This is a genomic window from Rhizobium sullae (genome assembly GCF_900169785.1).
Lineage (GTDB): Bacteria > Pseudomonadota > Alphaproteobacteria > Rhizobiales > Rhizobiaceae > Rhizobium > Rhizobium sullae.
This window is the reverse complement of the sequence record NZ_FWER01000039.1, coordinates 1-55,066: the sequence shown is the minus strand read 5'-3', so window position 1 is coordinate 55,066 and position 55,066 is coordinate 1. Positions and strand designations below refer to the sequence as shown.

The 55,066-nt window shown below is 58.8% G+C and carries 57 protein-coding genes and 10 pseudogenes (1 of these 67 cut by a window edge); 40 read left to right on the top strand and 27 right to left on the bottom strand.

Annotated elements, in window-relative coordinates; translation table 11 throughout:
- The 5 genes and pseudogenes from ggt to BN1800_RS27470 all read left to right on the top strand — a co-directional run.
- Positions 1 to 1,231, top strand: a pseudogene (gene ggt / locus BN1800_RS27490) (gamma-glutamyltransferase); it begins 361 nt to the left of the window's first position.
- A gap of 96 nt (positions 1,232 to 1,327) precedes the next feature.
- Positions 1,328 to 1,528, top strand: a pseudogene (locus BN1800_RS27485) (IS6 family transposase); the annotation flags it as partial.
- 329 nt (positions 1,529 to 1,857) lie between these two features.
- Complete coding sequence (ppk2, locus tag BN1800_RS27480; protein ID WP_087001956.1) at positions 1,858 to 2,778, top strand: polyphosphate kinase 2; 921 nt, start codon at positions 1,858 to 1,860, stop codon at positions 2,776 to 2,778.
- Between the two features lie 175 nt (positions 2,779 to 2,953).
- Positions 2,954 to 3,295: a hypothetical protein gene (locus BN1800_RS27475; protein WP_087001955.1), complete on the top strand. Its 342-nt coding sequence runs from the start codon at positions 2,954 to 2,956 to the stop codon at positions 3,293 to 3,295.
- Between the two features lie 488 nt (positions 3,296 to 3,783).
- Positions 3,784 to 4,320, top strand: coding sequence for a hypothetical protein (locus BN1800_RS27470; protein WP_027512598.1), 537 nt, complete (start codon positions 3,784 to 3,786; stop codon positions 4,318 to 4,320).
- Between the two features lie 945 nt (positions 4,321 to 5,265).
- Here the strand turns inward: BN1800_RS27470 and istB are convergent.
- Positions 5,266 to 5,891, bottom strand: a pseudogene (gene istB, locus BN1800_RS27460) (IS21-like element helper ATPase IstB); the annotation flags it as partial.
- Between istB and BN1800_RS44075 the strand changes: the two are divergent.
- The 7 genes and pseudogenes from BN1800_RS44075 to BN1800_RS27420 all read left to right on the top strand — a co-directional run.
- A pseudogene (locus BN1800_RS44075) lies at positions 5,883 to 6,213 on the top strand (IS110 family transposase); the annotation flags it as partial. The pseudogenes istB and BN1800_RS44075 overlap by 9 nt on opposite strands.
- 167 nt (positions 6,214 to 6,380) lie before the next feature.
- Entirely contained in the window at positions 6,381 to 7,703 is a 1,323-nt protein-coding gene (locus BN1800_RS27450; RefSeq protein WP_027512601.1) for a TadE/TadG family type IV pilus assembly protein, read from the top strand.
- Between the two features lie 41 nt (positions 7,704 to 7,744).
- On the top strand, positions 7,745 to 7,921 hold the full coding sequence (locus BN1800_RS41585; RefSeq protein ID WP_179213902.1) for a hypothetical protein: 177 nt from the start codon (positions 7,745 to 7,747) through the stop codon (positions 7,919 to 7,921).
- A gap of 124 nt (positions 7,922 to 8,045) precedes the next feature.
- Positions 8,046 to 8,183: pseudogene (locus BN1800_RS27440) on the top strand (IS5/IS1182 family transposase); the annotation flags it as partial.
- A 552-nt stretch (positions 8,184 to 8,735) separates the two neighbouring features.
- Positions 8,736 to 8,921, top strand: a pseudogene (locus tag BN1800_RS27430) (dihydrodipicolinate synthase family protein); the annotation flags it as partial.
- A gap of 70 nt (positions 8,922 to 8,991) precedes the next feature.
- Complete coding sequence (locus tag BN1800_RS27425) at positions 8,992 to 10,179, top strand: helix-turn-helix domain-containing protein (RefSeq protein ID WP_425299069.1); 1,188 nt, start codon at positions 8,992 to 8,994, stop codon at positions 10,177 to 10,179.
- Between the two features lie 285 nt (positions 10,180 to 10,464).
- On the top strand, positions 10,465 to 10,686 hold the full coding sequence (locus BN1800_RS27420) for a hypothetical protein (protein WP_027512605.1): 222 nt from the start codon (positions 10,465 to 10,467) through the stop codon (positions 10,684 to 10,686).
- Positions 10,687 to 11,071: 385 nt separating this feature from the next.
- On the opposite strand, the gene BN1800_RS27415 is transcribed toward BN1800_RS27420, so the two are convergent.
- From BN1800_RS27415 to BN1800_RS27370, 10 genes are all read right to left on the bottom strand, one after another.
- Positions 11,072 to 12,205 (bottom strand): ABC transporter ATP-binding protein, encoded by a 1,134-nt coding sequence (locus BN1800_RS27415; RefSeq protein ID WP_027512606.1) that lies wholly within the window; start codon positions 12,203 to 12,205, stop codon positions 11,072 to 11,074.
- Between the two features lie 85 nt (positions 12,206 to 12,290).
- Complete coding sequence (locus tag BN1800_RS27410; protein ID WP_087001952.1) at positions 12,291 to 13,496, bottom strand: ABC transporter substrate-binding protein; 1,206 nt, start codon at positions 13,494 to 13,496, stop codon at positions 12,291 to 12,293.
- 73 nt (positions 13,497 to 13,569) lie between these two features.
- Positions 13,570 to 14,427 (bottom strand): carbohydrate ABC transporter permease, encoded by an 858-nt coding sequence (locus BN1800_RS27405; protein ID WP_087001951.1) that lies wholly within the window; start codon positions 14,425 to 14,427, stop codon positions 13,570 to 13,572.
- A complete protein-coding gene (locus BN1800_RS27400) occupies positions 14,424 to 15,308 on the bottom strand; it encodes a carbohydrate ABC transporter permease (protein ID WP_027512609.1) in 885 nt (294 codons plus the stop codon). Before BN1800_RS27400 ends, BN1800_RS27405 begins: the two co-directional genes overlap by 4 nt.
- Positions 15,309 to 15,321: 13 nt before the next feature.
- Complete coding sequence (locus BN1800_RS27395) at positions 15,322 to 16,479, bottom strand: Gfo/Idh/MocA family protein (protein ID WP_027512610.1); 1,158 nt, start codon at positions 16,477 to 16,479, stop codon at positions 15,322 to 15,324.
- Positions 16,480 to 16,609: 130 nt separating this feature from the next.
- The gene (locus tag BN1800_RS27390) at positions 16,610 to 17,134 is read right to left on the bottom strand and encodes a GNAT family N-acetyltransferase (RefSeq protein WP_087001950.1); all 525 of its coding nucleotides are present in this window, start codon (positions 17,132 to 17,134) and stop codon (positions 16,610 to 16,612) included.
- A gap of 18 nt (positions 17,135 to 17,152) precedes the next feature.
- Positions 17,153 to 18,031, bottom strand: a complete 879-nt coding sequence (locus BN1800_RS27385) for a carbohydrate ABC transporter permease (RefSeq protein ID WP_027512612.1) — start codon at positions 18,029 to 18,031, stop codon at positions 17,153 to 17,155.
- Entirely contained in the window at positions 18,028 to 18,927 is a 900-nt protein-coding gene (locus tag BN1800_RS27380; protein ID WP_027512613.1) for a carbohydrate ABC transporter permease, read from the bottom strand. Before BN1800_RS27380 ends, BN1800_RS27385 begins: the two co-directional genes overlap by 4 nt.
- Positions 18,924 to 20,039, bottom strand: coding sequence for an ABC transporter ATP-binding protein (locus BN1800_RS27375; RefSeq protein WP_087001949.1), 1,116 nt, complete (start codon positions 20,037 to 20,039; stop codon positions 18,924 to 18,926). Before BN1800_RS27375 ends, BN1800_RS27380 begins: the two co-directional genes overlap by 4 nt.
- 123 nt (positions 20,040 to 20,162) lie before the next feature.
- A complete protein-coding gene (locus BN1800_RS27370) occupies positions 20,163 to 21,419 on the bottom strand; it encodes an ABC transporter substrate-binding protein (RefSeq protein ID WP_027512615.1) in 1,257 nt (418 codons plus the stop codon).
- A 193-nt stretch (positions 21,420 to 21,612) separates the two neighbouring features.
- Between BN1800_RS27370 and BN1800_RS27365 the strand changes: the two genes are divergently transcribed.
- Complete coding sequence (locus BN1800_RS27365; RefSeq protein ID WP_244564667.1) at positions 21,613 to 22,377, top strand: GntR family transcriptional regulator; 765 nt, start codon at positions 21,613 to 21,615, stop codon at positions 22,375 to 22,377.
- A 349-nt stretch (positions 22,378 to 22,726) separates the two neighbouring features.
- On the opposite strand, the gene BN1800_RS27360 is transcribed toward BN1800_RS27365, so the two are convergent.
- Positions 22,727 to 23,821 (bottom strand): CapA family protein, encoded by a 1,095-nt coding sequence (locus tag BN1800_RS27360; protein ID WP_087001947.1) that lies wholly within the window; start codon positions 23,819 to 23,821, stop codon positions 22,727 to 22,729.
- A 355-nt stretch (positions 23,822 to 24,176) separates the two neighbouring features.
- On the opposite strand from BN1800_RS27360, the pseudogene BN1800_RS44425 reads away from it, so the two are divergent.
- Positions 24,177 to 24,251 (top strand): annotated as a pseudogene (locus BN1800_RS44425) (ATP-binding protein); the annotation flags it as partial.
- Positions 24,240 to 24,503 carry an AAA family ATPase gene (locus BN1800_RS40615; protein WP_179213901.1) on the top strand — a complete coding sequence of 88 codons (264 nt, stop codon included), beginning with the start codon at positions 24,240 to 24,242 and terminating at the stop codon, positions 24,501 to 24,503. The pseudogene BN1800_RS44425 and the gene BN1800_RS40615, both read left to right, overlap by 12 nt.
- Before the next feature lie 164 nt (positions 24,504 to 24,667).
- On the opposite strand, the gene BN1800_RS27350 is transcribed toward BN1800_RS40615, so the two are convergent.
- The 3 genes from BN1800_RS27350 to BN1800_RS27340 all read right to left on the bottom strand — a co-directional run bounded on the left by BN1800_RS27350 (position 24,668) and on the right by BN1800_RS27340 (position 26,772).
- Positions 24,668 to 25,339 (bottom strand): RES family NAD+ phosphorylase, encoded by a 672-nt coding sequence (locus tag BN1800_RS27350; protein ID WP_087001945.1) that lies wholly within the window; start codon positions 25,337 to 25,339, stop codon positions 24,668 to 24,670.
- Positions 25,336 to 25,860 (bottom strand): antitoxin Xre/MbcA/ParS toxin-binding domain-containing protein, encoded by a 525-nt coding sequence (locus BN1800_RS27345; protein WP_087001944.1) that lies wholly within the window; start codon positions 25,858 to 25,860, stop codon positions 25,336 to 25,338. The genes BN1800_RS27350 and BN1800_RS27345 overlap by 4 nt, the downstream gene beginning before the upstream one ends.
- 366 nt (positions 25,861 to 26,226) lie before the next feature.
- Positions 26,227 to 26,772, bottom strand: a complete 546-nt coding sequence (locus tag BN1800_RS27340; protein WP_087001943.1) for an RBBP9/YdeN family alpha/beta hydrolase — start codon at positions 26,770 to 26,772, stop codon at positions 26,227 to 26,229.
- Between the two features lie 114 nt (positions 26,773 to 26,886).
- On the opposite strand from BN1800_RS27340, the gene BN1800_RS27335 reads away from it, so the two are divergent.
- Together BN1800_RS27335 and repC are read left to right on the top strand one after the other, a co-directional pair.
- On the top strand, positions 26,887 to 27,360 hold the full coding sequence (locus tag BN1800_RS27335) for an Lrp/AsnC family transcriptional regulator (RefSeq protein WP_027512621.1): 474 nt from the start codon (positions 26,887 to 26,889) through the stop codon (positions 27,358 to 27,360).
- Positions 27,361 to 27,386: 26 nt separating this feature from the next.
- Positions 27,387 to 27,641, top strand: a pseudogene (repC, locus tag BN1800_RS27330) (replication initiation protein RepC); the annotation flags it as partial.
- A gap of 232 nt (positions 27,642 to 27,873) precedes the next feature.
- Here repC and BN1800_RS27325 read toward each other — a convergent pair.
- The 5 genes from BN1800_RS27325 to BN1800_RS40610 all read right to left on the bottom strand — a co-directional run bounded on the left by BN1800_RS27325 (position 27,874) and on the right by BN1800_RS40610 (position 30,370).
- Positions 27,874 to 29,004 carry a tyrosine-type recombinase/integrase gene (locus BN1800_RS27325; RefSeq protein WP_087001942.1) on the bottom strand — a complete coding sequence of 377 codons (1,131 nt, stop codon included), beginning with the start codon at positions 29,002 to 29,004 and terminating at the stop codon, positions 27,874 to 27,876.
- Positions 28,991 to 29,248: a type II toxin-antitoxin system Phd/YefM family antitoxin gene (locus tag BN1800_RS27320; RefSeq protein WP_087001941.1), complete on the bottom strand. Its 258-nt coding sequence runs from the start codon at positions 29,246 to 29,248 to the stop codon at positions 28,991 to 28,993. Before BN1800_RS27320 ends, BN1800_RS27325 begins: the two co-directional genes overlap by 14 nt.
- A 12-nt stretch (positions 29,249 to 29,260) precedes the next feature.
- Positions 29,261 to 29,638: a type II toxin-antitoxin system VapC family toxin gene (locus tag BN1800_RS27315; RefSeq protein ID WP_027512624.1), complete on the bottom strand. Its 378-nt coding sequence runs from the start codon at positions 29,636 to 29,638 to the stop codon at positions 29,261 to 29,263.
- A complete protein-coding gene (locus BN1800_RS27310; protein ID WP_027512625.1) occupies positions 29,635 to 29,925 on the bottom strand; it encodes a type II toxin-antitoxin system Phd/YefM family antitoxin in 291 nt (96 codons plus the stop codon). Before BN1800_RS27310 ends, BN1800_RS27315 begins: the two co-directional genes overlap by 4 nt.
- A gap of 88 nt (positions 29,926 to 30,013) precedes the next feature.
- Complete coding sequence (locus BN1800_RS40610; protein WP_143534103.1) at positions 30,014 to 30,370, bottom strand: hypothetical protein; 357 nt, start codon at positions 30,368 to 30,370, stop codon at positions 30,014 to 30,016.
- Between the two features lie 131 nt (positions 30,371 to 30,501).
- Here BN1800_RS40610 and BN1800_RS27305 point away from each other — a divergent pair, with 131 nt between their 5' ends.
- The 3 genes from BN1800_RS27305 to BN1800_RS27295 all read left to right on the top strand — a co-directional run bounded on the left by BN1800_RS27305 (position 30,502) and on the right by BN1800_RS27295 (position 31,679).
- Positions 30,502 to 30,858 carry a VOC family protein gene (locus tag BN1800_RS27305; RefSeq protein WP_087001940.1) on the top strand — a complete coding sequence of 119 codons (357 nt, stop codon included), beginning with the start codon at positions 30,502 to 30,504 and terminating at the stop codon, positions 30,856 to 30,858.
- 228 nt (positions 30,859 to 31,086) lie between these two features.
- On the top strand, positions 31,087 to 31,386 hold the full coding sequence (locus tag BN1800_RS27300) for a type II toxin-antitoxin system RelB/DinJ family antitoxin (protein ID WP_027512627.1): 300 nt from the start codon (positions 31,087 to 31,089) through the stop codon (positions 31,384 to 31,386).
- Complete coding sequence (locus tag BN1800_RS27295) at positions 31,386 to 31,679, top strand: type II toxin-antitoxin system RelE/ParE family toxin (protein ID WP_027512628.1); 294 nt, start codon at positions 31,386 to 31,388, stop codon at positions 31,677 to 31,679. Before BN1800_RS27300 ends, BN1800_RS27295 begins: the two co-directional genes overlap by 1 nt.
- Before the next feature lie 335 nt (positions 31,680 to 32,014).
- On the opposite strand, the gene BN1800_RS27290 is transcribed toward BN1800_RS27295, so the two are convergent.
- Positions 32,015 to 32,368 (bottom strand): MarR family transcriptional regulator, encoded by a 354-nt coding sequence (locus tag BN1800_RS27290; protein WP_027512629.1) that lies wholly within the window; start codon positions 32,366 to 32,368, stop codon positions 32,015 to 32,017.
- A 92-nt stretch (positions 32,369 to 32,460) separates the two neighbouring features.
- Between BN1800_RS27290 and BN1800_RS42845 the strand changes: the two genes are divergently transcribed.
- The 13 genes from BN1800_RS42845 (at position 32,461) to BN1800_RS27220 (ending at position 43,564) form a co-directional block, all read left to right on the top strand.
- Positions 32,461 to 32,982, top strand: coding sequence for a hypothetical protein (locus BN1800_RS42845; protein ID WP_087001939.1), 522 nt, complete (start codon positions 32,461 to 32,463; stop codon positions 32,980 to 32,982).
- 3 nt (positions 32,983 to 32,985) lie between these two features.
- Positions 32,986 to 33,648, top strand: coding sequence for a lysozyme family protein (locus tag BN1800_RS27280; RefSeq protein WP_087001938.1), 663 nt, complete (start codon positions 32,986 to 32,988; stop codon positions 33,646 to 33,648).
- The gene (locus BN1800_RS27275; RefSeq protein ID WP_027512631.1) at positions 33,645 to 33,944 is read left to right on the top strand and encodes a TrbC/VirB2 family protein; all 300 of its coding nucleotides are present in this window, start codon (positions 33,645 to 33,647) and stop codon (positions 33,942 to 33,944) included. The genes BN1800_RS27280 and BN1800_RS27275 overlap by 4 nt, the downstream gene beginning before the upstream one ends.
- A gap of 5 nt (positions 33,945 to 33,949) precedes the next feature.
- Positions 33,950 to 34,288, top strand: coding sequence for a VirB3 family type IV secretion system protein (locus tag BN1800_RS27270; protein ID WP_087001937.1), 339 nt, complete (start codon positions 33,950 to 33,952; stop codon positions 34,286 to 34,288).
- Positions 34,281 to 36,647: a VirB4 family type IV secretion/conjugal transfer ATPase gene (locus tag BN1800_RS27265; RefSeq protein ID WP_087001936.1), complete on the top strand. Its 2,367-nt coding sequence runs from the start codon at positions 34,281 to 34,283 to the stop codon at positions 36,645 to 36,647. The genes BN1800_RS27270 and BN1800_RS27265 overlap by 8 nt, the downstream gene beginning before the upstream one ends.
- A gap of 29 nt (positions 36,648 to 36,676) precedes the next feature.
- Complete coding sequence (virB5, locus tag BN1800_RS27260; protein WP_244564662.1) at positions 36,677 to 37,345, top strand: P-type DNA transfer protein VirB5; 669 nt, start codon at positions 36,677 to 36,679, stop codon at positions 37,343 to 37,345.
- A gap of 224 nt (positions 37,346 to 37,569) precedes the next feature.
- Positions 37,570 to 38,502 (top strand): TrbL/VirB6 family protein, encoded by a 933-nt coding sequence (locus tag BN1800_RS27250; protein ID WP_087001933.1) that lies wholly within the window; start codon positions 37,570 to 37,572, stop codon positions 38,500 to 38,502.
- Positions 38,503 to 38,540: 38 nt separating this feature from the next.
- Positions 38,541 to 38,825, top strand: a complete 285-nt coding sequence (locus tag BN1800_RS27245) for a hypothetical protein (RefSeq protein WP_027512637.1) — start codon at positions 38,541 to 38,543, stop codon at positions 38,823 to 38,825.
- A 1-nt stretch (position 38,826) separates the two neighbouring features.
- Positions 38,827 to 39,498, top strand: coding sequence for a VirB8 family type IV secretion system protein (locus BN1800_RS27240; protein ID WP_027512638.1), 672 nt, complete (start codon positions 38,827 to 38,829; stop codon positions 39,496 to 39,498).
- Complete coding sequence (gene virB9 / locus BN1800_RS27235) at positions 39,495 to 40,352, top strand: P-type conjugative transfer protein VirB9 (RefSeq protein WP_087001932.1); 858 nt, start codon at positions 39,495 to 39,497, stop codon at positions 40,350 to 40,352. The genes BN1800_RS27240 and virB9 overlap by 4 nt, the downstream gene beginning before the upstream one ends.
- 9 nt (positions 40,353 to 40,361) lie before the next feature.
- The gene (gene virB10 / locus BN1800_RS27230) at positions 40,362 to 41,531 is read left to right on the top strand and encodes a type IV secretion system protein VirB10 (RefSeq protein WP_087001931.1); all 1,170 of its coding nucleotides are present in this window, start codon (positions 40,362 to 40,364) and stop codon (positions 41,529 to 41,531) included.
- 10 nt (positions 41,532 to 41,541) lie between these two features.
- A complete protein-coding gene (gene virB11 / locus BN1800_RS27225; RefSeq protein ID WP_027512641.1) occupies positions 41,542 to 42,591 on the top strand; it encodes a P-type DNA transfer ATPase VirB11 in 1,050 nt (349 codons plus the stop codon).
- 43 nt (positions 42,592 to 42,634) lie between these two features.
- Entirely contained in the window at positions 42,635 to 43,564 is a 930-nt protein-coding gene (locus tag BN1800_RS27220) for an ornithine cyclodeaminase family protein (protein WP_087001968.1), read from the top strand.
- Between the two features lie 120 nt (positions 43,565 to 43,684).
- Here the strand turns inward: BN1800_RS27220 and BN1800_RS27215 are convergent, their stop codons facing one another.
- Positions 43,685 to 44,932 carry a flavin-containing monooxygenase gene (locus BN1800_RS27215; RefSeq protein WP_027512642.1) on the bottom strand — a complete coding sequence of 416 codons (1,248 nt, stop codon included), beginning with the start codon at positions 44,930 to 44,932 and terminating at the stop codon, positions 43,685 to 43,687.
- Between the two features lie 609 nt (positions 44,933 to 45,541).
- Between BN1800_RS27215 and BN1800_RS27210 the strand changes: the two genes are divergently transcribed.
- The 3 genes from BN1800_RS27210 to BN1800_RS27195 all read left to right on the top strand — a co-directional run bounded on the left by BN1800_RS27210 (position 45,542) and on the right by BN1800_RS27195 (position 47,564).
- Positions 45,542 to 46,624: an acetylserotonin O-methyltransferase gene (locus tag BN1800_RS27210; RefSeq protein ID WP_244564661.1), complete on the top strand. Its 1,083-nt coding sequence runs from the start codon at positions 45,542 to 45,544 to the stop codon at positions 46,622 to 46,624.
- Between the two features lie 331 nt (positions 46,625 to 46,955).
- Entirely contained in the window at positions 46,956 to 47,141 is a 186-nt protein-coding gene (locus BN1800_RS27200; RefSeq protein WP_087001930.1) for a hypothetical protein, read from the top strand.
- A gap of 21 nt (positions 47,142 to 47,162) precedes the next feature.
- Positions 47,163 to 47,564 carry a LysE family translocator gene (locus BN1800_RS27195; RefSeq protein ID WP_244564666.1) on the top strand — a complete coding sequence of 134 codons (402 nt, stop codon included), beginning with the start codon at positions 47,163 to 47,165 and terminating at the stop codon, positions 47,562 to 47,564.
- A gap of 235 nt (positions 47,565 to 47,799) precedes the next feature.
- Here the strand turns inward: BN1800_RS27195 and BN1800_RS27190 are convergent, their stop codons facing one another.
- The 3 genes from BN1800_RS27190 to BN1800_RS42840 all read right to left on the bottom strand — a co-directional run bounded on the left by BN1800_RS27190 (position 47,800) and on the right by BN1800_RS42840 (position 49,014).
- Positions 47,800 to 48,048, bottom strand: coding sequence for a hypothetical protein (locus tag BN1800_RS27190; RefSeq protein WP_027512646.1), 249 nt, complete (start codon positions 48,046 to 48,048; stop codon positions 47,800 to 47,802).
- Positions 48,045 to 48,482 (bottom strand): putative toxin-antitoxin system toxin component, PIN family, encoded by a 438-nt coding sequence (locus BN1800_RS27185; protein ID WP_087001928.1) that lies wholly within the window; start codon positions 48,480 to 48,482, stop codon positions 48,045 to 48,047. The genes BN1800_RS27190 and BN1800_RS27185 overlap by 4 nt, the downstream gene beginning before the upstream one ends.
- 250 nt (positions 48,483 to 48,732) lie before the next feature.
- Complete coding sequence (locus tag BN1800_RS42840) at positions 48,733 to 49,014, bottom strand: transposase (protein ID WP_244564665.1); 282 nt, start codon at positions 49,012 to 49,014, stop codon at positions 48,733 to 48,735.
- A 12-nt stretch (positions 49,015 to 49,026) separates the two neighbouring features.
- Between BN1800_RS42840 and BN1800_RS42835 the strand changes: the two are divergent.
- The 4 genes and pseudogenes from BN1800_RS42835 to BN1800_RS27165 form a co-directional block, all read left to right on the top strand.
- A pseudogene (locus BN1800_RS42835) lies at positions 49,027 to 49,233 on the top strand (hypothetical protein); the annotation flags it as partial.
- 147 nt (positions 49,234 to 49,380) lie between these two features.
- Positions 49,381 to 49,590 (top strand): dodecin, encoded by a 210-nt coding sequence (locus tag BN1800_RS27175; RefSeq protein WP_027512650.1) that lies wholly within the window; start codon positions 49,381 to 49,383, stop codon positions 49,588 to 49,590.
- 1,072 nt (positions 49,591 to 50,662) lie between these two features.
- Complete coding sequence (locus BN1800_RS27170) at positions 50,663 to 51,568, top strand: CheR family methyltransferase (RefSeq protein ID WP_087001965.1); 906 nt, start codon at positions 50,663 to 50,665, stop codon at positions 51,566 to 51,568.
- Positions 51,569 to 51,623: 55 nt separating this feature from the next.
- On the top strand, positions 51,624 to 53,051 hold the full coding sequence (locus BN1800_RS27165) for an oligosaccharide flippase family protein (protein ID WP_087001926.1): 1,428 nt from the start codon (positions 51,624 to 51,626) through the stop codon (positions 53,049 to 53,051).
- Positions 53,052 to 53,490: 439 nt separating this feature from the next.
- Here BN1800_RS27165 and BN1800_RS27155 read toward each other — a convergent pair whose 3' ends face one another.
- Both BN1800_RS27155 and BN1800_RS44070 read right to left on the bottom strand, forming a co-directional pair.
- Positions 53,491 to 54,846: an adenylate/guanylate cyclase domain-containing protein gene (locus tag BN1800_RS27155; protein ID WP_027512653.1), complete on the bottom strand. Its 1,356-nt coding sequence runs from the start codon at positions 54,844 to 54,846 to the stop codon at positions 53,491 to 53,493.
- Between the two features lie 143 nt (positions 54,847 to 54,989).
- Positions 54,990 to 55,066 (bottom strand): annotated as a pseudogene (locus BN1800_RS44070) (copper-binding protein); the annotation flags it as partial.

Genomic DNA, 55,066 nt, shown 5'->3' with positions numbered 1-55,066 from the left:
GCGACTTCACGCGGATCATGGCCGTCTTGCCTTTGCCGAGCTTCTGGCGCCCGCCATCACCTTTGCCGAGAACGGCTATGCGATTTCGCCGCGTGTGCATCATGACTGGGCGAAGGAGGAGCGGGTGCTTGCTGCCGACGAGGCAGCAGCGCGCATCTTCCTGCCGCAAGGCCGCGCGCCGCGCATCGGTGAGATACATCGCCAGCCGGAATTGGCCGCAACCTTCCGCAGGATCGCTACCGACCGCGACGGCTTTTATCGCGGGCCGGTTGCCGAAGACATGGTGGAGCGCCTGCGCGCGCTTGGCGGGCTTCATACACTCAACGACTTCACCGCCGCCAGGGGCGAGTACGTCACGCCCGTCACCACGACGTTCCGCGACTACACGATCCATGAATGCCCGCCCAACGGGCAAGGCATCATCGCGCTGATGATCCTCAACATTCTGTCGCACTTTGAGGCCGCTGGCGCGCCGGACGCGATCGACCGCATCCATATCGAAATCGAGGCGACGCGGCTTGCCTATGCGGCGCGCGACGCCTGGCTGGCGGACCCCGCCAAGGCCGATGTACCGGTCGCGGAGATGCTGTCCGACGAGCTGGCCAGCCGGCTCGCGGGCAGGATAGACCTGGCGCAGGCCATTGCGGATCTGCCGCCGTTCGAACTGCCGCGACACCGCGACACGGTGTATATTTCCGTGGTGGATGCTGAGCGGAATTCGGTGAGCTTCATCAACTCGATCTTCGACAGTTTTGGCGCCGGCATCGTTGCGCCGAAATCGGGCGTCATCCTGCACAACCGCGGTCAGAGTTTCTCGCTGAAGCGCGGCCATCCCAACATGATCGCGCCGGAAAAGCGTCCGCTGCACACGATCATCCCTGGTATGGTGACGCGCAACGGTCGAACCGAAATGTCTTTCGGCGTCATGGGCGGGTACTACCAAGCTATGGGGCACGCGCATTTGATTTCCAAAGTGCTCGACTATGGCATGGACTTGCAGGACGCGATCGACCTGCCGCGCCTGGTGCCGGCAAGCGGGCTCGCGCCGAAGATCGAGGCGGAGCAGACCGTTCCGGCCGCGACCATTGCCGAACTTCAGGCGCGCGGCTTCGAGATCGTACCGACTGAGGACCCGATCGGTGGCGCGCAGGTGATCCGCGTCGATTGGGAAAACGGCACGCTGACCGGCGCGTCGGAATCACGCAAGGACGGGGTAGCACTTGGCCTTTGATGAGAGACAGGTGCCCCCCGGGGACGTCCGGCCGCTCTGTTGCAAAAAATCCCGTTGATGTCCGAAGGAGCGCGAAGATTCTGAGCGAGATTTTTGATGAGCGATTTCAAGTGGCGTCATTTTCAGGGTGAAGTGATTTTGTGGGCGGTGCGATGGTATTGCCGCTATGGGGTCAGCTACCGCGACCTTGAGCAAATGATGGGCGAACGGGGTGTGCCAGTCGATCATTCCACGATTTATCGTTGGGTTCAGAAATATGCTCCGGAGATTGAAAAGCGGTTGCGATGGCACTGGCGCCGGAAGGACCGGGCGCGGAACAGCGGCAAGGACCTCAACCAGATCGTCGAGCACGGATTGGGGCTGCACCCCCGGCGAAGGCCGCGAACCGGTTCCGGGCACGCAGGCCGAGTTTGGTGAGCTTACCAGGCCCGGGTGGAAACCGGCGCAGCTTGCCCGGCAGGATAAAGGGCATTTGACGCCGTGCGCATGCCGCGGCGTCAAATCGGCGTCTTTTAAGGACTGTTGCATCGCCGTTGAACATGACGGAACTGCTTCACATTCCCTTCATCCGGTAATGGAATAAGGGTAACGTTGCAGCATGATGTGGCGGCACGGTGGAGAGCGACATGAATAGATCGAAGGACGATTTCGATACACCTGACTGGCTGCAAGCCGAACTGGCCGATACACTTGACGAGGATTACGAACTTGAACTTTCGGAACCGGCCCTGTCGGAAGAAATCCGGAAGGTTTATCGCAAGTCGCATCCGCCCTCGATGCCACGCATCGATTACTTCCGCACGCTGCTGTCGCTGCAAGCCGAGCTGATCAAATTGCAGGATTGGGTCTCGTACCACAAGGAGAAGGTCGTGGTGATCTTCGAGGGACGCGACTCGGCCGGCAAGGGCGGCGTGATCAAACGCATCACCCAGCGCCTCAACCCTCGCGTCGTCAGGGTGGTGGCGCTGCCGGCCCCATCAGATCGCGAGAAGACCCAGTGGTATTTCCAGCGCTACGTGCCGCATCTGCCGGCCGGCGGCGAGATCGTGCTCTTCGACCGGTCCTGGTATAACCGCTCGGGTGTCGAGCGGGTCATGGGGTTTGCGACCGAGGATCAGATGGAGCAATTCTTCGACGACGTTCCCGAGTTCGAGCGTATGCTGGTGCGCTCAGGTATCCGCCTGGTCAAGTACTGGTTCTCGATCACCGACGAGGAACAGCAGATGCGGTTCCTCGTTCGGATCCATGATCCCCTGAAGCAGTGGAAGCTGTCGCCGATGGACCTGCAATCACGCGTACGCTGGGAAGCCTATACCAAGGCCAAGGAAGAGACCTTCGCCCGCACGAACATCCCTGAGGCGCCCTGGTACATCGTCGAGGGCAACGACAAGAAGCGCGCCCGCCTCAACTGCATCGACCACCTGCTCACGCAGATTCCCTACGAAGACGTGCCGCACGAAGACATCACGCTTCCCGAGCGGGTATTTAATCCCGACTACGAACGCAAGGTCCTCCCGCCGGAGCTCTATGTGCCGTCGAAATACTAGGTCAGCTCAGGGTCGCCAAGAAACACCTGCTGTGGTCCTGGATCAGCTGTCGCGGCCTGCGGCGACGTGTCTGGCGTAGGCGCGAGTTCGCGTTGGAATTGCGCGCGGTGATTTATTGTATATGACAGTTTTGCGACAGAAGCTGCCGCGATGATCGTTGGAGGTAGGAGGAACCGTGAGCGAAAAACGCAAACGAGTTTACGAGGCGCTGTTGGATGGTGCCACAGAAGGTCTTTCCGGTAAGGAGCTTTACAATTTCGTGCTGCGGCGCTGTCCTAAAGCGACCAGCAAGAAGATTGTGCGTGCCTCGCTTCTTGCTCTTTCGGATCCTCACGTGAAGGATCGCAATGTTTTGCACACCATTTACGCGCTTGCGATAGCGCACCGAATGGATGAGGTCGGGTCGACGGGTGACCCCGATGATGAGGAAGATCCTGCAGAAAAGAGCCCAGTTCTGCGGAAGTTGAAGAAGACGGCCGCATCTGCTTCGATGCCCCCGGAAGCAAATCCGAATTGAACCCGGCACCGGGATAGTCGGGCGCCCAAGGGACAAAGCATTCGCGTTGACCGCCCACCAATATCTACCGTTGTCGTTTGAAACGCACATGAGTTGATGAAAGCATGAGTCTTTCCGCTGCCCGCCAAGCAGAGGCGGAATGTTTACGGCTGCGGCCGGCGGTGAGGCAGCTTTAAGAGCAGAGCGTGTGCCGTCTTCTTGAACTTGGGTTCGGAGTTCGTTCGAATGTGCCAGGTGAGTTGTTTCGACCCGATGCGTCCGCTGCAACGTATGAACTGCTGCATTGACCTGACGAAGCACTTTGCCGGACGTGAAAGCGACAATCGATCTCCCGCGCCCTTGGAACAGAACTACGCTCCCAAAGTTCGGATGAAAATATCACCGGCGCTGCAGAAGCAGCTGCAACTTGCGCAACCTCTGAGCAAACATTGAATGGGAGCAAGCGTCGCCGCTCGATGACCGACGTTTCGGCTTACTGGAGGAATCCGATGTTTCATCGCGCAATAACACTCAAGGCATTTGCCCCGGTCTTGCTTCTGGCTGTGGCGGCGCCGACAGCGACGGCGCAGCCGGCGCCCAGTGCTGTCAGCCGCGAGATCGCCTTTCTTCGTGCGTTTGACGGGCAGTTTGCCGGAACCGGCAGCCTGGAGCGTGCCAGCGGTTCGAGCCATAGGCTGACATGCAGGTTCACTGGCAATAGTGAAGGGCGGCAAGTTCTCCTGGATGGGCGCTGCTCAACGGCAATCATATTTGGCACATCGATGCGCATTGATATCCAATACGATGCGGGAACGGGGCGCTATTCGGGCTCGTTTCGCGAGAGCATGGGCACAATCGCAGACCTCGCAGGCTCTCGACAGGGCCAGATGCTTTCGCTCTCTTTTACCGAAACGCCAGAGAGTATTCGCCCCAACCCACCCGCACGACTGACGATCGTGCGAAGGGACGGCGGCATGGTTTTGACACTTCGTGGAACAAAGCCGGGTCGAGGTCAGAGCCTAAACCTTGAGCTGCGCAAAAGCTGAGGCCGAACGCGGGCAGCGGGAGGAGGAGGCTGACCGCTGGGGGGGNCCTAAACCTTGAGCTGCGCAAAAGCTGAGGCCGAACGCGGGCAGCGGGAGGAGGAGGCTGACCGCTGGGGGGGGGACGATCGATCTTCATTGATCCCTCCGAGAGCATGGCTGCGATGGTCTGGCCGAGCAAAACTTGATAGCGGNGGGGGGACGATCGATCTTCATTGATCCCTCCGAGAGCATGGCTGCGATGGTCTGGCCGAGCAAAACTTGATAGCGGCCGAAAATTTGGCGCTTGAGCCATGAAAAGGATCTGATGCAGGAGGACGTGGAATCGCGGACGGACTTCAGCCAGCGGTATTTGAGCGGCCTCGAGAGGCGAGCGCGACCCAACCTCGCGCTGCAATTGATAGTGGGCATAAATGTATGTTCAAAACGATCCTGCGTTCAGGACGTTCGTTCAAGCGGTGGGATACCCCACGATGTGACCGAACAGGCCTCTCGCAGACTTCAATATTTGATCAAACAACGAAGGTTGAGGGCCGTGAAGGAACTCTACACCGGCGCGGGTCAATGAGAAGTTCATGCTGACGTCGAAGCCGGAACTGTCTTCCTGCACTAGATCCATCTCCCAAGCCTCGCGGAGACCCGGCAAGTTGGCGTCCATGTCCTCTAAGTCTGACACAGGGTAACGCGCCCAAGTCTCAACGGTCATAAGTGCATCTCGAATTCTTGTCATGCAAGTATCGCCATTTCTAAAAAGCTGATTAGATGAGCAACAACTACTCAAACATACTTAATAAATATTGTCGAGTGACTTGGACGTGACATACTGCTTTATTTTGGGGGCGCGGGCGACGAGGCGGTGAAGAATTGACCAACCAGCAAATCATGTTGTCGATGCCGGGTGAAATTTCCGCAGAAGCGCCGAAGTAAAATTCCCCAACTATGCCGCTCGGACGACGTGGAGACTTGCGTATTTTTCGGCGTCTCCCGCGTTGGCGTTGCGGCGGAGCGAAGGACGGCGGGGTGATCAAAGCCTTCGATCGCACGTGTTCAGCATCAATTCGGCATGTTGGCGCAGCCTGTAGCTTGATCTCTCGATTTGGAGACGACGGCATGGTGCAAAAGTCTGTCGAGCAAAGCTGTGGCGACCACGGCATCTCCAAAAACATCGCCCCATTCGGCAAGGCCGCGATTGGATGTGAGGATCATTGCGCCTCTCTCGTAGCATGCGTTGACGAGCTGGAAGAACAGGTTGCCTCCGCCAGCGATGACCGGGAGATAACCGATCTCGTCAACGATCAGGAGACTGGGCCCGCAGAAGAAGCGGATGCGTTCTTGAAGTCGTCCTTCGCGTTCGGCTCTGGACAGGGCCGCAATGAGATCGGCCAGTGGGAAGAAGTCGACGCTTTTGCCGGCTTCGACGGCTTCGACGCCGCGCGCAACTGCCAGATGGCTTTTGCCGGTTCCCGGTGGCCCGAGGAAGTGAATGGCCTCGTTGCGGTGAACAAAGCCGAGTTGTGCGAGGGTGAAGATCCGATCTCTGTCGAGCGGTGTTGGAACGTGAAATCGAAGCCCGCTTCTACAAGGCGATCCGGGTGAAAGCGTTCGACAGCATGCTGACACGCACGCTGGTCGGAGCTCGCAATCGGCTCCTGAGCATCTCAACCCACCTCAGCAACCAGATCCGCGGCCTGATGAAGACGTTCGATCTTATCGCCCCCAAAGGAATAGATCGGGCGTTTGATGGCAATGTCAGGGAACCGTTCGATCGGAATGACGCCTGAGGCGTGGTGCGACATACGCAAGCGCGCAGCCGATCTTGATTGCCAGTTGCTCGTAGCGGCGCGGGAAAGCCAGGCGACGAAGCTGTTGATGACGATCCCGGGGATCCGCGCCGTGGGCTCGAGGGGAGACGGCGGGGTGGCGGGGTGGCGGGGTGGCTTGTCAGATCAACTGAATGCGAGCTTGGTATTTGCGTTAATTACAATTCGAGTAGATGGAGTAATAAACCGTATATTACTGATGTATAAAGTACGTATAGGTTGAAACGAACCCGAGGCGCAGAGATGCATGAATTTCTCAAACGGCATGCCAATCGATTTCTGCGCGACCAAGGTGGCAATTTCGCAGTCATGACTGCGCTGGCAATGGTTCCGCTGCTAGGGGCGGCCTCCGTCGCGGTCGACTTTACCAACGCCAGGTTCGAGGCTGACAAATTGCAGGAGTCGTTGGACACCGCCGTGCTGGCAGCGGTGCGGCTTTACGGCGAAGGCAGCAGCGAGGAGGAAGCCACCCAGTTGGCAAACGAAATGTTCTTCGGCAATTTGGCCTTATTCCGGGGCACCGAGGAAACCACGCCACCGGCGGAACTCCCATCCCTCCACATCGTCTATGCCCAGGCGGGGCAAGGTGTCATGGCGACGGGCGACTATGCCCTCAACTACCAACCGGTGTTCTTGACCCGGTTATCGTTCCCGATCTCCCGCCGCAGCGCCGCCGCTCGCCAGCCGGACAAGGAGGCATGCATTTTGGCGCTCAACCCCACGGCCGATCGCGCCTTCGAAGTGAGCGGCAGTTCGACGGTCGACACATCGGGATGCACGATCACCGCAAACTCGCGCAGTAGCGAAGCCATCTATGTAGGCGGGTCGGGGACCCTTAAGACGGAATGCCTTTATACACCAGGCAAGGTCTCCGCCTTGCCGAGCAGCATTGATCTCGAATGCGACAAGGCGGGCGAGGGAACGTCACCGGCCAGCGACCCATTTAAGCGCAAAGTCATGCCGGAGGCCGGATTCTGGGTGGACCTGGGAGGATGCGGACAGACATTTGTGGGCAACGGCGGCGGCAATGGCGACTGCAACGGCATGGGCAAGACGCCGAACAAGGTGCCCGATGGATATACCGTGACGCTTAAGCCGGGGACCTACCACGACCTTGAAATCAAGGGCAATGTGAAGCTACAACCCGGCAATTACCTTATCGACGGCGGCACGCTGAAGTTCACAAGCCAGTCGGTCATCACCGGCGATCAGGTCACCTTCTTTCTGCTGAACGGTGCCCAGATCGATATTCATGGCGGCTCCACCTTCAATGTCACCGCCCCGACGTCGGGTACATGGGCTGGTTTCTCGATCGTCGCCGACCGCAACAATACCGCCTCCGCAGTCATCACCGGCAACAGCAACTCGCATCTCAACGGTATCATCTATATGCCCGCGGCCGAGGAAATCGAGTATGCCGGCAATGGCGCCACGACCGGCGAATGCGTGCGCATCATCGCCCAGAAAATCACCATGATCGGCAACAGCACGTTTAAGCTGGATTGCAAGGCGGAATTGGCAAACAACGAGATCAACAATCCCGGTGCCATCCGGCTGATCGAATGAGGGAGTGATGACCAGCGGACGGACGTGCAGGACTTTTGGTCGTGATCTTCGAAGATGCGATGCATCGAATTCCGGCGGTGACCAGCGCCACGATTCTGCCGTCGGAGGTGGTGACGGGCTGCGGTTTAGTTTGCGGCATCCGTAGAGCGATCGTTGGCCTTGCGGCGGCGATCATTCTTTCACCCTACGCCGGTGCGCTTTCATCCATCATCGACTGAGTTGTCCCGCGCAAACAGTGCCTTCACCCGCATTCCCTCTCCGGGGCGCTGATTGCACACATCCAAGTGCGCATTGGCATTCTCTCGTAGAGACTGAATGATCAAGGCACGCCGACATCCAGTCCTCAAAACGATCCTCATCCGCTGGCTCAGGCATATCTTCGCCGATGGAGGATATGCCGGTGCAAAAATGCGAGGGGCTTTGCAAAAGATCGCAAGGTTCACCCTGCACATTGGCAGACGAACTGACAAGGCCAACGGGGAATCCCAGCACGCGCCCCGTGATCGCCCCGGCAGTGGGCTCAGCGGGGCAAGAGCCACGCTTCATCTGACACATACGGACGCGCTAGCGGGCGTGGCATTGGTTTTCCGCTAAACAATGCCAACGGCTTAGACGCGGGAACTTGCGACATCCTAGCCTTGAAAAACAAAAACGGGTGATTCAGGTTTAGAACTTTCACGTATTGCGTCTCGAGGACTTCGAACATGTTGTCTTCCAGGCGCCAGTTGATAGCGCTGTCTTTCGATCTGTGGTTCACATCTGCAAAGATTGGCGTGTTACCCAGCCATACGAACCGACTGGACCGCGCCGGATTTGCCGGATGCATCAACTCAACAGAGATTGGAGCCGATATGAGCGATATCGGCGTCACGCCACAGGAGGCACGAGCCGAGATATCGAAAGCCTGGTTTTGGGGATAGGCCCTGCGCCTGATGCAGATCCTCTCGCTCCATGACTGGTTGGAGTTCGTGAAATTCCGCTTGCCGAGTCACGACTGACACGTTAGCAAGATAGAAGACACCGTTTCGTTGCATTTTTCGGCTATCGGTCGCGCTGGCGACACCTTTCGATTGTGAGGGTAACATTGCAGTGAATGCGATGATTGCGCAGGACAGACGCAGTCTCGCGGCTGGTTGCTCAAGCGTCACGCTGTTTGGGATGACCGGCGAAGGATCGTCGATTGGCAGCCGCGAGCGCGAAAGGGTGCTCAGAGCTCTCACTCCTTGATAGATCCGAAAACAAGATTTCGTGGTGACTATTTTTGGGCTGACACGATTTGGAGGCCAAATTGTCAGATGTTCACCGCAAGGAGCCACCCGCATCCGGCGCCGCTGAGACTGAAAATGACGCGCGGGTCGAAGGAGCCGGGCCGGTGCAGGCCGAGCGCCGCCGTTTTCCACGGCCGAAGGTAACTGATGAAGAACCTCCGGCTCCACCGGCCTTGGAGCCGCTGCAGTTTTCAACGCGCGATCTGGAACCGGCAGATCAGTTTGCCGCCTGGCAGGCCTATGTGGCGCCTCTTATGGATATCCGACGCGCAGATAATATACAGCCTGAAGCAGAATTTTTAGCCGATCATATGGCATGGAATCTCGGTGCGATGTTGGTCGTCCAACAAAGCACACCTCCCCACAGCTACATGCGCTCGGAGGCCAAGATAAGATCGAACCTCATCGATCATTGGCATATTTCGGTCTTGCGCAGCGGTCGGACGTGGACCGAAGTCCATGGGCTTGTCTGTGAAGGTGAGCCGGGAAAAGTGGACCTGCGGTCTTTGGGAGAGCCCTTTCGAGGCCGATCCACCCAGGCGCAAACCCTGTCGGTTTATCTGCCGCGCGAGTTGTTTCTCGATATTCCGGCTTCCGCTGAGATTAAGAACAATATCTCCTTGTCCGGGACGTACACCAAACTGCTCATCGACTATCTGGATGGAGTCGAGACGAACCTTTCGCGCCTGACCGCAACAGACCTTCCCTACGTGGTCCAGACGATGCGTGACATGATTTTGACATGTGTTGCATCATCGTCGGCTTATCTTACTCTCCCGGAGCAGCAAAGCACGTTGGCCCTGATGGAGCGTGTACGCCGTTTGGTCCAACGCAATTTGACGTCGCCCGATCTCACGACGGATCGTTTATGCCGGGAACTGGGCGTTTCGCGTACCCGCCTGTATCAGGTGTTCGAGCCGGATGGCGGCGTTCATCACTATATTCAACGCCGTCGGCTTCTGACGGCTCATGCCGCGCTCAGTGACGTCGCCAACCGGCAGAAAATCGCGGACATCGCCTTCACGGTCGGGTTTTCTTCCGCTGCCCACTTTAGCCGGGCATTCAGCAAGGAGTTTGGCTACAGTCCGCGCGAGGCGCGGAACGTTGCCGTTCCGCCCCATCTCGGACACGCTGTTGCGCCGGTGCCGGAGGCCGAGAGCGCTCATTCCTTCGACAGATGGTTGAAGGCGCTCGGCCATAGTCGCTGATCCCGGTTGATCATCATCATCAGCATCAGGCGACCCGTGACGCCGCAATTTCGCTGCGCATACCCATTGCGTTCGGCATGGCGAGCGGCCCTTCGGCCGCAAGGCTTGGATCGCGGAACGGTGATTGCAGAAATGGACGCTGCTGCAAGTTTCAGGATGCGTGGCTAACGACACCTGCCGCGTAACCTATTAGAAAAGAAGCACAATAGCAGTACAGGCAAAAGAGACTGGGTGCATGGCGAATGTACTCTCCATGCAGTAAGGCAACCATGAGGGGGCGTATCAATGGAATCCACTCGTCCGACTATACAGATCAGCAAGCCTCAGCACGCCACGGATAATCCGTACCGCACCGTCGAGCGCGAGGAGGTCCTTGCAGCGGCATTTCGGGACTTCGTACAAAGGGCAATTGCTGCGGGCTGGCATGAACCGGAGGTCGCCTTGACCTTGGCCGATATCGCCGATGACTACGTCATGGCTCTCGCTCGAAGGATTTCGGCAAATTAGTATTGCGTTGCCATTTGGCGTTCTCAGACGAGCGCAAAATGGCCGCCGACAAAACCTTCGATCAGGCCGCCGGCGTTGCCGCTTCTTAGCGAAAGCGGTCCGCCGGCGGCATGAGCGGCACGTACAAGCCGTCGCTCTGTCGCCTTGATGGGACTATCAGGGCCCCGCTGGCCATTGCTACATTCAACGCCTTGAATGACCTCTCGCTTCGATGAGCAATGTGGTTCCTGAATGGAAGTCCTACATCCGTCTATGGGGCGGTTGGCAGCGGCGGATCGTGGCGTTCCCCGACCGCGTGAGTATCACGATCGTGCTCTGAAACTCCTTGGCGCTTCTGCGGTCTCGCGGTTCCAACCTGCCCGATCACAACCACGAAGCTCCGGGTCTAGGGCGCCGTCGGATCAAGCACGCCCATGTCGATTTCCGTCAGTTCCACATGCCGCTCGAAGGCAATACCGGTATCGTCAAACAGGTGGCAATCGGCAGCGTTGATGCCGGTGGCAACCGGCACGTCGGCGCGGATGCCGACGCTGCCAGGCAGCATTGCGCAGAAATTCTCGCCCTCGCCGTTAAGTGAAGCGTAGGCGACGGTATGGGCGCCGAGGCGTTCGATGACGGTGGGCGTAACAGTCAGCGAGATGTCGCCGGATCCAAGCTGTACATGTTCCGGCCGGATGCCGAGCGTCAATGCCTTGCCGGCCATGCCGTCGCGCGGTGTAACCGGCAGTATGGCGGTCTGCCCGCCATAGTCCACCTCCACGCCGGCATCGCTGACGCGTTTGCAGATAACCGGCAGAAAGTTCATTTTCGGATTGCCGATGAAGCCGGCAACAAAAAGGTTGGCCGGCTTGTGATAAAGCTCCAGCGGCGCGCCGGTCTGCGAGATATCGCCGGCATCCAGCACGACGATGCGGTCGGCCATGGTCATGGCTTCCACCTGATCGTGCGTCACATAAATCATTGTAGCCTTCAATTGGCGATGCAGCTTTGCAAGCTCGATGCGCATATCGGCGCGCAGCGCCGCATCGAGGTTCGACAGCGGCTCGTCGAAAAGGAATATCTTCGGCTCGCGAACGATCGCCCGGCCGATTGCGACACGCTGGCGCTGGCCGCCGGAGAGCATGCCGGGCTTCTGCTGGAGTCGCTGATCGAGATGAAGGATGCGCGCCGCATTCTCGACCTTGGCCTTGAGTTTCGTCTCGTCCATCTTCTCGACGCGAAGCGGAAAGGCGATGTTTTCGAAAACGGTCATGTGCGGATAAAGTGCGTAGGACTGGAACACCATGGCAATGCCGCGCTTGACCGGCGGCAGGTCGTTGACCCGGATGCCGTCGATGACGATGTCGCCTGCAGTTGTCGCATCAAGACCGGCGATCATGCGCAGCAGGGTGGACTTGCCGCAGCCCGAGGGACCAACGAAGACAACGAATTCGCCATTCTTCACATCGAGCTGTACGCCCTTCAGAACTTCGTAGTCGCCGTAGAATTTCTGCACATTATTGAGAAAAAGCTGTCCCAAAACCTGTCTCCGGTCGCTGTCGAAGCAGCGCTTATACAATCAGGGAAGGATCGCGGGTTGTTGCTCCCCGCGATCCCCACGAAGGCTACTTGAACGCCTCGATTTCGCCAGCAGCCTTCTTGAGTGCGTCGGCCGGCTGGGCCTGGCCGGTCACGACGGATTGCACCATGGCGATCATCGAGTTCTGGAAGCCCTTGTAGTCGGTGAAAAGCGGTTCGGGGCCACCGTAGCTGATGCCGTCGATCAACGGCTTCCAGTAGGGCTTTTCAGCCACCAGCTTGTCGATGTTCGGCGAGGGGCGAAGCGGCGTCAGACCGGATTCGCCGTTCAGCTCGTATTCCTCCTGCGGGCCGGGAGAGGTGATGAACTTGGCGAACTCGATCGCCTTGTCCTCGACGCCTGAACCCTTGAAGATCGCTAGGCTGTCGGTGATGAGCAGAGTGCCCGGTCCCTTGGCCTGCGGGCCAAGCGGCAGGGTCGTGATGCCCCAATCGATCTTGGTGTCCTTCAGGCGGTAGGCGGCACCGGAGCCCGCCTGGATCATCGCGACCTTGCTATCGAGGAAGATGGCGCGGACTTCGTTCTGCTCGTAGGCCGTCGGGCCTTCTTCAGAATAGGGCACGATGCTCTTATAGGCCTCCAGCGCTTTCAGCACCTCGGGACTATCAAGGGTAATTTTGCCTTCTGCGTCCGTCACCGTGCCGTTGTTCGTGTAAACCCAATGCATGAACTGATGCATCGTGTTGTCGAAGGTCTTGGCCGAAAGACCGAAGCCCGGGATTCCGGTTTTCTCCTTGATGATCTTGGCATATTCGATCTCTTCATCCCAGGTCTTCGGCGGCTTCTCGGGATCAAGGCCGGCCTGCTTGAAGAGGTCCTTGTTCCAGTAGAGCGCTTTGGTCGAGAAAGCGATCGGAACGCCCCACTGCGTGCCGTCGAAGGTGACAGTGTCGACGATGTGCGGAAAGTAGGCCTTCTTTTCCTCGTCCGTCATCGGGACCTCGACGATGAGGTCGTTCTGCGCAAATTCCTTAAGGGTGCGCGAACCAACATAGGCCATGGCAACCGGCGTTCCAGCAGCCGCCAGCGTCGTCGCCTTGTCCTGGCACTGGGCCCAGCCAACGACTTCCGGCGCGATCTTCCAGCCGGCGTTCTTTTCTTCCCACTGCTTGATGTACTTTGCATGGATATCGTCGAGCTTGTCGCCGCAATAAATCCAGCTGATCTCCTGGTCGGCGGCTTCGGCTGTGACGGCGGTGAGCGCCGTCGAACCGAGCAGGGCGAGTGCCATAAGGCCTGTTTTGAAGGTAATGTTCACTTCACGACTCCCGTTCTTGTGTTAGCTGTTCACTCGTTTCTTGGTCTTATTGTTTCACCGCACCGGCGGTCAGCCCGCCGACGAGATAGCGTTGCAGGAAGAAGATGACGATCATCGCGGGCAGGATGCCGACGAAAGAGGCCGCCATCAGTTCATTCCAGATGACCTCCTGCTTACCGAAATAAGCAAAGAGTCCCACCGGCAGAGGCATGTATTCGGTCTTCGAGTTGAAGGTCAGCGCGAAGATGAATTGCTGCGCATAGGCACCGATGAAGGTGGTGATCGCGACGACGATGATCCCGGGCATGGCGATCGGCAGGATCACGCGGCGAAGCGTGTAAAAATGGCTTGCGCCATCCATATACGCGGCCTCATTCAGTTCCTGGGGAATGCGGATCATATAAGTCCGAAGCAGCCAGATCGCCGATGGAATGAGGAACGCCACGCCCGGCACGATCATGGCAAGATAAGTGTTAAGAACGCCCATGCTGCGCATCAGCCGGAAGAGGGGGATGAGAAGCACCGCGCCGGAGAACATGTTGACGGTGAGAAAGGCGCCGAGAAGGATGCCCATCCCCCTGAACTCGAACCGTGCAAAGGCATAAGCCGCCGGAATGACGAGGCTGAGCACGATCACTGTGACGATGATCGATATGAAGAACGAATTGAAGATATAGCGCCCGAACCCTGGAACGCTGACCCACATCGTTCGATAGGCCTCGAAAGAGCCGTTCTCCGGCCAGAACCGGTAAGGCGACGAAAAGAGCTGGCTCAACGGTTTCAGCGAAACCAGAAAGCCTTCGACGAAGGGCGAAAGAACGAAGGCCAGAAACAGCGCGATGCCGCAATAGATCAGCACGATTTCCCACCAGCTGTAGCGATCGATCATTGCGGGACTGCTCATGCGCGCTTCTCCGGGTTGAGACGGCGGGTGACACGGAAATAGGCAAAGCAGAAGAGCGACAGGAAGATGCAAATCAGCACGGCACGTGCAGCACCTTCACCATATTTCTTGGAGCCGATCGCGGTCTGATAGGTATCGATGATCATCGTCGTCGTCTGGCCGCTCGGACCACCTTGGGTCAGGATCCAGATGATGTCGAAGGAATTGAACGTGGCGATCAAAGACAGCATCGACATCGTAATAATTGCCGGGACCATCAGCGGCAGCGTGATGCGGCGAAAACGATAAAAACGGCCGGCCCCATCAGTCCAGGCGGCTTCATAAAGGTCCTTCGGAATGGATTGGATCGCGGCCAGAAAGTAGATGGTGACCAGAGGGACGCCGATCCACACATCCGTGATGATCGTTGCCCAGAACGCCGTGCTTCCGTAGGCGAGGAACGCGACCGGACCATTGACCAGACCGAAGCGCTGCAAAAGGCCGGAGATCATTCCGAACTGGCCGTTATACATCCACCCCCACATGAAGATACCGATCGCCATCGGCACGATCCATGGCGGCATGGTCAGCAGGCGGAAAAGCGCACGGCCGGGCACGGCAGCATTCAGCATTGTCGCGCCAAAGGTACCAATGATCATTTTGATCGATACCGAAAAGAACGTCCAGATGAAGGTGCGGAAAATGACCTCCGCGAATGTGGCGTTGAAGATCTTCTCGTAATTGATCCAGCCGACCCAATTCGTCGTCTTCCTGAGCGATGCGTCTGTGAAGGACAGAATGAACGTATCGACCAGCGGGTAGGCGACGATCGCCATGACGTAAAGGACAGCTGGAAGGAGAAGGATCCAGGCGAAGATGACCGTGCTTTTTTGAACACCCATCCTGCCGTCCTCCTCAAGCCGCTCTGGCGTGGAGCGCCTCGTCGAAGCGATCCCATACCGGCCGCAGATCGACGACCGCCCTCTTCATACGCGCTTCGTCCATCGCCAAGGCGAGGATGCCGGCCTCGAGCGCATTCAGTGTGGAGACTGGGAGTTCGGTCCCAGTGCGGACGCTGTCGAGCAGGTCGGCGGCCATCTGCTCGTCCGCGCCGTAATGCTGGGAAAGTTCGGTTGCCGCGTACTTGTTCTCAACGATCTTCTTGCCGGTCAGCTGCTCGTGCACGTCGAGATAGCCGCGGACGAAATCGCCTTCGGCCATGCCGCGCGAGCCCATGATGGCAAAGCGGCGGAACTGGTCTGGAACGTTCAAGTTGGTGTGGAAGTTCATGCCGACGCCATTGGCATATTCGACGATGGCGACTTGGTAGTCGATGATGTCGGCATCGCTGTCGAAAACCCTGTCCGACCCCATCCAGCCGCTTGGCTTGCGATGGAAGAGTTCAAGGTCGTTGATCCCTTCACGCGCCGGATCATTTGCAGGGATGAAGCTCTTGCGTCCGCCGAAGCTCGCAACCCGCTCGGGGCGGGCACCGACGACGCCATTGTAAAGGTCGAGGTCATGGCAGCATTTTTCCAGCATGAAGCTGCCGGAAAAACGCTCGTAGCGGCGCCAGTCGCGCATGAAGAAGGCACCGTGATAGGGTTCGATATGTTCGGATGCCTCGATCGAGACGATCTGGCCGAGCTTGCCGGCTGCCTGAACGGCACGCAGGTCCTTGTAGAGCGGCGAATAGCGCAGTACCAGGCCGACCATCAGCCGCTCATGGCCGAACCTTGCCATCAGCCTGGCGAGTTCGATGCTTTCGGCGATCGTGGTAACGATCGGCTTTTCGCAGAATACCTTTAGGCCGGCCTCAAGGCCCAGCCTTATGTGCTCGAGATGCATGTGGTTGGGCGAGCCGATCATCAGCAGGTCGAGCTTTTCGCCGGCAAGAAGCTCTTGGGGCGATGCGTAGGCTTTGCCGACAGAAATACCCTTTTCCGTCAATCCGGGGAGACCGGCAGGCTCCGGATCGACATAGCCTGCGATTTCAAAGCTGCTGTCGATTGCCTTGAAAACGTAGCCAAGATAGCCGAGCCGGAATCCCAGCCCTACGATTCCCACTTTCATGCCGTTGTCGTTCCCATTTCGTAATTTATTTTCTTCAGGTTGGGGCAAAAATTATAAGTCGTCAACTGTAAACGCGGCTTCTTCGAGAATCATGAAATTAATTTTCATACGCCGAATGCGACCGCGATTTTCACGCCTGTTTTCCCGTTAGCGGCTTTTCGGAGTCGGATACTTCGCTTGGCGTGGCGATCGCAAGCATGTCGCGATAAATTCCCGGAACGGAACCTTCGATCGGGATCGCGCCGACGCTGCGGCGATAAAATTCCATCGGGCCGGCACCTCCAATGATGCCATAGGCGTAGCCTTGGGCGTGCATGTCGAGCAGGGTGGTCACAAGCAACGCCTGACCGACACCATGCCCGCGGGCTGAAACATCCACGCCCGTCGGCCCAAAGAAGCCTTTTGCCGTCGCCTCATGGCAAGCAAAACCGATGAGCTCGCCACCTTTGACCGCAATAAAACACGACGGCGGCTGGCGCATCGTCGCAACAGTCGCCTCCGCCGCCCAGCCGGCGCCAAAGCGCGGCTCGATCCACGAGGTCAGTGCTTTGAGCTCGGGTGCAAGCACCCGGCGGATCAGGATGTCCTGATCTGCCAAACGTTTCTCGAGCGTGGCGTCGGGCTTGAGTTCGTAGAGTTTGACCAGCATGTCCATGACTTTATCCTTTGTCTTTCAGCCCTTGACCGCGCCCGCCGTCAGGCCTGCAACGATGCGGCGCTGGAAGAAGAGCACTACCAATATAAGGGGCAGGGTGACGGTGACCGAGGCCGCCATGATCTGGCCGAAGGGATACTCGTAGCGGCTGTTTCCGGCAATGAGGCCGATTGCAACCGGCACGGTGCGGTTTTCGTCCGTCAATGTGAAGGTGAGTGCAAAGAGGAATTCGTTCCATGCCAGGATGAACGCTAAAATGCCGGTGCTGGCGAGCGACGGACCCATCAGCGGCAGCAGGATCTTCATCAGAATGCGAAAATGCGAGCAGCCATCGATGATGGCCGCTTCTTCCAGCTCACGCGGGAATTCGCGGATGAAGGTCGTGAGAACCCAGGTGGTGAACGGCACGGTCGAGAGAAGATAGGTCAGAACCAGCGCGCTTGGGCGATTGAACAGGCCCATCCAGTTGATCAGTTCGAACATGCCGGAGAGAACGACGACCTGCGGAAAGATCGAGATCATCAGAATGATCATTAGCAGCACCCGGCGCTGCGGAAAATCGATCCGCCCGAGCGCATAGGCGGCGCTGAGGCCAATGACGAGCGACAGAAACGTCGTCGACACCGCGACATAGGCGGAATTGAGCAGCGAGCCCATGAAGACGGGATTGTCGATGAGCTGCCGGTAGTAGGTGAAGTCGAGTGCGGGAACGAGCGCTGCCTGATAGAGGGCTGCGCCCTGTTTCGTCGAGGACACAAAGGCCCAATAGTACGGGAAAAGCGTATAGATCAGCACGAGCAGGAGTGCTGCAGATTGAAAGAACCTTACGATGCGTCGCCGCACGCGGTAGTAAGCGGCAGGTTTGCGTACCGTTCTGTAGAGTGCAACGTCCGTCATTTCGTCAGCTCCCCGCTCGCCCGATCGAGACGCAGCGCGCCGATGATGATAATGGCGGCGAGCGCCACCAGCAGGAACACCCATGTCGAAGCGGCCGAGCCGACGCCCAGCTCTTGAAAGCTGATGAGCCTGTCACGCGCATAGATCGACACGGTCATGACGTTCTCGTTGCTCGCAGCCATGACATAGGCAAGATCGAACATCCGCAGCGCATCGAGCACGCGGAAGAGTACGGCCACGCCGATTGCCGGCCTCAGCATCGGCAACGTGATCGACCAGAAGCGCTTCCATGCCGGGATACCATCCACCTCCGCAGCTTCGAATATCTCCGGCGAAATCAGCTGCAGTCCGGCGAGGATCAACAGCACCATGAAAGGCGTCGTCATCCACACGTCGGCGAAAATAACGACACCCATGATCAGCGAGCTGCTCGCCGTCCAGGCGATTCCGTGATCGATAAAACCCAGCCCGATCAGGATCTTGTTGAGTACGCCGAACTGGTCGTTCAGCATCCATTCCCAGATCTTCGCGGAAACCACGACCGGGATGGCCCAAGGGACGAGGATGGCGGCACGCACCAGCCCTCGACCTGGAATGGCCTCATTGATCAAAAGCGCAATTGCAAGGCCGAGAACCGTTTCGATGGCAACCGAAATGACCGTGAAGACCATCGTATTCCTGACGGCCACCCACCAGCTTCTGTCATTGATGACATCGAGGAAATTAGCGATCCCAACCATCGAATAGACCGAGGGATCGTCGAGATAGGCATCGGTAAAGGCAAAGAAGAACGTCCGTCCGAGGGGCCAGACGGCGACGAGCAGCATCACGATGATGACGGGGACCAGGAAAAGCCATGCGGCCAGATGGTCGCGGCGTGCCAGACGCGCACTCATTGTTCGGCTGCCCTCACATTGCTGGCGGTCGCCATTTCGTGCGGGATCCGCCGGTCGGCCGTATCGAAGACGAAAACCGCCTCGTCAGCAAACCCCAATCCGATCCGCGTGCCGATCGTTTCCTTGGCAGGCGGGATAGTCACCCGGATTACCCACACGACGTCTTCCGCAATGCGGCAATAGGCAAAATGCTCGTGCCCGAGGTCCTCGACGCGCTCGAGGACGCCTGATATGCGCCCAGTCCCATCGGCTGCGATCGCAAGTCCTTCCGGCCTTACGCCAATCGTCGCTGCGGTTGCATCGGAACCTAGAAATCCAGCGCCGATAGAAAGACCACCCGGTCCGATGATCCTCCGGCCGCCGGCAGCGTCCTGCATGGAAACTGACAGGAAGTTCATGCGTGGGCTTCCGATAAAGCTTGCCACGAAGCGGTTGTCCGGCGTGCGGTACAGAGCTTGAGGCGTACCCACCTGCTCGATGCGCCCGTAATTGAGAACAACGATCCTGTCGGCGAGCGTCATGGCTTCGGACTGATCGTGCGTCACATAAATCATCGTCGTCTTGAGTTCGTCGTGAAGCTTGGCGATCTCCATGCGCATTTCCATGCGAAGATCGGAATCGAGGTTCGAAAGGGGCTCGTCGAAAAGAAAAATCTCCGGCTGACGGACCAGCGCCCGGCCGATCGCAACACGCTGTCGCTGCCCGCCGGACAGCTCTCTTGGACGGCGATTCAGGAGATGATCGACTTTCAGCATCCTTGCAACGGCAAGCACTTTGTCGCTGACGGCGGTGCGCGCAAGACCAAGCGTTTCCAGCGCAAAACCGATGTTGCGGGCAACGCTCATGTGCGGATAAAGCGCATAGGATTGGAAGACAAAGGCAACGCCCCGCTTGGAGGCTGGAACGTCGGTGACATCGTCGCCGCCAATGCTGACGGCGCCTTTCGTCGGGGAAACAAGGCCAGCGACGATACGCAGCAGAGTGGATTTGCCGCAACCTGAAGGGCCGACAAAGACGATGAACTCGCCATCTCTGATCCGAAGATCGACATCGTCGATCACGGAATGCGTGCCATAGCTTTTTGAAACGGAGTCCAATGAAACCGATGCCATCTTACACCCGGACTTGAATTATGCTGGAAGGGAAACGGCCACTTCGGTGGCCGGCTGCACGGCAAGCAAGCCGGCTGCGCGAGCAGGCGAGGGGCCCTGCTCGCGCCGGCTTGTCAGAAAGCCTCAACGGCTCTCCTTCAGCTTCTCAAGTCGCGTTGCAAGGGCATTCAGCCCGGCCTTGATGTCGCCGCCGCCCGAAAGCATGTCGTGGACCGAGCGATAAAAGGCTTGCGAAACGCGGTTGTAGCTCGTGCCTGTATAACCGGACGGGCGGACTGCGCTGTCGGCAAATGCCTGCTGGTTGTCCTTGAGGAAGGGCAACTTCGCCAGCACGTCCGGATCGCTGTAAAGTGCCTGGATCGACGGATTAAGAGCTGCCTGGATCGCGCGCATCTTCTGCATGTCCGGGCCGGCGATGAAGTTGACGAAGTCGGCCGCAACCTCGGGTTTGGCGCTGAACTTCGAAACGCCGTAATACATCGGACCGAGGCAGCCGCTCGACTTTTCGCCGTCCTTGCCGACGGGAAGCGGCATCATGCCGACCTTGTCGATGATGGAGCTGCCTTGCTGGTGCGACGTTCCCCAGACATAGGGCCAGTTGCGGTGGAAAACCGCGTTTCCGGACTCGAAGATCGCGCGCGAGGCTTCCTCGTCATAATTCAGCACGCCTTCCGGACTGATGCTGCCGATCCAGCCTTTGGCCTTTTCTATCGCTTCGGCTGCCTGCGGATTGTCGATCGTGACCTTGCCGTCGTCCGAGATGATCGTGCCGCCGCCGTTTGAGGCGATCAGTTCGATGGCGTCGCAGGTGAGCCCTTCGTAGCTCTTGGCCTGCCAGGCATAGCCCCACATCTCGCCATTGCCGGCTGCGCGCTCCTTGTCCTGGATTTCCTTCGCACTGGCCGCCAGTTCGTCCCAAGTCTTCGGCGGCTGCTTGCCGTACTTCTCCAGAAGGTCCTTGCGATAAAACATCAGCCCGACATCCATATAGGCGGGCATGGCAATGAGTTTGCCGTCAAGCTTGGCCGCACCGAGCGTCGAGGCGAAATGTTTGTCCTGGTCTGCCTGCGGCACCAGGGTCTTCAGGTCGAGCAGGTTGTTTTTGAACATGCCGAGCCAGATGACGTCCAAAAACAGGACGTCGATATCTTTGGATTTCGATGCCAGCAGCTGTTGATAAAGCGGGATGGCGTCATCCAGCAATGCCGGCATCTTGTTGATCTTCGCCTCGTTGCCGGTCTTTTCCTTCCAGGCATTGGCGACCGTCGTACAAAGCTCGAATTCGGTGGGTGAGCAGAAGACCGAAATGGTCTCCGCATGTGCGCTCCCGGTCCAGATGCCGACGGAGATGGCTAAAGCAGCGAGACTTCTCTTCAACATGAACTGTTCCCTTTTTGTGATGGTGCTTCGGTATCTATGGAACTCTCCGGCTCCTGGGCACACATTAGGACTGGTTATATCCAGTCATGTCAATATGGACTTTGTCGGGATTTGCGTGGAGAGTGGTTGCAAAATGACGGGAAGGGAAAGGCGAACAGGTTTGAATAAGCGTCAGGAGCACCCGCGTTCCATAATGCCTCAAAGTCTGGTTGATCGGGAGGATCCGCGGCCGCTCCACAAGCAAGTCTACGAAGCGCTTTTGACGTCAATCCGCAACGGAAAGCTGCCATTGCGGGGAAAATTGCCCTCAGAGCGTGAATTAGTTGATCTTTTCGACGTAAGCCGGATCACCATTCGGCACGCAATACGCGAGTTGGTCCAGCAGGGCGTGGTCACGAGCCAGCCTGGCAAAGGGCTTTATGTGGCAGAGCACAGCGGCGGCTTTGAGCTGCAGGTTCTCAAGAGCTTCACGGCCACGGCCATCTCGAACGGCCGGGTGCCCGGACATCGCCTGATCGAGGCACGTGTTCTTCGCGCGCCGCTGGAGATCAGCCGGCCACTTTTCCTGCCGCCCGGCGCCGATGTTGTCGTGCTCTCCAGATTGCGGCTGCTCGATGAGGTGCCGGTCGTCATTCAAACGGACTGGCTGCCGGCGGGCCGCGTTCCAGGACTGCTGGATCTGGATTGGACGGTGGGCAACCGCTCGCTCTACGCAGAGCTGCGCCGCCACCACCATATCCATCCATCGCGCGGACAGACAACGCTGAGTGCGCGTCTGGCCTCTCCCGAGGAGGCGGCAATGCTGGATCTACAATCGCCGGCGGCCGTTCTGACCGTCGATCAGATCGCCTTCGACAACCGCAACCGGCCGGTAAACCTCACGGCCCTCGTGCATCACCCGGAGCGCTATCCCCTGACGCTCGCGCAATCTGAAACTGGCGACATCGCGCAATATTGAAGAGATGTCACAGTCATGGCGACGTCCAAGTGCCGCAAGCCCGCGACCAGCAGCACATTTCTCCGACAGCATCGACTGAAGTTTCAATGACGACTGGCTGTGCCTCCGATGATGGGCTGTTCCTCTACTATCCGAGCCAGCGCCATCTTTCCGCAAAAGCCGGCGCAGTTATCGACACGCTCAAGCAGGGCTAAACGACCTCAACCTTCTGCGTTCGACGCCGCGGGCAAATACAAGCCCACCATTGTCTGCTTTCAACACCTCTCAGCACGCTCGCCAGAAGGGCGGCTTCGTCCCTAGGCCGACCGTCACCGTCGGCCACAACAAGGCACATCTCCTCCCGTACCGCTCAGGCCGATAGCGTCAGGGTCCCTTTCTCGCTCGTGGTAAGATCGTGGCCAAAACGTCCGCATTCGCGTTTCATGGTGTGGCCGAGCCAGGCGGCTTCTTCATCAGATGCGCGGATGAGCCGAAATTTCTGCAGCCGGAAGGGCACCATTTCAATTCGGCGCAGCCGATGGCTTTGATCATCCAGATCGACGAAATAGGCGAGAGTCAGATCCGGGCGAAATCTCTCCTGCCCGCCGATTCCCTCATAGTCGTTGATGAAGTCGCCGCATCCGTAAAAGATAGGCCTGTCAGCATGGATCTCTATCGCCAACGGGTGATGCGATGAGTGTCCGTGAACGACGTCGACGCGGGCGCCGTCGATCAGACGATGGGCGAAGCGTCGGTGTTCAAGGGGCAATTCATAGCCCCAGTTGGATCCCCAATGTATGGAAACAAGGACGGTGTCGTCGCGCTGTCGCCACTCGCCGATGCCGTCAGCGACGGCTGCAAGTGCGTCGTCACTGAAATCCGCGAGGAAGTTTATACCCGGTCGCTCCTTCCCGGCCGCCCAGTTGGCCGGAACCCCGCTGGATGGACAGGCAAAGGCGAATACAAGAAGTCGCCGCCCTGGGACCGTTTCGAGCACGGCGGGGCGGCTTGCACCATCGGCATCGAGTCCTGCGCCGGCTGTCGCAAGCCTCGCCCCCTGCAGGGCAAGCAAGGTATCCTTCATGCCCCTCAGCCCCCAATCCGCGGTATGGTTGTTGGCAAGGATGCAGCAGTCTATCCCTGCAGCGACGATACAATGAAGATTATCGGGGTGCATCCGATAATTGATACCTTTAGGCTCGGGCGTTCCGTCTGCGGTAACGCTGGTTTCGAGATTGATGATCCTCAAATCCGGCTCACGCCGATCAATCTCGTTCAGCGCATCGCCCCAGACATAGTCGAAAGGCACCGCCCTCGGGATTTCGCCCGACCGACGTTCCGCCAAGTCCACATAGCCATGCGCTGAGCGGAGATGCGGCTCGTACAGGGTCGGGTCGGAGGGATGCGGCATGATCTGGTCGATGCCGCGGCCGGTCATCACGTCCCCACTTAGGAAGAGCTTCATTGCTGCGCATCCTCGTCAGTTGAATGTCGATCCGGATCAACCGCGGGCGCTTATCACGGCCCCTGTGTCGGTGGCTGCGGATCGGTGAACAAGGTAGCGCTCAATGGCGTTACCGACCAGCGCCGAACTGGCCGATCGCCATTCCGTTGCGTGATGTCGCCTGAACACCTGCTCCGATCGGGCGGCAGTCTGAGACAGAGACAAGAGTTGAGTCCACCCTATGACTCCGTAAATTTTAGAACCCGGACAGCATCCCAGAGTTTTCAGCGTTGCCGGAAGGAGTGCAGAACGAGATCTTTGTGGCATTGCCGCTCCTAAAGGCCTACCGTCCGCAACTCGGACGGCCCTATGCTCGGCCCATGCCATCCTCGACAGGCTGGTTCATAACGCTCACCACGTCGACCTATCCGGGGAAAGCTTGCGGCGAAACCAGGCGGCTTCATCGGATGAAGCTGATCCCCAAGGCCAGATTCAATCTTTGGTTCTCGCTGCAAACGGCGAGCCAATAATAGTCGACGAGGTTAAGCGTTCAAAGCGAACTGCACTCACGATAAAGCGTATCGTCGATAGCGATCGTAGGATGGGGCAGTTTGTTCTAACAGGTTCTTCAAACGTTTTTCCATGCCAGCTTCGATCTTTAGTTCCTTCCAGCAGACGAAAGATGAGACGTCTCCCAGCTTAATGCCGATCCTAAGGTGAGGTAGCTAAATGAAGGCTGCTTCGCATCCGCAAAGGCAAAGTCGCTTGTGGCATTTGCACATTCGTCCGGACCTCTGTCGCGCACCGATTTTGCTCGCCGAGACCTTCCTGTGGCTATCTCGCCGGCACGCGGCTGCCGCGATACCGTTAGGTTGCGAGCTTTTGGACATCGATGCGTCGATCGTCGGCAGAAACGGTGATCTCGAAGTGGTCGGTCTGCACAACGTCGCGAATGTTCCGCGGCCGGTGTGCGACGATGTTCATGCCGGCTCTGCGCCGGAGGCTGTCATAGAGGATGCCGGCCCCGCCGTTAGAACGCACTTGCTCACCAAGCGCTTGCGAAGCGGCGTAGCTGGTGCCGTCATAAACCTCGGGCCGAAGCATCTGCTCTCCACGAATGTCGAGATAGTCGCCAATCAGGATGGCCGTGTAGCTTCTATAGGTGCGCCTCATCGTCGCCACACCGCGCGCTACAGCTTCGCGCCGAAGATGATGGCCAACCTCGGCTGCGGCTGTGCGGAGATCGTCGGCGGCATACCATGCGCCGAGATCGGTGCCGTTAAACCGCATTCCTCCCGGCGCTACATGGAGAAATGCGGCCATCACAATGCTGGAATTGGCAGTGCCATAGACCCATTCACCCTCGGGAAGCCGTTGGATGCGGTCGGCAACGAGACGGTCATTGGTCCAGCCGGCAAGCTCCATTACGGCTTCGAGATCGGCCGCCGTCGCAACGGTATCAAAAAGCCCGATCGGCGGAAATTGCGATGGGATCAGCCGGTACGAAGGGCGTGGCGCCTGGGCAAAACGGTCACTCACCGGAAGACGATGTCCCCATCGTCGTAAGGTGTGAACGTTTCGTCCAGGATGTTCGGATGCATGTAGATGCCCCCTCTTGCCGCATCGAGAAATCGACGAACTGTCATCAGGCCGTCCTGTGTTCCGCTCGTCAGGACGTTGAGCGGGGGATGGCCACCGAAAACAAGCGCTTCATGCGGCGTCCGCAGCCACGCGACGGCGGCGCGTTCATTGGGAAACAGGATCCCAAGCGCTTGGTGAATGCCGAGCACGGCCGAGATTCGAATGAGGGTGTCGACGTCCAGCGTGAAGGTACCATGTTCACGCGCCTGCTTGGCCCAGTTGTGATACGTGGACCGGGACGGGTAACCCAGCACAAGCATGCGCTGCTCTTCATTCAGGCCCCAAAGATCGGCGATCGCCAGAAAGGTTCGCAACGCCGGCGCGCTCAGCTTTTTGCGGGTTGCAGGAGCAAACCGGTCGGTTTCCAGGCGCTGCGGCTCATGCTTGTCTTGTTGCTCTGTGCGTCGCGCATGCGGCATAATAGCCTCCTGTCTTGAAATAGACATAGTCCAAATATGGACTCATCGCAAGCAGTTTTAAAAGCTGGGCCAGGAGCGTCCACCTATAGCCTTTTAACGTTCAAGAGCCGAGCGAACTTATTGAAATAAACGCGGGCATTCCGCGCCTCTGACCCCAATCTCTTCCGAACGGAGCAACCTGCCACACTCTTCTTCTGAGCGTGATTTGTCGCGACGATAGAAAAGCAGTGCCACCGCGTTTTGAACTGACCCCCGAAAGTTGGGTCATGATTATAACGAGCCAGCTGGGTATGGAGAATTGGAGATTAAACAGAGCTTCTGAGAAAGAGATCAGGAATGCAGTGAAGAGCGTAATGGGCAAGTGGGCTATTCCATGCATTCTGTCCCCGCTGCAAAGGCCCGAAAGAGGGCCAAGCCGCTTGGCCAGTCCTCAAGCCCGCTGCCGCTGTTGATGTGTCCGAATGCGCCGACCTCGACAATGCCGCTGCCCCACTGAGCCGCCCGTGTCCTGGCATACTCGACCTCGCTATAGGGATCATCGGAGCTTGCAATGATGAGCGAGGGAAAACGGAACCTACCCTCGGGCACAGCCGCGAATGTGGCCACCGCTGCCGGAAAGGCTTCGGATTGCGGATCGGGCACGGAGACGAGAAACGCCCCTGCTACAGCAAGAGAAGAGGCGCGCTGCCAATGGCCCACAAGAAGGCAGGCGAGACTATGCGCAACGAGCAGCGGCGGTTCGTCCGCGGTGGCTACGGCGCGGTCCAGCGCTCCGATCCAGTCGACCAAGTCCGGCTGATCCCAGCTCTTGGGTTGGAAACGCCGTGCGCGTGGATTTGCGCGCTCCCAAAAAGTCTGCCAGTGCGTCTCTCCCGAGCCGCCGATGCCGGGCAGGATAACGATTTCGGCCATGCGTTTACTCCTATTTTATTGAGTGGATCGAAAGATGGCATCTTCCATCGCCGCACTGAATGGAGAACTATCGGAGAAGGTGCCTGAATTCCGATAGATTAAAGGTCAAATGTCTTGCTCACTCGAAATAATCGTTCCCCTCTGGATCCGACCGACATTGCAATCATCGAGGCGCTGCAGGAGAACGGCCGAATCGCGATCTCCGAGCTTGGGCGCAAAATCGGACTGTCGCAGCCAGCAACGTCGGAAAGAGTGAAGCGCCTCGAAGAGAGGGGTATCATTGTCGGCTACGGCGCCCGGATCGATCCCGCCAGCCTTGGATTAGGAATGATGGCGGTCGTCCGGCTGCGCACAACGCATGAACACATTCGCGCGTGCCTGAAACAATTTTCCGAAATGCCGCAGGTCATCGAGGTGTTGCGGCTGACGGGTGAGGACTGCTTTCTACTGAAAGTGCTCGTCCCGTCACCGGGAGAGCTGGAGACGATCGTCGATTCCATTGCGCGCTTCGGGGCGGTCACCACATCTCTCGTGCTGCGGAGCGAGCGGCCCAAGTTGATCGGACGCGACCTTGTCCAGCGGCTCTAACCCTCAGCGTATGCCTCAGTCGACGAGCAGAGCCTAGCCCGGGTGCAAAATCGAGTACCGACACCCGACCAATATGGGAGCCGACAAAAGCGTTTCCGCTGGGTATGGTGTTGCAGGCCTGCCCAGCTATCGTGGATTACGGGCCGGGAGGAGCTGTCAGCGGTGGGCAGGACCTGATGTCGGCCGCAGTCGTGGTGCGATTGATGCTCGGGGTCAGTCCGTCGGCCTATCAGGATGCCTGCGAGGTCATTGGACCCGAAAACGCCGCCGTCGCCGTGGCATCAAGCTCACCGGGCTGCGTCTGAAAAACGGGGCAACCCTCAATAACAAAGCCAAGCGGGCCAGAGCTACTACAAGGAACATCAGCGGTGGGAGGATCGGCAGTTCATCGTCGTCGAGACCGAGGTGACAAACGCTGACGATTGTGAACTTGCTCTCGACAAAGGGATCGGCTTGGCCTGACCATCAGGGCGGAGAGATTTCACGGTTATGTGGCCGCCGCGACGCCCACGCTCACGATAGCACTCTAGCCGCTCGACCGCTTCGCCGCGTGGCGCTGTTGTAGTAGCTGGATGCCTGTTGCACGGAGCGGTGACGGGATTGCTCCATCGCTTCGGGTAGGGGAACTCCGAGGTTCGCGGCTTCGGTGAGATAACCGGACCGCAATCCGTGCGCCGAAAACTCCGCACGCTCCAGTCCCGCCGCCGCCACCCGCCGCTTGACGATATCGTTGACCGCCTTCGGATCGAGTGCGCGCCGACTGACATTGCCCCAGCGATCGATCGCCCGAAAGACACTGCCGCTGTCGATCTTCGCAGCTTTCAGCCAGGCGTTCAGCGCGTCCACCGGCCGGCCGGTGAGGTAAACGACCTCATCTTGGCTGAGGCCCGAATTCTTGGTGCGGCCGAGATGGATGGACAGCGAGGGGAGGGGGCTTCCGCCCTCGCCGACGACCGGTGCCTCGACCGTCAGTTGCTCCCGGCGCAGGCCGGCCAATTCGCTGCGACGACGACCGCCAGACGCAAAGGCGACCATCAGGATCGCCCGGTCGCGCAGATCGCACAGACTGTCGCCGCCGCAGGTCGCGAGCAGCTTCGCCAGCACGTCACCGGTGACCGCCTTGGTGCTCTTCCGGCGGCGTTGCAGCGGCGTGGCGCGAATGGCGTGCCGCATCGCGGATTTGACGGAAGGGGAAGAGAACACGCCATCGAGGCCGCGCCATTTCGTCAGGGTCGACCAGTTGGCGAGACGTCGTTGCACGGTTGCAGGCGCGTGCGGTCCGGCAGTCCTGAGAAAGCCGGATTGCCGAAGCTCCAGCGTGACGGCCTCCGGCATGCCATGCTCTGCATCATCCTCGCGTCGACTAGGATCCCAGAGGTGGTGAGCAACGAATTTCCGCAACAGAGCTTCCGGCGCCGGCCAGGGGAGGGGGCTACCTGTTGCCGCAACCGACCAGGCTTCAAGATAGGCAAGATCTGAGGTCAGCGCCCGCAGCGTGTTTTCGCCCATGCCTTGGTTGACGAGGTGTTTGAGCGTCTCGACGTCCTGGTCTGTCAGCAGTTCGGCGAGCTTATCGCGCCGGTCGGTCAGCAGCACCGCGGCGATCGTGTCGAGTTGCTCGGCGCGGCGATCAACGGCACTCATTTAGGCAGCCATGTTCGTCGTAAAGATCGTCATGATTGGAGGTCGCATCAGAGGGGACGTTGGCACGCCCCTCAGAAGCCAGTCTCAGGAACTCGTCCATCGTCCCATTCCGGGTGGCAATCGACGTCAGAGTCGCGGTTGGCTGCCCCTCTCGGCAGATCAGAATTTCATCATGACGCTGAGCCAGTTCAATTAACTCCTCAAACCGCATCGCCGCCTCGGCTATCTCTACCAAGATCTTCATCTGCAGCGCACCTCACCAGACACGTTCGTGCAGCACGGCATCGAACACCACATCCGTCGAGACGAAGGTGCAATGCTCGAGCCGCGCCTGGGCTGCCAGAATCCGATCCCACGGATCCCGGTGTTCCCAATCAAAGACAGCCGCCAATTCGGCATGCAGATCGGTGACAGCAAGCGCCTGAAGACCGCTGGCCGTCACGGCTGCTCGCAGTTCTTGCGGTTTCAAGTCGAGTTTTTTCAGGCGCATCTTGTTGTCCAGCTCGTAGAAGGAAACCGCGCTGACCAGGATGGTGTTGGTCTTGTCCTCGATCAGCGATCGTGCTCTCGATGAGAGGCGCTCGCTGCCGATCGTCCACCAATAAACGGCGTGGCTGTCGAGCAGCACCCTCATTTGTCAGCCTTGCCGTTAGACTTGCCCTGCCAGACACCGGTATCGTCGTTGAAGTCTCCGGCGTCGATGGCCGCCTGCTCGGCATCGGCGTCGTCGAACAGATCGTCGGGAAGCTCGCGATGGCGCAGCAGGCCGAACGGCCTTTTACCACCGAGATCGGCCGGGCCGATGCGGGCATAGATCTGATTGCCGCGCATGATAAGAATTTCCTCGCCCTGGTTGGCGCGCTCGAGCACCTCGGCGAAATTTTTGCGCGCTTCGCTGATCTTGTAGCTGGTCTGGGGCATCGTGCGCTCCAATATTATTCTTGAGCGCCACGATATCACCGCAAACGCGTATGTACAAGTCGTGTGTACATCTAACTTCCGATAAGCATCACTTATCGGAAGTGATGCAGTTAAAAATCCGCAGCCATGACGGGACGAACCCCACATATTTACTTTCTCGCGCGCCCTTTAGAGGAGAGCGCGTCGGAGGCGAGGTGGCGCTCCCCATCATGCTTATCGTTTGCGGATGCGGGAAGACGTCTTCAGCCAGGCCTTTTAGGCAATGGGCTCCGCCGTCGGCGGCAAGCTGTGGCCGCTGCTCAAATGGCAGCAATGAGACAGTCACGATTTGCTCTTGATATCGTCGGAAATGTTCTCTGCGCTGGCCGAGTGATGCCCAGTCGCCGCACTTTTCGATAACGGTGGCGGCCAAAGTGGAGGCAACGCCGGGTTCCGGCACCTGCAATCACGGCCAGCCGACCTATATCTAACTGAAGCTTGCCGGTAGCGAGCGGCTGTGTGGACGGCGGTAGCTCCGGAACGTCGTTTGCAACGGCAATAGCTTGTCCGCATCACTTTTCGGGGAGGTAAGGAGCCATGATTTCCGGCGCACACATGATCATCTACAGCACGGATGCCGAGGCAGATCGCGCATTTTTTCGCAATGTTCTGCGTTTTCCAGCAATCGATGCTGGCGAAGGCTGGTTGATCTTCGCATTGCCGCCGGCCGAGATTGCCGTTCACCCGGCCGCCGAAGGTGACAGCCACGAAGTCTATCTCATGTGCGAAGACGTCAATGCCACAATCCAAGAGCTGAAATCGCGCGATGTTGGATGCACTTCGGTCACCGATGAAGGCTGGGGCCTGCTCACGCATGTCTCGCTTCCCAGTGGCGGCTCGCTTGGCCTCTACCAGCCGAGGCATCCTTTGGCGCACAAAGCCGGGGCAGCTTAAATGGTGGTTTTCCGTTCGGACGCGCAACCAAGTAGAGACTTGGAGCGGGATGGAGATTGGAAGGCAAAACATCTTGCTCTGCCGGACTTTTTCAAGCTATCGGTCGGTTCTTGCCGTCCATCGGTATCAAGTGTCAGCCTTTCGCCACTAGATGCAGAAAAGTGTGATGACACTGGCGCATGTCATGCAAATGTATTACATTGCTAAGAACCAAAGGGAGATCTGCATATGGCCTCAAATGCGCTGGTTCAGACGCGGATTGACGCCGCTGTAAAGGAGCGCGCCACGGCGGTGCTCGAAAACATGGGACTGACGGTTTCGGATGCTGTCCGCATCCTGTTGACCCGAACTGCAAATGAAGGCGCCCTGCCATTGGAGCTCGTCAGCAACAGCGACGTCCATGATGCCTGGTTCCGTGCTAGGGTACTGCAAGCGCTCGAGGATACGCGGGCCGATGTCGAGGACGCCGACGCCGATAGGCATTTCAGTGCACGCCGGTCAGCAGCGCTGCGCAAAGCCGATGAATGATGAGACTCGTCTGGACACAATACTCTCTTGATGACCGCGACAATATCTTCAGCTATATCGAAGCAGCAAACCCACGGGCGGCGGTTCATGTCGATGAAGAGATAGTTCGCACGGCGCGCCGTCTCCTTGAGTTTCCTGAAAGTGGACGCCCCGGCCGGGTTGCTGGGACACGCGAACTTGTTATCCCGCGTACACCTTATATCGCGGCCTACGTGGCGATGGACGACAAGATTCGTATTCTGCGCATTTTGCATGGCGCCCAGATGTGGCCCGCTGAGATAGAAGACAAGTAGGCCTCTAACAGTCGTCTGCGCGTGTCGGCCCGATCGTGCCTCTCTTATCCAAAGCGCCATCGTCGAAATGGCTGCATTCACCTCCCCGCGGTTCCCCGATTGATCTTATCGAGGACGTTGCCGGCCGACCTCGGAGTGTTAGGGGCCTTGTCTCGGAAGACGTTCCGATTGAAACGCGGCGCCGGGCGCAAGGGGTAATGATCTTCAACGGAACGATAGGCTGTGAAATCGTAGGGCTACCTTCCCGGCCAGCGAAGAGCGCACGTCTAACCCAGGCGCAAAGTCACGTGTTTAAGGCGTTCTGATTCGGCAGCGATGTCATCTTTGGCAGGGTTTTAATTTCCCTGAAAGCCGCGGATCTTCTCCAGGAGTTCCGGCGCGATCTCAAACCGCCGCGCCTTGCCGCGCCCCATCGAGTTCTTCACGAAGCTCTCCGTCAGGAGCCCGCGTCGCGCCAACGGGTCGACAGTTTCGGTTACGCCAGTGCGCGTTAAACCCGTGGTTTCGACGATATTTGAAAGCGTTAGCGGCTGATGCCCCTGATGCATGATGTAGAGGACGCTCATCATGCCGATCTGCTTCAACCGCGACTGAGGCGTTTCATCCTCCAGCGGATTGTCAAAAATCTCGTGGAATATGAAAGCCGAGAAGGCAAGGTTGTGCCACTGAATGTTGAGTGCTCTTGTCATTTGTTTAACTGCATAATATAAGGTTGTATAAATTTCCAGACGACACAGACGCCCGCGGCATCGTTGGCGTGTTGATTGCGGAGGGACGGCTCATGAAAAACCTTCTGATCAGGACGGTCTTGGCTCTTCTCAACGTCTCGCCATCATATCTCATTTCAGGGAGTTATGCGCGGGCAGATGATTGGGGATGCCAGGTTATCCTATGTCTTTCCAATCCCGGTGGAGCAACACAATTTGCCGAATGCCGCCCGCCGATTGAGAAACTGTGGCGAGAACTTTCAAAGGGACACGCGTTCCCAAGCTGCAACGGCGCTGGTTTCCGGGCATCTAGGCCCGGATACGCGCCCTATTATTGCGACGAGGGCTATAGGCTAACGATTCGATACAATGATCGCGGACGGCAGGTAAGCTGCATCTCGACCACGCCGCAGACTGTCTCAAACAATGAATGCACCTTCGACCACGAACGCGGAACTCACAGTTCCGGCTGGCGCTGGGATGACGGCCAGCGGCAATGCCGGCGCTACTTGACGATACAGCCACATATGCGCATGCGGCCCCATTACGTCGACGTGACCATCGATGGGATCGGAAGCCAAAGGGTGTGGTACTGAGCAATGCCGGTCGCCTTCGCCGATCTTGCACGGACATGCGCTCCCAACGTTGCGGTCGAGACGATCGCCGCCGTTGTCAGCTTGGAGAGCGATTTCCATCCCTATGCTACTCGCATCAACAGTGGCCCACCGCGTCCCGCACAACCGGCATCGAAGGCGGAGGCAATTGAGCTCGCCACTTCTCTCATTGTGGATCACCAGGACATCCAGATCGGCCTTGGCGGTCTCGGTTTGGAGGAAATGCGCAAGCTGAACCTTTCTATATCGGATGCGTTCGATGCCTGCCTGAACCTCAAGGCCACTGCCACGCTCCTCGATGGATACTATCGCCGTGCCCTGCGCGCAGGCGCCGATCCGGCGCAAGCGGAAAACATCATGCTTCAGTCTCATTTCGGCCGAGGCGATCCGTCCCTCGGCAAAGTGGTCCGGTATGACGAGCAGGTCCGCCAGGAAATGGTCCGGCTGTCCCACAAACTGGCGTCGCTTTCCGTTATCGCGCCGCGCATTGAGGCTCGTTTCGAGAGGCCCGCAGACATACAGGACGTGCCAGCAGTCGCAAAACGCCTTCCCCAAGCCAATGAGACCGCCGCATGGGACGTCTTCAATTCCCGGCGGCGATCCTCGGTTCTTGTGTTTCAGAATGATCGATCGGAGCAAAGTGAATGACTTCAAAATCCAGTCTTCGCCGTGTCGCTGCCCCTGCCTTGACGGCCGCAGCCATTGTTGCCTGCATGGCAGAACCGGCCTTCGCCCAAGCCGCGGGTATCGAGACCGTCTTGCAGAATATCGTCGATATGTTGACCGGCAACATCGCCCGACTGCTCGCGGTCATCGCCGTGATTATCATCTGCATTGCCTGGATGTTCGGCTACATGGATCTGCGCCGCGCCGGCTTCTGGATCATTGGTATCGGAGGGATCTTTGGCGCCACTGAACTCGTCAACACCATCGTTGGAGGATGAGACCGATGGCGGCAGCTCCCGGTATCGAAGAAGACACCCTGTTCCTTGCCTGCACACGGCCGGCGATGATCGCCGGTGTGACGATGGAGGCGATGGGTTTGAACGTCATGCTGACGACGATCCTCTACATCACGGCGGGGTCAATCGCCTACGCGCTTGTCGGAATCGTCTTCCACCTCTTATTCCGAACGCTCGTCAAGCATGACCACAACACGTTCCGGATCCTGATTTCGTGGATCGAAACCCGCGGTCGATCGCGAAACACCTCCTATTGGGGCGGGACCACGCTCTCACCCCTGAAGCTCACCAGACGCTATGACAAAGGGGACTTGAGCCTTGCCTAGCAAAGCAACGCTTCGGTCCCGCGAACTCGGGCCTGAGACCTTTATTCCTTACGTGCGCCATGTCGACGAAATAGCGATCGGGCTCGATTCCAGGGCGTTGATGGTGATGATCGCGCTCGAAGGCATTTCCTTTGAAACAGCGGATGTCCTGGACCTCAACAGCCTGCACCGCAACCTGAACACCCTCTACCGGAACATCGCCGACGAGCGCCTCGCGCTCTGGACGCATGTCATTCGCCGCCGCGACAACGACTATCCGGAAGGAAAATTCACCAATCCTTTCTCCGACGCGCTGAATTCAAAATACCGCGAGCGCATGATCGGCGAGGAGCTGTTTCGCAACGATCTCTACCTCTCACTGGTCTGGCATCCCGGACGAGATCCCGCCGAAAAGGCCGCCGAGATTCTTTCGCGGCTGCGCAGGGCACGCCGGGCCGATATCGAGCTCAACGAAACTGCGCTGAAGCACCTGCACGACAAGCTGTCCGACATCACCGCGGGCCTGAAACGCTTCGAGCCCCGCGTGCTCTCCCTCTACGAGCAGGACGGCACCCTTTTCTCCGAGCCGAGCGAGGTTCTGCACCAGATCGTGGGCGGCCGGCGCGAGCCCGTTCCATTGACGGAAGGACGGATTTCATCTGCGATCTATTCCGATCGGGTGATTTTCGGCCGCGAGACGATCGAAATCCGTCACGAAGCCGAAAGCCGCTATGCCGCAATGTTTGGGTTCAAGGAATATCCGGCAACCACCCGCAGCGGCATGCTCGACGGCATTCTGACGGCCCCGTTCGAGCTTATCCTCACACAATCCTTCGCCTTCATCTCGAAAGCGGATGCGCGCGTCATCATGGGGCGCAAGCAGAACCAGATGGTCAGCGCCGGCGACAAGGCGGCATCCCAGGTCGAGGAACTCGACGCGGCGATGGACGATCTCGAATCCAACCGCTTCGTGCTCGGCGAGCATCACCTTACTCTTTCAGTCTTCGCTATTTCGGTCAAAGAGCTGACCGACAATCTGGCGAAGGCGCGCTCGCACCTTACCAATGGCGGTGCGGTCGTCGCGCGCGAGGATCTCGGGCTTGAAGCGGCTTGGTGGGCGCAACTGCCCGGCAACTTTCGCTACCGTGCGCGGTCTGGCGCCATCACATCCCGGAATTTCGCGGCACTTTCGCCTTTCCACTCCTATCCAATCGGGCAGAAGGACGGAAACGAGTGGGGACCGGCCGTCGCCATGTTGAAAACCGCGTCCGGCTCGCCTTTCTACTTCAACTTCCACCACGGCGACCTTGGCAACACGTTCATCTGCGGACCATCGGGCACGGGCAAGACCGTGCTCGTGAACTTCATGCTTTCCCAGCTCGAAAAGCACGATCCCCACATGGTCTTTTTCGACAAGGATCGTGGAGCGGACCTTTTCGTCCGGGCAGCGGGCGGCGCTTACCTGCCGCTGAGGAATGGCATTGCCACCGGCTGCGCACCGCTCAAGGCACTTGCGCTCACAGCGGAAAACAAGGTGTTTCTCGCACGGTGGGTCGGCAAGCTCGCGGGATCGGCGAAGCGTGAGCTGATGGTGACAGAGCTGCGCGAGATCGCCTCGGCCATCGACGGTCTGGCGGACCTGCCGGTCGAACGACGCTCCATCGGCGCCTTGCGCACTTTCCTCAACAACACCGACCCTGAGGGCATCGCCTCGCGATTGCGGCGCTGGGAACGAGAAGGGCCGCTTGGCTGGGTCTTCGACAACGATGGTGACGAGATCGGGATCGGTGCCAAATTCATCGGATACGACATGACCGATTTCCTCGACAATGAGGAAATCCGCACACCCTTGATGGCCTATCTCTTTTTCCGCATCGAGCAACTGATCGACGGGCGCCGCATCATCATCGTGATCGATGAATTCTGGAAGGCCCTGCAGGACGAAGGTTTTCGCGATCTCGCCGAAAACAAGCTCAAAACGATCCGCAAACAGAATGGGCTCATGCTGTTTGCGACCCAAAGCCCGCGCGATGCGATCGTGTCGCCGATCGCCCACACGATCATCGAGCAGTGCCCGACGCAGATCTTCCTTCCCAATCCGCGCGGCGATCATGCCGACTACGTAGACGGTTTCAAGCTCACAGAACGCGAGTTCGAGCTTGTCGCACGTGAACTCCCTGCCGAAAGCCGCCGCTTCATCGTCAAGCAAGGGCATAACAGCGTCGTCGCAGAACTGAACCTCAGAGGCTTCGATGACGAGCTTGCCATATTGTCCGGCCGCACGGCCAACGTGGAACTTGCCGAGGTGATCAGGGCAGAAGCCGGTGACCGGCGCGAGGACTGGCTGGCGATATTTCAGCAAAGAAGGAGAGCGGGATGAGGCAAAGGAAAAGGGCAAGGTTTTCTCTTATGACGGCAGCTACCGTGTTGCCGACCGCAATGGCATCCGCACAGGGCATTCCGGTCATCGACCAGACGGCGATCGTAAAGCAGATCGAAAGCATCACGCAGCTGAAATCCCAGCTCGACACGCTGAACCAGCAGCTCCGGCAGGCTGAGCAGCTTTATGGATCGCTGAACAAGATCACCCACATGGCGGACGTCGCAGGCCTGCTCAACGACCCTTCGATCCGCAATGCGCTGCCACAGGACTTTAATGCCATCGAAGGTCTGTTCAAGGGGGCAGGGACCGGCGCCTTCGGCAATTCCGCTTCGAAATTCCTCGAGCACAATTCGACCTATCACACCGACGCCAATGATTTCTACGCGCAGGAATTGCAGCGCGCCCAGAAGCAGAACGCAGGCCAGATGAGCCTCGGCCAACAGATCTATGACGCAGCCACCAAGCGCGTCGAGGGCATCGATCAGCTCCGCCAGCAGATTTCCAGCGCGGCGGGCGCCAAGGACATCGCCGATCTTCAGGCACGGCTGCAGGCGGAAACGGCGTTTCTTCAAACCGACGTGCTGCGCATGCAGGGTTTGCAGATGGTCCAGCAGGCGCAGGTGCAGGTCGATGACCAGCGAAAGGCGGAAGATTGGCGCAGCCGCATGGACGCAATGGGAGCAGCGCTCAAATGAAATGGGCCCCTCTTGGAACGATCGCGCGTGCTTTGCCGGTTTGCTTCGGCCAGACGGAAGAAACCTCTACCATCGACCAGCCTGCTGATCAGGCCTTGCTTGCGAAGGTCACAGCCGAGTGCCGGAACAATCGCAGCGGACCTGCTGACATGCAAGAAAACGCGGAGGCGGCGGACGTGAAGCTGCGGTCTGGACCGATGCGCAAGTCGCCCGGAGGCTAAGGGATGTATCAGGTCTTCAGCTTCGTGGATGGGCAGTTTAAGGCGCCGCTCGAAAATTTCATCTCGTCAGGCACCGCAAACATCGCCAACTGGGTGACCGGCCCGCTCACCGCGGCGCTGACGCTCTACGTCGTGCTCTTCGGCTACCTTGTGCTGCGCGGTTCTGTCCAGGAGCCCATTCTTGAGTTTGCGTTTCGGGCAATGAAGCTTGCAATCATCGTCATGCTGGTGAGGAACGCCAGCGAGTACCAGACCTATGTGACCGATCTGTTCTTCGAGATGCTGCCCAAGGAGATTTCTCAGGCGTTGAATGCGGGCACTGCGCCGAGCGCGTCGACGTTCGACAGCCTGCTCGACAAGGGCCAGAGGTGCGCCTACGAGATCTGGTCCCGCGCTTCCTGGCCGGTCGACATCGTTACCGGTATCGGCGGTATGATGGTTATTGGCGCGAGCTTTATTGTCGCGGCGGTCGGTTACATCATTTCCCTCTACGCTCGGCTGGCACTCGCCGTCGTGCTTGCGATCGGCCCGATCTTCGTTGCGCTTGCCATGTTCCAGTCCACGCGCCGTTTCACCGAGTCCTGGATAGGACAGCTTGCCAATTTCGTCATTCTGCAGGTTTTGGTCGTTGCGATCGGCTCGCTGTTGATCACCTGCATCGACACGACCTTTACTACTGTCGAAAGCTATAGCGACGTCCTGATGCGCCCGATCGCGCTCTGCTCCATCTGCCTTGCCGCGCTTTACGTCTTCTATCAGTTGCCCGGTATTGCGTCGGCTCTCGCCGCAGGCGGGGCATCCTTGACCTACGGCCATGGTGCCGCTCGCGATGCTCACGAAAGCACGCTTGCCCGGGCAGCCTCGTATACCGCGAGAGCGGCCGGGCGACGTGCCCGCACCGTTTCGCGCCGTTTCAGACCGAAAGGGGCAGAATGACGGCCGCCTCCCTAAGAAAATGAACAGGTTGTTTCCGCATGCTTCGCACCGTTTCATTGTTTCTCATCGCCGGGACACTTTCCGCCTGCAGCGCGATGACACACCCGCTTCCCAAATGCGACGGCTACTCCCGCCGGCCGCTGAACCGGTCCATGTGGCAGTGGGAAGATGACAGTAAGCTGAAGCAGCCTACGTCGAAGGCCAGTCCTGCGGACCCGGCAGGCCATGCCGCGCCCTACGCGCATGAGCTAGCCTCAGCAAAGCCGGCCGCCTTCGCGCGTTTCAATGTCGGAGGTACCAACCATCCAGGTAAGGGCGAGTGAGATGGTGACGCCGGATAATCTGAAGAGCTACTTCGAAAAGGCGCGCCGGTTCGATCAGGATCGGCTCATCCAAGTGGAGCGCTCTGCCCGCATCGCCTGGTTCGTTGCTGGTTGTGCCGGCATCGTGGCGGCCGTCTCCGTCTTCGCCATTGCCGGGCTGACCCCCTTGAAAACGGTCGAGCCCTTTGTGGTCCGCGTCGACAACGCCACCGGCATCGTCGACGTCGTCTCCGCCTTGAAGTCGGTCGCCGGGAGCTATGACGAGGCCGTCACCAAATACTTCGGGGCCAAGTATGTGCGCGCGCGAGAAGGTTATGTCTGGAGCGAGGCCGAGGAGAATTTCCGAACCGTTGCCTTGCTCTCCACGCAGCCGGAGCAGACGCGTTTTGCAACCGTCTACCGGGGCAGCAACCCGCAATCTCCGCAGAATGTCTACGGCCGCAGCGCGACGGCGCGCATCAATATTGTTTCGATCTCCCTGATCAATGCCAACGTGGCCTCCGTGCGCTACATGCGGACGATCACCCGCGGAGACGATGTGCGCACCACGCACTGGGTTGCAACGCTCACCTTTTCCTATGTCAACGCGCCGATGTCGTCGACCGACCGTCTGGTTAATCCCCTGGGCTTTGCGGTCAGCGAATATCGCGCCGATCCGGAGGCCATCAATTGAAACAGATATTCCTGATCGCCTCTGTTTTGAGCCTTGGTCTTTCACTGACAGCAGGTGCCCTGGAAATTCCCCGCGGCGCATCGCAGGATAGCCGTATCCGCTTCGTGGATTATCAGCCCTACAACATCACAAGGATCGTCGGCACCTTGCGCTCGTCGATCCAGGTCGAGTTTGCTGCTGACGAGGAGATTGCCCATGTGGCGCTCGGCAATAGCGTCGCATGGGAGGTGGCGCCGGCCGGCAACATGCTGTTCCTAAAGCCGCGCGAACATCAGCCGGTGACCAATATCTCGGTTGTGACGACAAGGCGCAACGGATCGACCCGCAGCTATCAGATGGAACTGACCGTGCGGGACGGAACGGTCGAGGTCGGACAAAACACCTATTTTTACGTGAAGTACCGCTACCCAGCCGATGAGGCGGAGCGCCGCCGTCAGAAGGCCGCCCTCCGTGCTCAGGCTGCTGAGGCAGGTCGGGCGGACCGGGTGCTCGCGCTCCATGAGGCCTATGGGCCGCGGAACTGGCGCTATTCGGCGCAAGGCTCTGTCTCGCTCGAACCGCAGGCCGTCTATGACAACGGCAGGCTCACGACCTTCGCCTTTGCCGGCAATCAGGAAATGCCGGCAATCTACCTGGAAAACTCCGACGGCACTGAGAGCCTGGTTCCGAAATCCGTCGACGGCAATCTGGTGCTGGTCCATGCCGTCAGCCGCAAGTTCATTCTGCGCAGGGGAGGGGACGTCTTGTGCATCTTCAACGAGGCCTATGATCGTGTCGGCATCAAGCCTGAGACCAACACGACGTCACCGTACGTGGAGCGGGTCGTGAAGACACAACCCGCTGTCGCGCAATAGGAAAACGTCATGTCCGAGCAAGACAACACCCGGATCCCCGGCGAGCGCGCGGAAACAACGGCCGGCCGCCAGTTCGACAACAACCCGATCCTGAAACGCGGCGCGATTGCCATGGCGATCGTGGCCTTCGTCGCGTTTGCACTCTGGTCGATGCGCGGCCAGAACAAGCCCGCGGAGGGGACCCAACCCGAACGGGTCGTGATCCGCCAGACGTCGGATTTCGAGCCCGCCAGGGAACCGGTCCAACCTGTCACGATGCCGGCGGAAGTCGAGCTGCCAACGCCCGTCGTGACCGAGCAGGCGCCGGTCGAGGAGGATAAGCTCCTGGACGCTGCTCGCCGTGCGCCGGTGATCGCTTATGGCGGCGAAAAGGCGCCGGTTGGCGATCGGCAGAACCAGAGTTCGGATGCTGCATCGAACGACTTTCCGTTCGGCGTCAATCCCGGCGCTCCCGGTTCGCAGGCAGCAAACGAAGACCAGCGGTTCAACAGGATGCTGGCGCCGACGCAACTGCAAGGCTCGCGCGCCGGCATGCTTGGAGATCGCGATTTTATCGTGGCCATGGGAACGTCCATCCCTTGCGTGCTGGAAACGGCGCTTTCCTCGGACCAGCCGGGCTTTGCAAGCTGCGTCATCAATCGCGACGTGCTGTCGGACAATGGCCGTATCGTGCTGATGGAGAAGGGCACACAGATCGTCGGCGAATATCGCGGCGGTCTTCGCCGCGGTCAAAAACGCCTGTTTGTCCTGTGGAACCGTGCCAAGACGCCAAAGGGCGTGATCGTTACGCTCGCGTCGCCTGCGACGGATCCTCTCGGGCGCGCCGGCTTGGACGGCCATGTCGACACCCACTGGTGGGAGCGTTTCGGCAGCGCGATCCTGCTGTCGATCGTCGGCGATGCGACCTCCTACGCGAGCAGCCGGCTGCACGACGGCGATGTCGAAGCGCAGAACACGACGAGCGCCGGACGACAGGCCGCGGCAATCGCCGTGGAACAGTTGATCAACATTCCGCCGACGCTTCAGAAACACCAGGGCGAACTGGTCTTAATCTTCGTGGCGCGGGATCTTGATTTTTCCGGCATCTACCGGCTGCGCGTTACCGAGCCTCGCAACAGGGTCTACGATCGCGCTTTGCGCGGCGACTTCAGTCCCGCATCGAGGCTTGTCACGAAATAGGAGATCGCAAATGGCGGAAGGAGCTGATTCCGGTGTGGTGCGCGAGCTCCTGGCGCCAATTTGCCCCTATCTGCGCGACCGGTCGCTTTACGAGATCATCGTCAACCGGCCAGGTCAGGTGGTGACCGAGGGGGCGGCCGGATGGCAGACCCACGATCTGCCTGATCTATCCTTCGACAAGCTGATGCGTCTCGCGCGCGCTATCGCAAGCTATTCCAATCAATCGATCGACGAAACGCGGCCGATCCTGTCGGCCACGCTGCCAGGTGATGAGCGCATCCAGATCGTGATCCCACCGGCAACGACGCAGGGAACCGTCAGCGTCACGATCCGAAAGCCGTCGTCGGTCTCGCTGAGCCTCGACGATCTCGAGCAGGGCGGATTATTCGACGATGCCGCAAAAGCCGAAAGAGACGGTAACACATCGGACCGCAAGCTTTTGGGGTTCTACAGGAACAGGGCTTACAGGGCGTTTCTGCGACAAGCCGTCCAAGCGAAAAAGAACATCATCATTTCCGGCGCAACGGGCTCCGGCAAAACGACCTTGTCGAAGGCGTTGATCCGTCATATCCCGGCAAGCGAGCGGATCATTTCGATCGAGGACACGCCCGAGCTGGTCATCCCGCAATCGAACCACGTTCGCCTCTTTTATTCCAAGGGTGGTCAAGGCCTGGCGAAGGTCGGCGCCAAGGACCTGCTGGAATCCTGCCTGCGCATGCGGCCGGATCGGATCCTGCTGCAGGAACTGCGAGACGGAACGGCCTTCTATTACATCCGCAATGTCAATTCGGGCCACCCCGGTTCGATCACGACAGTCCACGCCGACTCCGCGCAGCTGGCCTTCGAACAGCTGACCTTGCTGGTCAAGGAATCGGAAGGCGGCAGGGACCTCGACAGGCATGATATCCGTGAGCTGTTGATGATCGCCATTGACGTCATCGTCCAGTGCAAACGCATCGATGGACGGTTTCGGGTGAGCGAGGTCTATTACCGGGACGCCCATGCGACCGCAGCCGGCATGTCCGATGGCAGCAGTCGCGATCATCGTGAGTTCCGATAGGTCCGTGCGCGAGTTTTGCTGGTTCGCATGGTCTGCGTCCGCGATGAGCTCGGCTTCCATTTTGGTGGATCATGCGTGTCCACTTGTCGGGCCACGCAATCGGAACGACGGCTGTTCATCTGCGATCGGCGGTTTTGTAAAGCTCAGAGCGCTCCCGCTTGCCAATCGCAATCTGACCGGTTCACGGATCAAATCCGCCGCTGGGCCTGCCGCCGCGGGGATCAAGATCGGATCCTGCTTTCTTGGCAATGACGCGCTTGACCTGCCCCGCCACAACTCGCTGATCCTTCTGTTTGATCAGACCCGTGGACGGATCGGTACGATCGTCGAGGCCGGCACGCTGAATGCCTTTCGAACAGCTGCGACTGATGCTGTCGCGACTGACATCCTGGCGAGGCCGGAGGCTGAGGTCCTGGCGATTTTTGGTACTGGCCATCAGGCTGAATATGAGGTGGCAGCACTGTCACGCATCCGACGGCTGCGCCGGGTGCTGGTCGTGGGCCGCGCACAATCGTCGTCGCTCGCCATGGTCGGACACTTGAACGTCGCTGGAATTGCAGCAGAGATGTCGGAGGCAGAGGCCGCCTGCCGATGCTCTGATATCATCGTCACGGCAACTGGGGCCACAGCGCCGCTGTTTCGGGCCGATTGGGTTCGGGACGGCACCCATGTCTCGACTATGGGATCTGATGCGATCGGCAAGCAGGAATTGCCCGTGCCGCTACTGGCCGCTGCACGGCTGTTCTGCGATCTGCCTACGCAGTCGCGCGCTGTCGGCGAGTTTCAGCACGCTCCCAGCGATGCCTCGCTGATTGCGATCGGCGAAGTATTACGGGGTACCGCGCCCGGTCGGCAGTCTGCCGAGCAGATAGCGGTATTCGACAGCTCTGGCCTCTCGCTACAGGATAGCTATGTCGCGCTGGCGGTCCTAGGTGAGTCGGACCGCCAGCAGGAGGGGGGTAGGCCGCTGTGATCACGCCGCCGCGCGTTCTGGTTTGCGGGCCTGTGCCGCGTTGGCGAGATCGGCCAACTCCTGCGCCAGCGAGGGTGATGACGGCAAAGTCCGGCGTCGACATTGCTGCTCAGCAGGGTTTTAGCGCGCCGGCCAGGTGGAGTTCTTTTTGCCGACGAGCCGCTCAACGAGGCGAGCTGCCTCCTCTGCAATAGCCGGGATCGTGCCTGATTTTCGCGTCGAGCCGAAATCGAGACCGGCGAAAAACAGGCCTGGAATGGTGCCCACCCCATCCTCGTGTACGGGCTGGCCGGCTGTGTCGAGGGCGCCGGGGAGCCGGATCCATGAGAAGTCGCCGGTGAAGCCCGTGCACCAGACTACCGATCTGACGCCGCTAGCAATCCAATCGACCGACCGGATCCGTGGATCGGGCACACGCGGTTCAACCGTCTCGGCCGGGTCGCTCTCGGCTGGTGGCGCATCAAGGCCGGCACGCTCGATGTATTCGTCAATCAGCCGCTTGGTATTCGCGGAAACGTCGTCGGCAAATCGCATATTGCCGTCGACGTCGTCGCCAAAGATGAGACTGCCATTCTCCACGCCCCCGAACCGGCCGAGCAACACAACGCCTTGGGCGCTCAGCGATTGCAGGCTGATCGTGTGGGTCGCGCCGACGAGAGCGCGCGCTGGCAACTTACCGGAAGGGAGGACGAGTTCCTTGCGGGGGACGTCTAGAAAGCCGGACAGCGTCAGCCAATTCAGTATATTGCCGGCGCGATAGTGCCGGACCCAACGGCCGTTGCGGCTGGTTGCTAGAAAGACGGTTCGCCCAGCTCGTGCCAGATCCTCGGCGATCTGGCCGCCCGATTGGCCGCTGCCGACGACCAGTACCGCGCCATTCTCGAGATCGGCGGTGCTGCGGTAGGCCGAAGAATCGACTTGGTGAATACCGATCGGCAGGGCGGTCGAGCCTAGCGGCCGCACCTGTCGGTTTTGGTCACCAGTGGCGATCACCACATTGTGCGCCAGCAGCGGGCCATGAGCCGTGGCGACGCGGAAAAGCCCATTGTCTTTGGACAGCTCATCCACCGGCGTTTGGGTGACCACTGGCAGGCAGTGACGCTCGGCATATCCTTCGAGATATGCCACGAACTCGTGGTGGGTTATCGCGCCCCAAGGATCGGGTCCCTCATATGAGTCACCGGGCAGGATGGAACGGATTGTAGGCGAGTTCAGTCTAAACGAGTTCCATCGCTGCGTCCGCCAGGTCTCGCCGATCCGGCCTCGATCGAGGATATGGTGGTTGCGGCCAGCCCGCTTTAGAAAATAGCTGACGCCGAGACCGGCCGAACCGGCGCCAATCACAAGCGCGTCGAGAACCTCGCTCATGCGTCCCCCTACCAACCTCCTGGTCCATTTCACTGTATGCGCGCCTTCTGGCAGGGATACAAGTCCATGGGAGATGCGCTAGGACCGCCGCCCGGAAGCCACAAGGCGGCCGCTAGCGCAGGGGTGTGACCTATGATCGGAAGATCTTCTCGTTCCGTGCTTCGATGTCAAAGCTGGTTAGGGATGCGCCTCCGCCAGCCATTGAGAAATGCGACACTCGACCTCTCCGCTTGCGCTGACGAGAGTGCCCGAGCCGTTAACTGGTGGGAGGCTAGCCGACATTACTGAGCCGATCGGTCAATCACTGCGAAGATGGAAGCGAAGGCAATCAATCCTCTTGCGCTTAAATGGGAGTTCGGCCGGTTGGCTGTGTTCAATGCGCGCAAGCATCCAATAATCAATTATCGACATTCCACGATCGAGAAAGTCAGCCGGCTCCGACCAAATAATATAAGTTTCAAGTGTAACCGAATTTTTCTCCTTCCGAAATCGTAGCGTAACCCCGCACCGCCAGATTCGCACCTGAGCAGACGGTAGCCACAGCTCGCCGAGTGGATGGCCGCAAACCAGCCGGTTGCGGTTGTGACCTGCTCTGGAAGAGAGGTAATCATGGCCAGAAAGCTTTCGCGGACAGCGCCTCCGGCCAAGCATGCAAACGTCCAGCCGATTTCCGCCACGCCGGAACTTCCTTCCGCCGTCCCGCTGATGGCGCTTTCGACCGGTTTCTGGGCCTTCAAGACTCTGGCCGCTGCGCACGAGTTGGACCTCTTCGGCCACCTTGCGGGCAGCCCAGGCACGACTGCTGGCGAGCTCGCGCAAGCGGTCGGTCTGCATCCACGCCCGGCCGAGATGCTGTTGACCGGCTGCGCTGCACTCGGGCTTCTGGAGAAAACGGAAGGCCGTTATCGCAATACGCCTTTAAGCGAAGCCTATCTCGTGCGCGGGAAGCCGTATTACTTCGGTGGCTTCGTGCAGATGGCCGACAAGCGACTCTACGCGGGCTGGGGAAGGCTTACAGAGGCGCTGCGCACGAACCGGCCAACCACGTGGGACCCGGCAGTGCAATCCTCGCTGTTCGACGGCGAGGATCCGACGATGCTGGCACTCTTCTGGGAGGCGATGCATTCGGTCTCCACGATGACCGCGCGCAAGCTCGGCGAAGCCGTGGATCTCCGTTATTTCCGTCGCCTCCTGGACATCGGCGGGGGATCGGGCGCGTACGACATCGAGCTTTGCAAACAGTATGGGGAGCTGCACGCGACCGTGTTTGACTTGCCGCATGTGGCCGCGATCGCGGCGGGAAAAATAACCGAGGCCGGCTTGACCGACCGCATCGAGACGGCCTGCGGCAACTTCTTCGAACAACTTCCGGGAGATCACGACGTGCATCTCCTGTCGATGATCCTGCACGATTGGGACGAGGCAAAGAACCGCGCCCTGCTGCGCCGGTCCTTCGATGCTTTGCCGAGCGGCGGCGCAGTCGTCATCAGCGAGCTTCTCGTCAATGACGAAAAGACCGGGCCGGCGCCGGCTGCACTGATGAGCCTGAACATGCTGATCGAGACGGAAGGGCGAAACTACACGCCGGCCGAATATTCGGCGTGGCTCGAGGAAGCCGGATTCCGGCACATCGAGACGGTCTGGTTCGACGCACCCGGCGCGAACGGCGCCGTGATCGGGCGCAAGCCGTAGAGCGCAAAGCGGAGGGCAATAGGCTCCCTGCAGGTCAACCCTGCCGACAATGATGATGGAGGCCGAAATGGCTCACACGGAAACTCGCGTCAATCGTCACTCGTCAAAGGTACGTCTGCTTGGACTCGTGCTGAAAACCACAGCAACCGCAATCGCGGCTCTCAGGACTTGGCAACGGACCGTCTCAAGACGTCGGGCAATCGCGGATTTGAGTCCCGATCAGTTGAGGGACATCGGTCATGCTGAGGCCCCCGCGCCCGTGCTTGAAGTCAAGGCAGGTTTAGTCACGAACCTGATATCGATGCGATAAGCGAATTCGAAAGCTGATAAGATGGACTGGAACAGTCTTGCCCAATTCTCGGCCGCGACACTTCTGATTCTCATCACGCCCGGCCCGATTATGGCGATCATTGCCTGTAATACGCTTCGGCACGGGGCGATGGCCGGTTTCTCGACCGCGATTGGCGTAGAGTTCGGGGAGGTGTGTCTGCTCGGGGCAATGTTCGCCGGCCTGTAACTTTCCGGTGAACTCTTGCCAGTGCTGTTGCGATGGCTTTCACTCGCCGGAGCCGTTTATCTCATCTGGCTCGCTGCGGGCGCGTTGCGCCTCCGCCGCCGGCCTTGGCGCTCTCCGAATTTGTCTCGCGCTCGTCCGCCGGTCCTAGATGGGCTGACGATTGCCTTCGCAAATCCTGCAGCGCTTCTCTTCTATGCCGCCTTCTTCCCACAATTCATAGATCCGGATCATTCGATCGCTATGCAAATAGTCTTGCTGAGCGCGATATACGTTTGCATGCGCTCGGTCTCCGCCTCTGTCTGCGTCTTTACAATCACGCATCTCCGGCTACCGGTCGGCTGTGCACAGGTCGGCGGCTTTGCGAACCTCGGCGCCGCAGTCTATCTCTCGATCGCAGTCATCACCGTGATCAGACTCATGTGAAATCGCACCGAACAGTGGCCAATGGGCAACGATATTAGGCATGCCTAATGCGCCAAACATAGTCCGGCCCGGATGAGCCTTGATCGCTTGGTCCGATGGAAGCTGCTTCATCTTCGGTGCGAGGCGGTTCGTTTGGGTTGAAAGCTTCGTCATTTCCCAAAAAAACAAGTTGGAAGGCTCCAGTTGAGCGTGAGTTGTCGCCATTTAGCAGGCGCACTGCGTAGAAACATACTCTCTAAGTCTCGCGGACCGGTTCGTCGCCGGGATCAGGTTCGACATCAGGTGCATGATCAAGGATGGCAAGCGCCGCATCGACATTTCCGCGTGCCGCCCGCTTACGAAGGCTCATGATGGCACGTCGATGACCAATGCCGTCAGCGATAAATGCCGAAAGCAACTGGTTCAGTGATACGTTGTCTTCCGCTGCTGCCCGCTTGGCTTCTTCCATGACATGATCTGCTATTCTGAGAGGATAGGTACTCATGTTGGCTGTCTCCTTCTCGTTATTTCTGCCACAAAATCTCCGGCTCTCATGACAGACATGCCGAACGCTTTTACGGCTGGATGTTGGAAGTGCCTGTCACTACTTACGATAAATGTCGCACCCGCCGCCAAAGCGCACTCAATATAGATGTCATCCTTTGGATCGGCCAAGAACGGCCTGAACCGAAACCATGGGGAAACGAGACGAGCTTGGCTGAAAATCGCATCCAGCACAGTGTCAATCTCGTCCCCGCTCAGCCACGGTTCATCACCAAGTATACCGGGTCGCTTCAGGACATCCTCGTATTCCAAGGCCACGGCAGGCGACACGGCAAAGGGAATATCGCCAACGAGCATTTCCCTCAATAGCTGGTGCGACGCTGCTCTTGACGAGCGCAGAGCCGAAAGCATCACGTTAGCATCGACAACAATCATGGCGTTAGTATGATATCGTATGTGATGTCACGTCAAGTCGCCGATGGCGCTGACCCAAATCCCGGCGCAATTGGCAGCGGCCGCTTCATCCACCCTTTTGAGATCGGCGGACGTGTCGACCGGACAGCTCTCTTCAATAGATTCTTCAGTTGCGTCTCAATGCTGATGCAGCTCAGTTCGAGCGATATACGTCCGCCCTTCCGATTGGCCCCTGCGCGTTACCTCGTGCTGGTTCATCCGGAAGATGATCTCATCGACGTACGGCTGGAGATGGCGCAGGCTCAGGAAGTGGAACACACCGAACTGCGCCCTCTTCAGGACAGACGCCAGGTTTTTCGGCGGTGTTGGAATGAACCTCCCCGTCCGCATAGTTATGATCGCGGTGGGCCACCGTTTCATGACCTGAAAATGCCTTCGCGGCGCGGCCGATCGCCGTGTCGTCGGACAGGATGACGGCATTCTGGGAGACAAATCGGTCGAGGAACCTCCCGATTGTTCCGGCGTCGGCCCGCTTGATGACCTGAGCGGCCACACGACCGTCACGGAATGCCGGCGTGGCGGGCTCAGCGACCTGAAGCGGGCATGGATCGTCGTCGACGAATACAATTATGATATCGCCGAGCGTTCCTACTATCTGGAGTCCGGACAGGATATCCTCGGCCGTTTTTCCAAGCCGTTCATGATGAAGGTCGTAGCGACGTTCTCCAATGCCACCCGGCGCGGCGGGCACCGGATCAATCGGGTCGACTGACCGTCCCGTCCCAGTCAAAAGCGCTCGTATCCCGGGCCGTTTGACAACAGGCGCCTATTGCCGGATCGTCTGCTGTCGTCGGCAAGCTTGAACGCCATGGTGGAGAGGTTTCAAGCTAATCGCGACCTGACCCGAACGGAGGATGACATGAGCGACCACGTTTACAAGAAGGTCGAACTGATCGGCAGTTCGACGACCTCTGTCACGGAGGCGATCGAGACGGCGATCTCGCGGGCCTCGAAGACGATGAGGAACCTCGAATGGTTTGAAGTCGATCAGATCCGCGGACAAATCAAGGACGGCGTTGTGGCCCACTACCAGGTGGTCATGAAAGTCGGGTTTCGGATCGACGACTGATGCGCCGGGCGGTTGCGGTCCAGAGCGCTCCAAGGAGCTGATCGGAACGATTCGCCCTGTGAGCCAACGACCTTGCTATGGTAGTATAATCCATGCGCACTGAAAAAGGCCCGGTCCCGAAAGCTGTCCAATCGCCCACTCAGACGAAACTTCTTTGAACGACCAAAACATCGACAGAGGGAGCGCGAACATGTTCGCCGAAACTGAGTAAGCGCTCTCCCATATAGACGACGATGCCGACGACAGATGACGCGGTAGGAGACTGTCGTCCATGATGGTCACTTCATTTTCTCGGCAAAAAGCGATGTGGGGAAAGTGTCAATAGAAATGTGGGGAAAGCGTCAATAGCGTCCTGGTGAAAGTGTCAATAGGCCTTGGGAAAAGTGACGAAGCCAAAATCGGTCACCGCAGGTATCGCTGTTTCCGAATTCGAACTCTGCTGAAGCCGTGGTCTCTCCCCTTCTTTTTGCCAGCTTCCCTTACCTAATTCGGCCAAAGCGCGACCAACTGGCCAAATTGATCCGCAACACCGTTTTTTCTACGAACGGTTATGGCTACGATTTCGACGAGAGATGCGCTGAAGTTGATCGCGATCATACTCGCGCTGTCGATGTCGTTCGGGGTTGCCTTAAGTGAAAACACGTTTGAGCCTCGACCGATCCAGCAGTCCGTACGTCTTGCTGACGAAGTCCATTGCGACAAGCATGAGGAGCACTCAGGGAAGAGCCATCATCAGTCGAGCCGATCCTGCAGCCCGACCTGCAACACGTCAGCTATCCTTACTGGGATCATTCAAGTTAATGTGCCCCATTCACATCAGGAGCGATCCTCGCAGCGAGCCGTATCGTTGACGTCCTTGCCTCCCTGCAGCATTTTTCGCCCGCCAAGAGCCTAATTCCCTCAGCTCTGCCAGCCGCTCTGCGAGCATTTGGCGTTCGCGACAGCACTGTGATTGGCAGACTTTCTCTCTCGTATTGAACCCACGGCGAAAACGCGAAAGCGCGAGACGCTTGGCGTAATCGTTTCCATCTCAACGCTGCCTCTGGACGGCTGCGCGTTAAAGGAGTTGCTTATGTTGAACCAAACGCTGGCGAAATTTCGCCAAGTGCCACGCAAAGTCTGCCGAACGATGTGGGACGCTATGCCTACATCTGTGGCCCAAACGCCGCTCATGAACAGAACTGGCCGCTTTCTCTACCGGCGGTTCACCAGAGACACTCTCAAGGTACAGACGCACTTTACGCAGTTCATGCGCAACCCACCTCTGCTCGACGCGCTCAAGCAAATCATGGCCAGGGACAGTTCGTCCACCGCTCTGGCGGTGGCGTCCATCGGCTGCAGTACCGGCGCGGAACTGTATTCCCTCCTCTATACCCTTCGCAGCGCAATGCCCGGCCGAACGATCATCGGTGTCGGCTGCGACTTGTCACCGGAGGTCGTAAGGATCGCTGAACGAGGGCTTTACGCGCCCGGGGTTCCAGCGGCTGATGGTGCTTTATTTGCCGCGGGCCGTCCGGAGATCGAGGAAGATGAGATTTCCGCGCTGAACGGCATTGTTCAACAGCAGGCTGACGGCACCTGCCGCGTACGTGACTTCCTCAGACATGATACATCGTGGTTTGCTGCCGACGCCATCAAAGATGACATTCTGACCTCCATCGGACCGCAGGACCTCGTCCTTGCCAACAATTTCATGGGGCCGATGGATGACCGCTCTGCGCAGCTGTGCCTTCACAACATGATGAGGTTGGTAAAAGCGGGGGGGTACCTGGTAGTGGACGGGGTCGATCTCGACCTGAAAACCAGGGTACTTCGGGATGCGCCGTTCGCCCCGATCCTCACAAACCTGCGTGAAATCTGGGGTTGTGACGGGTCGAAACAGGGCTGGCCCTGGCTGAGGTGGGGTGCAGAACCTATCGACACGAGCGAGCCCGACTGGCGCGTGAGGTACACGATCATTTTCCAGCGGCTTCGCTAAAAGCTTCATCTGGCGGCAGCTAAACTGGCTGTCGCCCAATTGCTTGAGGTTGTCTATGTTCAAGAGCGGAGCGTGGTTGCTCGCCTCAAAGATCGCGTCACAGACCATCCAGTTTCTGCTGTTCTTCATCGCAGCGAGGTCCCTGGAGGCTGCCGATTTCGGCCTGTACGCGGTCCTGGCTGCCGTCATAACGCTGCTGACAATCATGGCCGAGGCGGGTTGGGCAGAGCAACTGCTTCGGGTGGGCTACACCCTGCCAATGTTCCGCGTGGTCACCGCGCTATCATTTTGGACAGCTTCGTTGTTCACAGTCCTGTCGGGCATCGCGGCTCTTGGCGTGTTCGAGTTTGGCAACTTCACGGCGGCAGCTCTGCTCGCGGTCTGGAGCCTTTCGATCCTTCCTTGCACGCTCGCCACATCCTATGAGGCGGCGTTCACGGCCCAAGGCTATTTGCGTACTCAAGCCGCGATCCGGGTCATCTCAGAGGTTGTTGGGCTCTGCTCAACGGTCGCCATGTTCGCAGCTGGTATCGGCGTCTTCTCCCTCGCGCTCGGGAAGGTCATCTCTCAGACGTTAGCACTCTTCATGGGATGGGCGAGGCTCGGTCAAGCACCATCTCTTCGCGCCAGCATTAGGGACGCGGCGAACATGGCGGAATTTTCACACCATATCGTGGTCAACCGTCTCATCATATTCGCTGGCTCTTACTGCAGCACCTTCGCTGTCGCTGGTTTTCAGGGCGTAACGGATGCCGCTTATTACCGGGCGGCGGAACGGCTTGTCGCAGCAGTGTCCGAGGCGCTTGGCGAGCCCATCAGGGCGATAGCCTGGGTGATGTTCCGGAAATCATCGGTCCAGGGCGAAGATCAGCTGCAGAAGACGACGAGAAACGTGGTTGTGGGTACTTTTGCTGTTGCAACGCCCATATTCATCACCTTGCTCCTTTACTCGAGTCAGTTGATTCATCTCCTGCTGGGCGACCGGTGGCAGGCTAGCGCCGCAATCGCCTCGGTTCTTTGTGTCAGGCAGCTTCTGCTCTTGCCGGGATACTTCAACGAGCCGCTTCTTTCAGTAACCGGCGCAATCGGGAAACGACTGCGTGTCACAATGCGGAATATTGTTATCCTGGTCGCGGTTGCGTTCCTGGCCGCACCGTTTGGCCCGATGATACTGGCGGTCGCCCAGTGTGGCGTTGCCGCGTATAGTCTCTTTACGATAGCGGCACTTCAGGAAAGCAGTGGCGGAGTGAAGTGGAGAGACATCTGTAAGCAACTCCTTACGGTTGTCTTTCCAGCGCTTGTGGTCATGCTTGCCGTCGCTTATTGGGCAGGAAGCATCAGGACGCTCAGCAGCGTGCCCGGGGCTGCTGGACTGATCCTTCGGACTGCCGTAACTACTACCCCCTATGCGGCTATTCTCGTGCTGTCACAGTTGTGGATCATCACCCGGTTCCGGTGGAATGCGGGTAGGAGAGGTAGATAGACGGTGCGCGATGATGTCCGTTGCGTACCCGAACAAGCGAGGGAGTTCGTGCTAGTTTCGCTGAGTCCCCCGCGTTCTTTCTGATCTCTGGGAATTGATAGCAGCCCGGCCGTTGAAGTGATATGATCTGCCATTCGCATGAACCACGGGAGGGGTGAATGCGTTGGTATCTGACCGTATTTGTCGCCGGGCTGTCAGTGGTTTCCAATGCGAAGGCAATGGAACCGTTGATTTTTCATACGGCGCATTTCGACGACGACACCGTTGTTAGCCTTGGCCTTGTAAGCAACCACACCGCAGAGCGAGCCGGATACGATTTCGATGTCCTGATCTCGCTTTCACAAGGCAATCCTGCAGGTGCCAGTTACAGCGACCCGGGGAAGCATCGAGCATTCGTGAAGTGTGGCGATCCGGCCAAGGTATCCGTCCGAGGCATCGACTATCCGGTGCACACATCAGGCCCGGGAGGCGATGACTGGAAGGACGACCTTTGGAGGGCGGTCTGCATGCCCCCTGTCTCGTAGCGCAGATTGGACTCAGCGAGCGCAAGGCCCGCTTCGCGGGACAAATACCACACATCTATCGGAAGCCGACGTCCCGGCAGAACCACCGAACTCTGCGATATCCAGAGGGCGGTCGGGACTGGCTTACGCAGTTGGGCCATCAGTGCTGACGATACGACGAGCCGCGCGTCGAATGATTTGGCCAGAGACTCCAGGCGCTGGGCGACGTTAACCGCATCACCGATCACGGTGAACTCGCTATGGCATCCGCTGTCCAGGACGCCGCCGACGACCGTGCCGTAGTGCAAGCCGATGCCTGCGTTGAGGGCGGTGTAGCCATTCCGCACATTGTGGTTCTTCCAATCGCTGAGCGCATCGACGAGGTCAAGAGCGCACGCCAAGGCGCGATCTGCGTCGTCGTCTGTGGGGGAGGGCTGGCCGAAGACCGCCATGACCCCGTCGCCGATAAACTTATCGACGGTCCCGCCATGCTCAAAAATGATGCCGGAAACAAGGTGCCGGTATTCCCCCAGCACCCATGCCAGTTCACGTGCTGGCGCAGTCTCGGCAAAGCTCGTGAAATCGCGCAGATCAACGAACATGATCGCCGCGTTGCGACGTTCGAGATCGAGCGCCGAACTGCCTTCCTCAAGGTCCGCGACCACGAGCGGCGAGAAGAAACGCGAAAGGTTGAGACGTCGCTCATCCGCTCGCAGCGCCTCCTTGCGCGTACGGTCGTGGTCTTTCGCGAGAAGATAGATTGCAAAGGCGGTGAAGCCAAAGCTGACCGTGAGACCCAGGTCCTGATTGAAAAACGATGCGATTACCGACACCGTATCAGCCGTATGATGTCTCGCAGCGGTGATAGCCAGCATGGTCATCCAGGAAACGAGGACGAGGCTGGAGAAGATAAGGACCAGCCGCCGATCCAGCTTGAGGCCCACATGGTTGAGCAAGATAAATGCCACCACCAAGCTGGTAGTCGTCAAATTGTGGTTTTCGGTAATCGGTCCGCCAAGGATGTGCCCATATAGAATTAAGACGACCAGCAAGGCGTCGAGTACGACAAACAGCGTTTTCAGCCAGGAGCGATCAGGAAGAAATCGCGCTGTCGCGACCGAAGCGATGCTGATGACGAGATAGCTGACGACGACGACTGAATGCGTCCTTTCGGCACCTGCATTGCCGCCCAGCAAGAGGTTAGCGAGAAGAATGGCGAAGGCGACAAAGCGCAGAAGGATCGAGCGAATTTCTCGCGCGTAGTCCCAATGAGCGCCGATTGCAGATTTCATGGCGGTCGTTACCGGAAGGTATTTGATTGCGCCAGCGTGTTTTATAACGGACGCGCTCGTTGTCACAGTTGATGTGGATAAGGTTACGCGGCCGCCAGTAACGGCCGCGTATATAGTCGCCTCCGCGACGGCGGGAGGCTGGCTTACTTTACCTCGGTGACGGTCAGCTTGCCATTCACGCGTTCGGCAACGAACTCGATGTTCGAACCTTCCTTGAGCC

Bases quoted from the DNA above. Each gene is read 5' to 3' on its own strand.
- ppk2 (WP_087001956.1), top strand. From the start codon at position 1,858: ATGAATAGATCGAAGGACGATTTCGATACACCTGACTGGCTGCAAGCC.
- BN1800_RS27470 (WP_027512598.1), top strand. From the start codon at position 3,784: ATGTTTCATCGCGCAATAACACTCAAGGCATTTGCCCCGGTCTTGCTT.
- BN1800_RS27450 (WP_027512601.1), top strand. From the start codon at position 6,381: ATGCATGAATTTCTCAAACGGCATGCCAATCGATTTCTGCGCGACCAA.
- BN1800_RS27420 (WP_027512605.1), top strand. From the start codon at position 10,465: ATGGAATCCACTCGTCCGACTATACAGATCAGCAAGCCTCAGCACGCC.
- BN1800_RS27410 (WP_087001952.1), bottom strand. From the start codon at position 13,496: ATGGCACTCGCCCTGCTCGGTTCGACGGCGCTCACCGCCGTCACAGCC.
- BN1800_RS27405 (WP_087001951.1), bottom strand. From the start codon at position 14,427: ATGAGCAGTCCCGCAATGATCGATCGCTACAGCTGGTGGGAAATCGTG.
- BN1800_RS27400 (WP_027512609.1), bottom strand. From the start codon at position 15,308: ATGGGTGTTCAAAAAAGCACGGTCATCTTCGCCTGGATCCTTCTCCTT.
- BN1800_RS27395 (WP_027512610.1), bottom strand. From the start codon at position 16,479: ATGAAAGTGGGAATCGTAGGGCTGGGATTCCGGCTCGGCTATCTTGGC.
- BN1800_RS27390 (WP_087001950.1), bottom strand. From the start codon at position 17,134: ATGGACATGCTGGTCAAACTCTACGAACTCAAGCCCGACGCCACGCTC.
- BN1800_RS27385 (WP_027512612.1), bottom strand. From the start codon at position 18,031: ATGACGGACGTTGCACTCTACAGAACGGTACGCAAACCTGCCGCTTAC.
- BN1800_RS27380 (WP_027512613.1), bottom strand. From the start codon at position 18,927: ATGAGTGCGCGTCTGGCACGCCGCGACCATCTGGCCGCATGGCTTTTC.
- BN1800_RS27375 (WP_087001949.1), bottom strand. From the start codon at position 20,039: ATGGCATCGGTTTCATTGGACTCCGTTTCAAAAAGCTATGGCACGCAT.
- BN1800_RS27370 (WP_027512615.1), bottom strand. From the start codon at position 21,419: ATGTTGAAGAGAAGTCTCGCTGCTTTAGCCATCTCCGTCGGCATCTGG.
- BN1800_RS27365 (WP_244564667.1), top strand. From the start codon at position 21,613: ATGCCTCAAAGTCTGGTTGATCGGGAGGATCCGCGGCCGCTCCACAAG.
- BN1800_RS27360 (WP_087001947.1), bottom strand. From the start codon at position 23,821: ATGAAGCTCTTCCTAAGTGGGGACGTGATGACCGGCCGCGGCATCGAC.
- BN1800_RS27345 (WP_087001944.1), bottom strand. From the start codon at position 25,860: ATGCCGCATGCGCGACGCACAGAGCAACAAGACAAGCATGAGCCGCAG.
- BN1800_RS27340 (WP_087001943.1), bottom strand. From the start codon at position 26,772: ATGGCCGAAATCGTTATCCTGCCCGGCATCGGCGGCTCGGGAGAGACG.
- BN1800_RS27325 (WP_087001942.1), bottom strand. From the start codon at position 29,004: ATGAGTGCCGTTGATCGCCGCGCCGAGCAACTCGACACGATCGCCGCG.
- BN1800_RS27320 (WP_087001941.1), bottom strand. From the start codon at position 29,248: ATGAAGATCTTGGTAGAGATAGCCGAGGCGGCGATGCGGTTTGAGGAG.
- BN1800_RS27315 (WP_027512624.1), bottom strand. From the start codon at position 29,638: ATGAGGGTGCTGCTCGACAGCCACGCCGTTTATTGGTGGACGATCGGC.
- BN1800_RS27310 (WP_027512625.1), bottom strand. From the start codon at position 29,925: ATGCCCCAGACCAGCTACAAGATCAGCGAAGCGCGCAAAAATTTCGCC.
- BN1800_RS27305 (WP_087001940.1), top strand. From the start codon at position 30,502: ATGATTTCCGGCGCACACATGATCATCTACAGCACGGATGCCGAGGCA.
- BN1800_RS27300 (WP_027512627.1), top strand. From the start codon at position 31,087: ATGGCCTCAAATGCGCTGGTTCAGACGCGGATTGACGCCGCTGTAAAG.
- BN1800_RS27295 (WP_027512628.1), top strand. From the start codon at position 31,386: ATGAGACTCGTCTGGACACAATACTCTCTTGATGACCGCGACAATATC.
- BN1800_RS27290 (WP_027512629.1), bottom strand. From the start codon at position 32,368: ATGACAAGAGCACTCAACATTCAGTGGCACAACCTTGCCTTCTCGGCT.
- BN1800_RS42845 (WP_087001939.1), top strand. From the start codon at position 32,461: ATGAAAAACCTTCTGATCAGGACGGTCTTGGCTCTTCTCAACGTCTCG.
- BN1800_RS27280 (WP_087001938.1), top strand. From the start codon at position 32,986: ATGCCGGTCGCCTTCGCCGATCTTGCACGGACATGCGCTCCCAACGTT.
- BN1800_RS27275 (WP_027512631.1), top strand. From the start codon at position 33,645: ATGACTTCAAAATCCAGTCTTCGCCGTGTCGCTGCCCCTGCCTTGACG.
- BN1800_RS27270 (WP_087001937.1), top strand. From the start codon at position 33,950: ATGGCGGCAGCTCCCGGTATCGAAGAAGACACCCTGTTCCTTGCCTGC.
- virB5 (WP_244564662.1), top strand. From the start codon at position 36,677: ATGACGGCAGCTACCGTGTTGCCGACCGCAATGGCATCCGCACAGGGC.
- BN1800_RS27250 (WP_087001933.1), top strand. From the start codon at position 37,570: ATGTATCAGGTCTTCAGCTTCGTGGATGGGCAGTTTAAGGCGCCGCTC.
- BN1800_RS27245 (WP_027512637.1), top strand. From the start codon at position 38,541: ATGCTTCGCACCGTTTCATTGTTTCTCATCGCCGGGACACTTTCCGCC.
- BN1800_RS27240 (WP_027512638.1), top strand. From the start codon at position 38,827: ATGGTGACGCCGGATAATCTGAAGAGCTACTTCGAAAAGGCGCGCCGG.
- virB10 (WP_087001931.1), top strand. From the start codon at position 40,362: ATGTCCGAGCAAGACAACACCCGGATCCCCGGCGAGCGCGCGGAAACA.
- virB11 (WP_027512641.1), top strand. From the start codon at position 41,542: ATGGCGGAAGGAGCTGATTCCGGTGTGGTGCGCGAGCTCCTGGCGCCA.
- BN1800_RS27220 (WP_087001968.1), top strand. From the start codon at position 42,635: ATGAGCTCGGCTTCCATTTTGGTGGATCATGCGTGTCCACTTGTCGGG.
- BN1800_RS27215 (WP_027512642.1), bottom strand. From the start codon at position 44,932: ATGAGCGAGGTTCTCGACGCGCTTGTGATTGGCGCCGGTTCGGCCGGT.
- BN1800_RS27210 (WP_244564661.1), top strand. From the start codon at position 45,542: ATGGCCAGAAAGCTTTCGCGGACAGCGCCTCCGGCCAAGCATGCAAAC.
- BN1800_RS27200 (WP_087001930.1), top strand. From the start codon at position 46,956: ATGGACTGGAACAGTCTTGCCCAATTCTCGGCCGCGACACTTCTGATT.
- BN1800_RS27190 (WP_027512646.1), bottom strand. From the start codon at position 48,048: ATGAGTACCTATCCTCTCAGAATAGCAGATCATGTCATGGAAGAAGCC.
- BN1800_RS27185 (WP_087001928.1), bottom strand. From the start codon at position 48,482: ATGATTGTTGTCGATGCTAACGTGATGCTTTCGGCTCTGCGCTCGTCA.
- BN1800_RS27175 (WP_027512650.1), top strand. From the start codon at position 49,381: ATGAGCGACCACGTTTACAAGAAGGTCGAACTGATCGGCAGTTCGACG.
- BN1800_RS27170 (WP_087001965.1), top strand. From the start codon at position 50,663: ATGTTGAACCAAACGCTGGCGAAATTTCGCCAAGTGCCACGCAAAGTC.
- BN1800_RS27165 (WP_087001926.1), top strand. From the start codon at position 51,624: ATGTTCAAGAGCGGAGCGTGGTTGCTCGCCTCAAAGATCGCGTCACAG.
- BN1800_RS27155 (WP_027512653.1), bottom strand. From the start codon at position 54,846: ATGAAATCTGCAATCGGCGCTCATTGGGACTACGCGCGAGAAATTCGC.